Raw genomic sequence first — 50,405 nt, forward strand, 5'->3', positions numbered from 1 at the left:
AGACACGACGCGAGAAGTAAATGTTTTACTCGTTTCATAATCATTTGTTTTAAGGGTGAGACATCCGGACGACACGTATGCCGCTCCATGATTTATTATTGCGAAGCATTTGGCTGAGAGGCTCTTCGCTGACAACAACCTTGCCAAGCGTAGAAGAGGCGTGAAGCAAATGCAACTTTCCGTTTATATATTCGGCTATCCCTACATGAGCTACATCCAGTCCCGGAAGATTCGTGGTGATGGCGATGATATCACCGTCCATGATCCACGGAAGTCCTGCGTCGGGGAGTTTTCCTTTAGGTAGCCAGTGTACCTTTTTCCCGGACAATGCCTTTTCATGCTCGGCCATCCGTTTCACGTTCTCCGGCGAATCCGCCAGTTGCCTGTACTTTTGGGGATGGGTGGACATATAAGAGAGAGACAGTTTGGTGGTCTGCGTACTGTTTTGTGCAGTAACGTCTTCCAGAAATCCTTGGCGGACACCGTTCTCAATCCAGTCGGAGGTATAGTGCAACCGCGAAGTGTATCCGTCGATCACACCGTCCCGATAACGTATCTTTTGCAGATTATCGGCAAAAGAAGACCCCATCGCCTGAGCCAGCGTATATTCGACGAAAGTAAGGCAATCTACCGTTTGGGGCAGGATGACTAACTTTTCTTCCGTTCCCTGATCCAGTGTGTTGGCTACATACTTTGTTCCAAGGTACGTCTTTCCGATTCTCAACATCAATGCTGTCTCCTTCGGAAATACGACACCCTCACGCAACCACTTTTCGAGTTCCTGTGTCCATTGTTGCTTATACTTGAAGTTGTCCCGGAATCCCCAGCCATGTCCGCCGGTAGGGTAGACATGAAGCGATGCGGGAACATTGTTTTTCTGTAAAGCGAGATAATAGTTCACTCCGTTGGAAGGAGGCACGGCACCGTCATCAGAAGACAGGACGATAAAGGCTTGCGGAGTATCGGATGTCACTTGCAGTTCGTTGGAGAAGAGTACCTTTTGTTCTGCGGTCGGATTTCCGCCCAGAAGCTCTTTTCTCGAACCGCCATGAGTACTTTGCGTCATGGTGACCACCGGATAAAGCAGAATCTGAAAGTCGGGACGCGATGCTGCACTGTAATGGGTGGCAAGGGTAGAGGCGAGATGTCCTCCGGCGGATGCTCCCATGATTCCTATTTTGCGGGGATGGATATTCCATTCTCCGGCATGCTCGCGTACGATGCGAATCGCTCTTTCCGCATCCGATAAGGGGACTTCGCAATGACCGTTCGGCATCCGGTACTTTAATACAACGTAAGTGATGCCCTGTCCGCAGAACCAAGGTGCCATGTCATGCCCTTCATGATCCATGGCGAGGCGGCTGTAGCCACCTCCGGGACACATGATGACAGCCATTCCGTTCGGCTGCGGTGCACGATAAACGGTTATGGTGGGGTCGGTGACATTGCTGAGTCTATGGGGTGACACTTCCTTTTCCCCGCCGGTCAGCCCGTTGGAGTTGGGAGCACCGTCGGGCCACAAAGGTAGCTCGACGGGCTGTTGTGCAAATGTCATTGCAGTCATAAGTGATACTATAACAGATAACAGTTTCCTCATCTTATTTTACTTTCATGGAAGCCTTGATAAAGTAGAGGATCAATAAAGCGTAAGCTCCTAATGCTAACACTTCCGACCAGGTATTGTTCAGCCAGGCTTCGTTGACCAGATTGATACCGCCGAAACGCATTGCCGCGCTCACTACTCCCATCAATGCGCCTCCGGCAATGAAACCGGATGCCAGCAACGTACCTTTTTCACCTCTTTCCGTATTGAGTGCCGTATCCTTGCTGCGGCTTGTTACATACCAGTTGACGGCACCACCTACTACCAGCGGCACATTCAGCTCCAACGGAATAAACATACCCAGCGCAAAGGCCAGTGCGGGAATCTTGAAGAATGTCAGCACGATAGCAAGGATTGCACCGATGCCATACAGCAGCCAGGGGGCGCCTACGCCGCTCATCAGCGGTTCGATAACGGCAGCCATCGCATTGGCCTGTGGTGCAGCCAGTGCGCCGCTGGTGAAGCCGTATGTCTTGTTCAATATAATCATTACACCGCCTACCGTAGCAGCAGAAACGATGGTTCCCAAGAATTTCCATGTTTCCTGTTTGGCAGGCGTACTACCCAGCCAGTAACCGATCTTCAAGTCGGTGATGAAACCGCCCGCCATAGACAGTGCCGTACATACTACGCCACCCATCACAAGTGCGGCCACCATGCCCGAAGGACCTTTCAGTCCGACAGCTACCATCACTACGGAAGCCAGAATCAGTGTCATCAATGTCATTCCCGATACCGGATTGGTGCCTACAATGGCAATCGCATTGGCAGCTACCGTTGTGAACAGGAAGGAAATGCCTGCTACCAGCGCAATCGCTACCAGCGTATGGACGATATTTCCCTGCATGATATCGAAGTAGAAGAACAGCACGATCAGAATCAGCGTAAGGATAGAGCCGATAGCGATGATTTTCATCGAAAGATCACGCTGTGTACGCACGATATTCTTTTCTACATTGCCTTTACCGCCCATTTCTTTGGCAGCCAGTCCGACGGCACTCTTGATGATTCCCCACGAACGGATAATACCGATGACACCTGCCATGGCAATACCGCCGATACCGATGCTCTTGGCGTAATACTTGAAGATTTCTTCGGGGCTCATCATGCCTACCGTAGAAGTGATTTCGGGGTTCCATGCGTTCAGCACGCTGTCTCCCCAGATGGCGGACATTCCCGGAATGATGATCCACCATACTGCCAGTGATCCGGCACAGATGATGGAAGCATATTTCAGTCCGACGATATAGCCCAGACCGAGTACGGCAGCTCCCGTATTTACTTTGAATACCAGTTTCGCTTTCTCAGCCAGCATTTCTCCGGCTCCGCATACGCGGGTGGTGAAGTTCTCGTTCCACCAGCCGAAAGTGGCCACGATGAAGTCATACAATCCACCGATCATTCCCGCCATCAACAGCGGTTTGGCCTGGCTGCCGCTCTTTTCTCCGGACACCAGCACCTGTGTGGTAGCGGTTGCTTCGGGGAAAGGATATTTGCCGTGCATATCGCTGACGAAATATTTGCGGAAAGGAATCAGAAACAGGATACCCAGTACGCCACCCAGCAGCGAGCTGATAAATACCTGCATAAAGCTGACTGTCATCTCAGGATATTTGACTTGAAGGATATAAAGGGCGGGGAGGGTAAAGATGGCTCCGGCAACGATTACACCGGAACACGCTCCGATAGACTGGATAATTACATTTTCTCCTAACGCATTTTTTCTTTTGGCTGCACCGGAGACTCCTACGGCAATGATGGCTATCGGAATAGCGGCTTCGAATACTTGTCCCACTTTCAGCCCCAGATAGGCGGCGGCTGCCGAGAAAAGGATGGCCATGGCGATACCCCATGTTACTGACCAGAAGTTTACTTCCGGATAATTTTTGGAAGGACTCATCAGGGGATTGTACACTTCTCCTGCTTTTAACTCTCTGAACGCGTTCTCGGGTAGTCCGGTGAATTTGTCTTCTTCTTGTTTCATATTATATTTTTAGTAGTTTATGCTTAATGGACTTCAAAGTAAACAAAAAAAAAGGAGAATCGAAAGATTCTCCTTTACGTTATGTCTATTTTTTCTTACTTCTCGTCTTTCGGGGTCATATCGCCTTCGATATAGAGGCGTACCATTTCGGTTTTTGCGTTGGTACGCAGGGTAATCGACTTTTTGAAGTGTCCCGGATATTTACCTGTTCCGTTGTAAGTTACTTTGATTGTACCTTTCTTTCCCGGCTGGATCGGTTCTTTGGTATATTCGGGCACTGTGCATCCGCAAGACGCTACCGCCTGATGAATAACTAAAGGAGCGTCACCGATATTAGTGAAAGTGAATACGCAGCTTACTACCGGACTGTTTTCAGAGAATTTTCCAAAGTCGTGTGTTGTTTTGTCAAACTTGATATCAGCGTTAGTCTGGGCAAAAGCGAAACTTACTCCTACCACTAACAAGGTCATTAAAAAAAGTATCTTTTTCATTTTTCCTTCTTTTTATTGATTACAAACGCCAAAGGTAACGCTTTTCCCTGAAACTATCCCGTCGGCAGAGTTAATTTTATCGAAAAAGGGAATAAAATAACTTCTGTTTATCATCGTCCTTGGACTTGGCAATCCTGACCACCGAAGTGAGGAATACTGAGCGCCGAGCTGAATGAGAGTAAGCAGCGAGGCGAAAAACGCTGAGCACCGAGACGAGCAGAAGTGAGCACCGAGGTGAATACTGCCGATCTCTGTTCGCTAAATTAATTCATTTCAACACGCTAATGAATACTCATATTTTTTGTTTATCGCATAAAAAATTACTATATTTGGAACAAACCCATAAAATCCAGCTATTATGAAAACAAAACTTGATTTCTATCATATGACTCCCTTTTATGAGTTGAATTACTTTATAGCATTTATTGTTAAGTTGTACAAACGCATTCAACAACGTAAAGAACAGAAAGAACATCGAATCAAAGATGAACTGGTCTGATTCATTTCTGTTCTGAAAGTGAATCGGCAGCGGCGAAATTCTTTCTTCTCTTTCTTAGTAATTCTATTTCTTTAGAATAGAATTATATACTCTACTCTTCTCTACTGGTTAAGGTTCGGTTTCCCTTTCGGTTAGGATTCGGTTTTCGAGCCCTGCCAGAAGGCGTTTCAGAGCTTTTGGTTTTGCAAATAAAACACTATTTCTTCAACCCGAATCCCAGCATCATCCCGTCGTAGTTTTCAGCCAGTGAGCTGACAGTTTTCAGTGCTGTGCTGTTTGTCTTGCTGCCGAGGAATGTCATTAATTTAAGCAGCTTGTCGGAGTTGAACAATAAATCCATAGAGTTGGAAGTGCAGTTCACTTTCGCGTGCAGGTTCAGTAGTTTCAAGTACTTTAAGTCTACCTGCTTGGTGGAAGCATTGTACGAATAAGTGCCGTTCAGTTTCTTTTTTCCGACGGTGCTGGTGAAAGTACTGTCGGCGTTGAACGTGAAGCTCATTTGTCCTTCTTTGATGCCCACTTTACTCAATTGCTCGTTCAATTTGTTTTCTGCCATCGTGGCGGCTGCGGCTCCTCCTGCTTTCATCAGCAGATTGTCCGATTCAAATTCTACTGCCGAACCGCTGTAAGTCCATGTGCCTGTCATGTCTATCGTTTCGGGTGTCCCGGTGATGGCATTTACTACTTTGGAGATGTTGTCTTTGTTGAGCAGATCCTTTAATGATTGTGCCTGACTGTTGCTTGCAAAGAGTGAGAATAATGCAACCCATGCAATAAATAAAATGTTCTTTTTCATTTTCGTTTACTTATTTTTATAGACTTCTTTACTGATGTTTTCTATGTAGTCGAGGATTTCCGTGCGTCCTGTGCGGTTTTCCGAAGAAGATACGAAATACGGGGGAAGTTCTTCCCATTCCTTGCTCAGTTCACGCAGGTAGTTGTTGATATTCATTTTCAGACGTCCGCCTTTCAGTTTGTCTGCTTTGGTGAAGATGATGGAGAAAGGGATGCCGTTTTCGCCCAGCCATTCCATAAATTCCAAGTCTATTTTCTGCGGTTCCAGGCGACTGTCTATCAATACAAACAGGTTGGTCATCTGTTCCCGTTCGAGGATGTAGTCTTCGATGATGGTACGTATCTGGTCTTTTCCTTTTGTCCGCGTCTGGCGTAGCCGTATCCGGGAAGATCGACCAGGTACCAGCTTTGGTTGATCAGGAAGTGGTTGATAAGCATTGTCTTTCCCGGTGTGGCGGAGGTCATCGCCAGTCCTTTGCGGGCAGTCAGCATATTGATAAGGCTCGACTTTCCTACATTCGACCGCCCGATGAAGGCGTATTCGGGAAATACTCCTGTCGGACATTTCTTCACGTCCGTGTTGCTAATCACAAATTCTGCACTCGTTATTTCCATTTTATTGTCATTTATTTCTTTGTTTTTCTACTTCTAATAAACTCTCTTATCGTTTATAATAAACTATGGTCACGTTTATAATAAACTCCACTACTTTTTATTATAAACTCCGGACGCCTGTTTTCAAGGCGTTTCCACCGTTTTCTCTTTTCCGGACAGCAGCATGAGCCCCGCAAAGGTAAGGCTTCCGTTCAACATTAGCAATTCATAGCCAAATTTATATCCGGTTTCTTTGTTTATCCACCAGTCCAGAGCGTAGCAGAGCACCGGAGAGGCGATGGCGATGAGCGGGACCAGCCGGTCCTTAGTCCGGCGCCGGGTGAACAGTCCGAAGGCGAACATGCCCAGCAAAGGCCCGTATGTGTAGGAGGCGATGATGTAGATCGCGTCAATCACGCTTTTGTTGTTCAGCATCTCCACCAGGCAGATAAAGAAAGCCAGCAGGATGGAGAGGGACAGGTGTACTTTCTTTCTTTTGCGACGGGCTGTTTCTTCCGTGTCTTTGTCCGTGTTCAGCAGGTCTATACATACGCTGGTGGTCATGGCGGTCAGCGCGGAGTCTGAGTTGCTGAAAGCTGCGGCGATGATGCCGATGGTGAAAAGAACCAGTACCGACTGTCCCAGATATCCTTGTGTGGCAAACATGGGAAGGATATCGTCATTCATGGCCGGTAGTTCCAGTTGCATTTGTCCCGCTAATGCGATCAGCAGAATGCCCAGGCACAGGAACAGGAAATTCAGCGGGATGAATGAGAATCCGTAGCAGTACATATTCTTTTGGGCTTCGTGCAGATTGCGGCAGGAGAGGTTCTTCTGCATCATGTCCTGATCGAGTCCGGTCATGACGATGACGATAAAGATGCCGCTGAAGAACTGTTTGAAGAAGTTCTGACGGGACATCCAGTCGTCGAATACGAAGATGCGGCTGTGTTCGCTGTGGCGGATGGTCTGTACGATGCCGTCGAAGCCCACATCCAGCTTCTGTATGGTGAAGTAGATGATGAATAGCAGGGCTGCGATCAGACAGAATGTTTGCAGGGTGTCCGTCCATACGATTGTCTTGATGCCGCTTTTGTGGGTATATATCCACACGAGGGCCACGGAGCCGACGGCAATCACCCAGAAAGGGATGTGCATATCCTGAAATACGTGCGTATGCAGGATCAGACAGACGAGATACAGTTTGGCTGCCGTTCCCAGCATACGGGAGAGCAGGAAGAAGAAAGAGCCGGTGCGGTAGGCATTCACGCCGATGCGTGTACCGAGGTATCCGTAGATACTTGTCAGATTCAGCCTGTAGTAAAGAGGCAGCAATATGTGTGCTACGATCATATAGCCGAAGAAGAATCCGAATACGGTCTGCATATACGTCATGTCCATTCCGCGAACCATGCCCGGTACGGATACGAAAGTCACGCCGGAAATTGTAGCGCCAATCATGCCGAAGGAGACTATATACCAGGGTGATTTGTTTTCTCCTTTAAAGAACGCTGCATTTGATCCGCCTTTATGTCCGGTAATGTGGGCTATTAACAACAAGCCCGCAAAATAGCATATAATAATGACTAATATCATCATATCGGCTGCAAAGGTAATACTTTCTTTGTATTAAAAACAATAATCCGTATCTTTGCGCCCGAAACAGATAGAATTTCATTCGTAATCTATGAACCAACAATATCCTTCCGTACTGCTCGAAAAGGCAGTAGGCGAATTTTCCAAACTTCCGGGTATCGGGCGCAAGACGGCAATGCGGCTTGTATTACATCTGCTCCGGCAGGACACGGCTACTGTGGAGGCATTCGGCAACTCCATCATTACGCTGAAGCGTGAAGTAAAGTACTGTAAAGTATGTCATAATATATCTGATACCGAGACTTGTCAGATTTGTGCCAATCCGCAGCGTGACGCCTCTACTGTCTGTGTGGTAGAGAATATCCGTGACGTGATGGCGGTAGAAGCCACCCAGCAGTATCGGGGACTTTACCACGTACTGGGCGGAGTGATCTCGCCAATGGACGGGGTAGGACCGAGCGACCTGCAAATAGAAAGTCTCGTACAGCGGGTATCCGAAGGAGGAATCAAGGAAGTCATCCTCGCTTTGAGCACCACGATGGAAGGAGATACCACCAACTTCTACATCTACCGTAAACTGGAGAAGATGGGGGTCAAACTCAGCGTAATAGCACGGGGCATCTCCGTTGGTGATGAACTGGAGTATGCCGATGAGATCACTCTGGGACGCAGTATTGTCAACCGGACTCTTTTTACCGGAACCGTATAATCTAACTTTATTATTTGAACGAATATCGTAACTAACATGGAAGAACAGATAAAACGCGCAGTGAGAAATTTGAATATCAGTTATGTTTTCTTTTGGGTGCTTCCCGCCTTTTTGCTTGGGGCAGGGGAGTTCGACCTTCTTCCTGTGGGAGCTTTGGTCGATAACCCACAGGCCACCTATTATATGGAGACGGCAGGCATCTTGCTGACCGCCTTGTGTGTGCCGCTTGCTTTGAAACTGTTCAGTCTGGTACTGAAAAAGAAGATAGACCTCCTGACGATTCCTCTTGCGTTGAAGCGTTATGTGCAGTGGAGCATGGTACGCCTCGGATTGCTCGAAGTGGCTATCGTCCTCAACGTATTATGCTATTATCTGACTCTTAGCAACACCGGAAATCTCTGTATGCTGATCGGGCTGACCGCTTCCCTTTTTTGTCTGCCCAGTGAGAAAAGACTTCGTAACGAACTCCATATTAATAAAGAATAAGCCGGTATGAAACAGTCTTTTTTAAGTAATGACCGCATCTATCTTCGTGCGGTAGAGCCGGAAGATATGGATGTGATGTATGAGATGGAGAATGACCCTTCCATGTGGGATATCAGTAATTTTACCGTTCCTTATTCCCGCTACGTGCTCCGGCAATATATAGAGGGTTCCCAGTGTGATGTGTTTGCCGACAAGCAGTTGCGCCTGATGATAATGAGTAAGTCCGATCATCGGATATTGGGGACGATTGATATCACGGATTTTGTTCCTCTCCACTCTCGTGGTGAGGTCGGCATAGCCGTTCATAAAGACTATCGCCGGCAAGGTTACGCATCGGACGCTTTGCAGTTGCTGTGCGAGTATGCTTTCGATTTCTTGTCGCTGACTCAACTTTATGCCCATGTGGCTACGGACAATGAAGTCTGTATGAAACTGTTTACTTCCTGCGGTTTCGTCCAATGCGGACTGTTGAAGGATTGGTTACAGGTCGGTGGATGTTACAAAGATGCTGCTATCTTCCAGTATCTGAATCCGAAGAGACATTAATTGAAAGTCGGCACTTGCGGAAAGCGTGACCAGGTTTCATACTTGCTGCCTAGTTTCTCCAAGGCTTGTTTCCACATATCCTTGGTGTCTCCGTTCATCAGATAGGCATTCTCTTCTTTGGAGACGAGCCATGTGTTCTCTTTGAGTTCGGTGCTCAGTTGTTCGCTTTCCCAGCCGGAGTATCCCAGGAAGAAGCGGATGTAGCGGTCTACTTTGTTTCCTTGCAGTATGTATTTCTTTATCTCATCAAAGTCACCGTTCAGATACAGTCCTTTGCTGATAGGTATGGCACCCGGAATGTCTGCCAGTGTATGAAGGTAGAACAGGGTATCTGTAGCGATAGGTCCGCCTTTGTATAAAGGTATATTTTCGATATACTTGAATTCTTTGATAATGTCGTTGACAAATATCGGCAGTTGTTTGTTGATAATCAGCCCCATGCTGCCTTCTTCGGTATGGTCGATCAACAGAACTACAGATCTGCCGAATGTGGCATCACGAAGGAAAGGTTCGGAGATGAGAATCTTTCCTCGTGATGGCAATACATTATTCGATTGAATTTTAAATATGTCAGAGTCTATATTCATGCCATCAGATTGATATTCGTGCCACTAATATAAGAAAAGAAATGGAATAATAGCCATACTTTCCCATTTTTTTTGTTTTAAGAGCAGCTTTTATGAATATCCGCATCTGACATGAACATCAGTTCCGGTATAAATACGCTATTCGGCTGTCAGGCAATCGGGTGATGTTCGGCAAACAGCTTCATTCTTTCGTCGAGCTGTGCGTACTGGTGGTCTTTAATAAAAGAGGTACACGCGCGTAATCCTTCCTGGTGGCTTCCGGTGGTGACCAGTGAAATGGCGCTCACTCCATAGTACATCAGTTCTTTGGCAAGTTCGCCGCTTGTCATTCCCGGATAGCCGATGGTGAAGTAAAATCCGTCGGCAATCGGATCGCCCAAGTCATTGTCATATACCAGATAGAATCCGTGACGGAGGAAAATCTCTTTTAACTTCTGCGCTCTGTCACCATATACCTTCACTTCGCTGAGGAAGTTGTATTGACCTTCATTGGCAGCTTTCAGCATGGCAGCCATCGCATACTGTGCGGAGTGGCTTGTGCCGGAAGACAGTGCATAGAGTACGCGGTGGATGAAGACCGTGCCGAATGTTCCCCCGCCATAACGCTTCGTCAGTCCGGGATAGCTGCGGTGATACAACTTATCGGAAATGCAGCTCACGCCGATACGTTGTCCGGCATAGCTGAAGGCTTTGGAACCGGAAATCAGCAACACATAATTATCTGTGTAGTGAGCTACCGAAGGCTGGAACGGAGCTTGATAAGGAGTGCTCAGATCCTGACGGAAATCCATTGCAAAGTATGCCAGGTCTTCCAGTACGATTACGTCATATTGGGTGGCAAGTTCGCCGATGATGCGCAACTCTTCGTCTTTCAGGCAAATCCAGCTCGGGTTATTGGGGTTTGAGTAGATAATAGCCGATATATTTCCTTTTCTCAGATAGCTTTCCAGCTTTTCTTTCAGCTTGTCACCGCGGTAGTCGTAGACATCAAATGTCTCATATTTTTGTCCCATCACTACCAACTGCTGTTTCTGTACGGGAAATCCCGGATCGATAAACAGGATCGTGTCTTTCTTTTCATCGCACTGGCTGCAAGTAAGGAACGAAGCGAATGTTCCCTGCATAGAGCCGGTAACGGGTACGCATCCCTCCGGGCTTAAATCTACATTGATGAATGCTTTGATAAAGTCGGACGCTTCTTTTTTGAGTTCCGGCAATCCGTTGATATCGGGATACAGGCTGGCAATTCCGTTTTGCAGCGCTTCGATTTCCGCTTTTACTCCTACGGCAGAGGCCGGAAGTCCCGGAACACCCATTTCCATCTTGATAAATTCAACGCCTGATACTGCTTCCGCCTTTGAAGCTATCGCTTTCACTTCACGGATAGTAGCCTTCGAAAAGTCGACAATTTGAAACTCATTAATCGTTTCGTCAATCACATTTCGTTCGATTGGTGTATTTTTCATTCTATTTTCTATTTATAGTAATGCTTGCAAATGTACATGATAATTCTTAATAAACACACTTTTTCAGAAAAAAGATACTCTTGCTATTGTAGGTTTCAAAAAAATGTCTACCTTTGCATCCGCAATCGAGAGAGATGCGAATTAAAAAGGAAATTTTGGTGCGTTAGTTCAGTTGGTTAGAATACATGCCTGTCACGCATGGGGTCACGGGTTCGAGTCCCGTACGCACCGCTTCTTTTGATTTTTATAATTAGAAAAGCTCTGGTTCTTAACGGGATCGGAGCTTTTCTTATTAATCTTACTGAGTGAAAAAGCAATTGATTGGGAATATGAATATTGAGACATGCAGAATTAACTCTGCTGAAATTTAATAATTTAGCCAAAGTTTTAAAGGAGCTATTTTGTCACGGCTGACAATTATCTTATCTTTAAAAGGCGGCTTTACATGTAAGATTGCTTTTCCCAGAAAATATGACTCAACCTTTACGATGGCATTGATGCTAACTACTGTTTGCCGATTGCTTCGGAAAAAAACATCTGGATCGAGTTGTTCCATAAGCTTGTCCAAAGAAAGGTCAATGATAAATTCTCTATTTTGCTTGGTTACGGCAAAGGTTACTTTATTTTCTGAATAAAAATAAGCAATGTCTTCCACTTGTAAGGTAAAAAGTTTGTCATCGCCTGAGATTAGGAAACGGGTACGGTATTTCTTTCCCGGTTGGGTGATGTTTTGTAAAATTTCCATTAAGTCAATTGGCTTTTGCCCCTGATTCAGGTATTTGGTAGTCAGATGTTCGAACTTTACAATTGCTTCTTCCAGTCGGATGTTATCAATCGGCTTAAGTAAATAATCGATACTGTTGACTGTAAATGCCCGAATGGCATATTCATCATACGCAGTGGTGAAAATGATAGTACTTTCTGGTTGTGCCTGTTCGATGAATGTGAATGAAATGCCGTCTGTCAATTGTATGTCGAGAAAAACAAGATCCGGATGGGGATTTTCCGCAAACCATTCTACACTCTTCTTTACACTACCGGGTAATACTGTAATTTGCCATTCGGGGCGTAACTCATTTAATGTATTGTTTAACCGACGGGCGGCCGGAATTTCGTCTTCAATAATGACTGCTGTAATTTTATTCATTCAGTACTGGGATTTTAACGGTAAAATAATTCGTATTGTTTTCTATGGTAATATCCTGATTGCATATCAGGAGGTAACGGGCTGAAAGATTCTTTAATCCCATGCCGGTGCTGACCACATTGGGCTTTATCCTGATTTTGTTGGTTACCAATATTTTTCCATTCTCAGAATCATAATCGATCAAAATATTCATTGGCATATCCATATTAATTATATTATGCTTAATGACATTTTCTGCCAATAGCTGCAGGGTTAATGAGGGGAGTTTCAAATCATAATTATCAGCTTCTATTCTATTCTCTATCCGGATGCAGTCTCCTAAACGGACTTTATGAAGAAAATATAAGAGTCGATGAAAGAGAGTTCGGATTCTATAGTAACCAGACGCTGTTGCTGGCTTTGTAATATATATCGGTATACATCAGACAAACGTTGGGTAAATAGAATTGCGTTTTGGGAGCATACTCTATTTCGGATATAAGTGTATTGAGACTGTTGAAGAGAAAATGAGGATTCAGCTGATTTTGCAAAGCTGCATACTGTGCCTTAATGGAATTCTCTTCGACTTGTTCCGTTCTTTCGTGCAGAAGAACTAGCTGCCTGTAAAAATTGATAGTCAAAGTAAGGTTGGTTATTACCATTTCTACCAGCCAGACTAAGGCTATCATTCTCAGCCCGGACCCTTTCAGAGTAAATGGTGCAGGAACCTCAAATATGGCTTTGACTATTGACAAGACCAGATAATTCATTAAAAACAGAATAATTGCCGTCAGAATGCAATCGATAATCAATCGCTCTTTTCGTTTGACCAGAAACTGAAAGCTTCGCTTTTGCCAGTTGTGAATCATTAATACTCCGAAACCGACTAGATTAAAAGCGGCAAGTATCAGGATAAATGACTTGAAAGAAATCAGTACTTCCAGATGTTGCGGGGTGAAGTCGGAATAAAGCAAGAGAAACAGATATGAGAAAAATGCCAATCCTGAGAATAGCAAACCAATAAACAGATAATTGAACTTTTGCCGCATATTGAACGTAGACTTTATATATTACAAATTTAACAAAAAAACAAGAGGTCGCCAAAAGTAACTATAACATTTTGTACTTCCTCTTGTCTTTTTGAGAGAATCTAGATCATGTCAGAAACAAACACCTAAGCGGAATCCAATATTATTATTTCCATCCTGACAACCGGTCAGCAACTCGCTTTTGTTGGTGGCATAACTATAATATGCAGCCAGATGGAAACCAAATCGGCTTTGGGAAAACGGATAAATGTTCACCCCAATTTCTGGAGAGACATAGAACCCCCAGGGTTTATCTGTCAGACTTATAGTATTCAGATATGTTGTATTTTGGGCATACATGGTTCCTATTTTGGTGCCAACATAAGGTTTCAGGCATCCATTGCTGATAAATCGGTATGAAGCGGCAAGCCCGAATGGTAGCTGGAAAGCCGACTCTTGTCGGTCAGTAGTCAACGAAGCAGTACCTTCAGTTATGGTTTGACGCGGAACATATTTATGATTTGTATGGAAATCAAGGAAAGCCCCCAGGCTCCAGTGTGGAGTAAGGAAATAACCTCCTTCCAGGTTCATACCCCAACCACTGATTTTATCGGCAAAATTCGTATTGAGAGGAGCATTCATCTGCCAGTCTACATTAAAATGCAATCTATCGCTGATATCCTGTGCATAACTACTGAAATAAAACAGGCCCGATATCATGAATGCCAGAATATACTTTTTCTTCGGAATAAATTTTATTGTTTTCATAATTTTGCTTTTTAGGATTTCTTGATATAAGGAGATTGGTCAAACGCTTGATTGACCGCATCCAACGTTAGTTGCATGTTATATTTGGAATTCTCAAATAATAGTCCGGTTGCGTATGAATGCCAGATTACCGGTAACTTTACTTTCTGACTTGTATCCTCGGGATGGTCTGTCAAATTTACCATTTCCATTATCAATGTTCCTGTATTATAACTATAAGTTACAGGATACGGATAATACCAGTCGTTCCAATATGGTCCCCAATAACCGGGGCCCCACCAGCCGTTATACCATCCGCCTCCATACCATCCGCCGGTTCCTATTATTTGGGTTGTTTGGCGCGTGAAAGAGAGCTGTAACCCAATGTTAGCATTCTTAATCACTTTAACCCTTGTATAACCACGGGTATCCATCTCATCAGCAACCTGCTTAATAATTTCTTGTGCATTCTCATCCTTCCAATACTCCGCCTTCATTCCCTGTCCTATCAGTAGAATACTATCGGGCAAACAATAAGTTTTGAAATCATTGAAATTAGTTTTGCTGTCATAATTGGTGTAAACTGTGAAATTATTGTCAAGCTTACTTAAATCCGGATCTTTTTCACACGAAGTGGCAAGTACTGCCATTAATCCTATAAACAGATACTTTTTCATATTCTTTCTTTTAAGTGTTAAACCATAGTTGTTTTTAATTTAATGCCTATAGTCAGCTAAAATATTTTAACTTGTTTATTTACTAAACACACATTTTTTACCTTAGAGTGAATTGCCTTTGAATACATTGGCCTTAGCCATTGGGAGTAAACTTCCTGTTAATGAAAAGTTGTTTGAATTGAAGTTCGGACTTATGTCTACCGATGCGTTATTACTTCCTTTATTCAAGCGGATGTTCACCTGTGCTGATATTCCGACTCCCATTACGTTCATCGAAACGGATATATTACCTTTTTTGTCGGTAGTCTGCTTATATCCGGATATATTCCCGTTGACAGTAATGCCGCCTAGACCGTTGGGACCGCTGATCGGAATATTGAAGGCTACCTGAACCACAGCTTTATTACCTTTTACCGCTACAAAATTTGTGTTGGGAGAAACGAAAGCTGTGGTACCATATTTAAACATAACATGATCTGCTTCCAAAATGAAGTTTTTCATTTCTATAGCTTGTTTAGCTTCATCGAAAAACATTTGGTCGAGTAATTCTTGTTCAGCTTTTTTTTGTTTGCGGGATTCTTCTTTGACAGTTTGTGCCTGAATGTTTCCCATGCTAATGAATAATAGCAACATTGATAAGATTGATAACTTTTTCATAATTGTACTTTTTGAGTTATACTTTTTCTTTTCTTTGGTTCAAAGATAGTGCGCCGATTTTATTTTCTTCCGGTTTTTTTTACTGAATCGTAAACGGCAATTTCCCAACTGTAGATATGGTGTGCTGAGTCGTGAAAAGTCTGTTTCTGGATACCATTCAGCAGATAATTGATGCTATTCAGGTTTGCCGTTTCGTTAGTTGGATACATACGTACTGCTATATCGTTGAGATCTGTATTGAGGTCGGTACAAGTGATGTAACGAAATTTTCTTGATAGAATCGTGAAGAGAATTACCGATCTGTTACGGCTATACCCAATTGAAAAAAAATAGTCTTTGTTTCCGTTTCCGGAAGCAAAAAGGGATTGTTTTTTATAAGTATAATGGAAATAGGTATAATAAAAAGTTTCATGTGGAAAATAATGAAGAGACTTTACTGGAAAGGGAAAGAAGGATTGAGAAAATATTGCAGGGACAAGGAAGAAACCATATTGCTTTGTATAAAGTAATCGGCTGTCGGAGCATAAAAATACGATTGGATTAATGCACTCATCAGATGGTGGGAGAATTGGAAATAATTATGAAACAAGAGGGGGAATTGCTAAAAAATAAATTTTTTACGCATGCTTTGTGCTGAAACGAGGAAATTTTACCTATTTTTGTCTGTCTATTTTTGAATGCTATGATACAGGTAATACAATTAAAAGGAAAAGACAAACATTTATATCAGCTTTTGGCGCCTCTAGTAATGGATCCGGATGTAATACGTGCAAATAATAACTATCCGTTCAAGACAAGCGAAGATTTTGTTTGGTACATTGCGATTGATAACAGAGATGTGATAGGCTTTATTCCGGTTGAACAGAAAAGCGGGAAAAAGGCTGTCATTAATAATTATTATGTAGCTGCGGTGGACGAGAAACGAAAAGAGATCTTGTCGCTTCTGCTATCTTCTGTAGTCACGGCATTTATACCTGCGGGTTGGACGCTTAACTCTGTCACGCTGATACAAGATCAGGAAACTTTTGAGAAATTCGAGTTTGCATCTATGGACAAGAAGTGGACACGCTATGTAAAAATGAACAGATGAATTATGGGAAAAAAAACAATCACAGGAACAAAAAATGTATATGAATTAGCACAAGAGCGACTGAAAGTAATATTTAACGAGTTTGATAATATTTATGTATCTTTCTCGGGAGGAAAGGATAGTGGGGTTCTGCTGAATATGTGTATCGACTACATCAGGCGGAATAATCTGAAAATACGTTTGGGAGTGTTTCACATGGACTATGAGATTCAATACAAGATGACTATCGACTATGTGGACAGGATACTGGAGGCGAACAAGGACATCCTGGATGTATACCGTGTGTGCGTGCCTTTCCGGGTATCTACGTGTACATCTATGTATCAGTCCTTCTGGCGGCCCTGGGAGGATAACAAGAAAGATATCTGGGTACGCTCCATGCCTAAGAAGGCCATGAAGAAGGAGGATTTTCCTTTTTACAATACGACCATGTGGGATTATGAATTCCAGATGCGTTTTGCGCAGTGGCTCCATCAGAAAAAGGATGCGGTACGCACCTGCTGTCTGATCGGTATCCGTACGCAGGAAAGTTTTAACCGCTGGCGATGTATCTATATGAGCCGCAAATTCCAGATGTATCATAAGTATAGATGGACTTCAAAGGTCGGAAATGACATCTATAATGCCTATCCCATCTTCGACTGGAAGACGACGGATGTGTGGACGGCAAACGGAAAATTCCAGTGGGACTATAATGTACTGTATGACCTGTATTATCGTGCCGGAGTCAATCTGGAACGTCAACGGGTAGCAAGCCCGTTCATCAATGAAGCGCAGGAGAGTCTGGCGCTCTACCGGGTGCTTGACCCTAACACCTGGGGGAAGATGATAGGACGGGTGAATGGCGTGAACTTCACCGGTATGTATGGAGGCACGCACGCTATGGGATGGCAGATGGTGAAACTTCCGGAAGGGTACACCTGGAGGGAGTTTATGTACTTCCTGCTCTCTACCTTGCCGGAACGGGCCCGAAAGGGGTATCTGCGTAAACTGTCTGTCAGTGTACATTTTTGGCGAACCAAAGGAGGCTGTCTGAGTGATTCCACCATTCAGAAACTGATTGATGCCAAAGTGCCGATTATCGTGATGGACAACAGCAACTATAAGACATACAAGAAGCCGGTGCGCATGGAATATCAGGATGATATCGATATTCCGGAATTTAGGGAAATACCGACTTACAAGCGTATGTGTATCTGTATCCTCAAGAATGACCATGCCTGCAAATACATGGGATTCTCGCCGACCAAAGAGGAGATGAGTAAGAGAAGTCAAGTTATGGAACAATATAGAATCATAGTATCATGAGTGTAGATAAAAGTCCGGTCTACGAGGTGAAAGCAGTGCCCGTAGAAAAAGTATTAGCGAACGATTATAACCCGAATGTCGTAGCTCCTCCCGAAATGAAGTTACTGGAGCTTTCGATCTGGGAAGACGGTTTTACAATGCCTTGTGTATGTTATTACAATAAAGAGGAAGATAATTATATCCTCGTAGATGGTTATCACCGATATACGGTATTGAAGACATCGAAACGGATTTATAAGCGTGAGAACGGATTGCTTCCGATTGTGGTGATCGATAAGGATTTGTCCAATCGTATGAGCTCTACCATCCGGCACAACCGTGCCCGTGGGATGCATAATATTGAGCTGATGTGTAACATTGTAGCAGAATTGGACAGAGCCGGCATGTCCGACCAGTGGATTATGAAAAATATCGGAATGGATCGGGATGAACTGCTGCGTTTGAAGCAGATTTCGGGACTGGCGGATTTGTTTGCCAACCGGGAGTTCAGTATCCCGGATGAGGTGGCACCTACGGAGACAGAACGTAAAACACTCTGATTTTTCACCTATATCATAGTATATAACATAGCCCTCGGATGAGATTATCCGGGGGCTTGTTTTATTATGGAATTTATTTATATTAATTCACACTAAAAGTTTCGAATGCTGAAACTTTTGTCTTTTTTTTATTCTAATAGTGCAAAATGCCTGTTTTACTACTCCTTATTTTTAGATTTCGCAATATTCCATTCGGACGACCTCTTTATTAGCCATATAAGATAACTTTCATTGTCTGTATGAGAAATGAATGAAATTCGCAGAGTCATGCAATATCCCGACATTTGCATTATGAGATTTTGACTGATTACAGATTAAGGCTTGACTGAGTACCAATGTCAGGTAAATACGAATGTTTAATGAGATTAGAGGGATTTAAAGTGAATATTGGGTTGTTCAACCTTTTATTATTAGTAGCTATATTATCTTGTATGGATGATACTTTCACTAATAATACTACTGCCAAAGGGACATTTATTTCGATCAGAGGAATAGGTGTTCAGAGCAGTACACATCTAGTCAATCCGGAAACGTATGATTTTGTATTTTTTGCCAATGAACCGTATTATATTCCCGTAATAAACCAATTGAATTATATTACTGCTTATGATAATCTGAATGATATTGTGTATTCAGAACGCTATTCCTTGTCCGAACAATTAATTCCGATGATACAGGAGGTTAATTATCAATACGTTGCGTGAAAAGATGAAGAAAATGATGAAATATATAATGAAGATATTTGGTCTGGTGATCATCTTACTGATATCCGCCTGTGAGCATGAAACATTGTTGACGGGAGAGCCGGATGATCCGGGAGATATTTCGGAAGACAAGGTACGGCTTGAGATTTTTGCACGGGCGAATTCATACCGCCTGCCTTCGACCAGGGCACTAGGGGATGAAAATACGGTCGAAATGACTCCCTGGGTACTCGTGTTCAGAGGGAGTGGCACAGGGGCTATTTTTGTAGAAGCTGTGCAGGCCTTCGAGTTTGCAGGAAAGCGATATGTCCTTTTAACTAAGCGGACTGATGGAAGTAAGTACCAGTTGCTGATATTAGCTAATCCGATGGCTCAGTTTTATTACGGAAATGCTTCTACGGGATATGTTTTCAATGAGTCACAACTTACTGAGAAGTTGATTGAGGGAACAACTACCCTGGCTACTGCATGTACGAACTTGCTGACGGAGCCGGCAAGTACTTCTCCTGCCCGCATCCCGTTCAGCGGTGTGGGTGAGACGATACCGATGAGTTATTTGCTGGAAGTAGATAAGGTGGATAATACAACGAAGATAGAAAAGAGTGACGGGAGTTCGTTGATGCTTCTTCGGGCGGTTGCCAAAATCGTGGTTGTTAATGAAGCATCGAACTTTGAACTGGAAGGAGTATCTGCTGTGGCAAACGTTCCGCGACAGGGGCAGTTGCATAACCTTATCCCTGCTTCTATTATGGGCAATGCTGGTAATTTGACGAATTATCAATACGATGCTTCATGCTCGTTGCCTTTGGTGTCAGCAGAAACGATAACCAATAAACAAAGTACCGAAAACAGTCCTATTTATATCTATGAAACCAATACCCAGACTTATAGTACATATCTGATCATTCAGGGAATTTATGAAACTAAAAGCTATTATTACAAAATGGCGATAGTAGATAAGGATCTGAACTATATGAATATATATCGGAATCATGCGTATACTTTTACAATAAAGAAAGTGCATGGACGGGGGTATGATACCGTAGCGGATGCAAAGCTTTCTAAACCGTCGAATACGGATCTGGATTTTGAAATTACAGTGGACGACAGTAATTCTTATGAGATTATAGCTAACAATGATTATTATCTGGGTGTGAGTAATTCTGTCTTTATAGCTTATTCTCCGGATGATGCGAGTACTTATGAGGCTTTTAAAGTGATAACGGATTGTGAAAAAGCTTTTCCGGATGCGCGTACAATAACCGACAATATGGCCGAAGCTGATAATTCGTTTGCGCTAAGCAGTCCCGCTGACGGAAAATTGCCTATAGTAGCAAGCACTTCTCCACGTGTCACTCCGGTCAGTGTATTGATACAAAGCTGGCTGATGTATAGTGAAGTGGGGCAGAGTTTTGAGGGAAGAGATAAAGTGAATGCATATATAACATTAAAACTTGGAAATTTGGAAAAACAGGTTCATATCAGACGAAGAGCGGCTATTGATGCCGGCGGTACCATACTTAAATACATGCCTGCCAATAGTTATCCGTTTCCGACGACTGGTGAGGTGGATTATCATTGCCTTACCGGGGAGGTGGAAGATGGTACTGACAATCCTAAGGAATGGATAAAATTACTGCCATCTTCGATGGTGGACAGAAATGATACGGATAAAATCATAGTGGAAGACGGGCATATCTATATTAAAATAATGCCTAATACGGCTTCAACAACGAGAAACGGTATCGTGTATCTGACAACAATTATGCCCGGTAGTTTATATACAGGTGAAAGTACGGTGAAGCGTATCAAAATTGATATCACTCAAAAGGGTAATTAATAAACGTAAGATAAATGAAGAAAGTTAGTATACTCATAGTATTGGTGCTCGGATGTTTTATCGAGAGTAAAGCTCAGAAAGTTGCGCTTAAAAGCAACCTTCTATATGACGCTACGACTACCATGAATCTCGGGCTGGAATTCGGACTGGCACGTAAGTGGACGCTGGACGTTCCGGTGAACTATAATCCCTGGAAGCCGGACAACGGAAGACGTCTGCGCCATTGGGGAATACAGCCGGAAGTCCGCTACTGGTTTTGTGAGAGGTTCAGACGTACGTTCATCGGAGTGCATGGACATTATGCAGACTTCAATGTCGGTGGGTTCCCGGACTGGTCGTTTATTAGTGAGAATATGCAGAATAGCCGCTATCAGGGATATCTGTATGGCGGGGGTGTTTCCGTCGGTCATTCATGGATTCTGAAGAAACGCTGGAGCATCGAAGCATCGGTAGGAGTGGGGTATGCACATATTGTATATGACAAATATCCGTGCAGGGCGTGTGGTACCAAACTGAAAGACAGCAGTAAAAACTATTTCGGTCCCACCAAAGCGAGTGTGTCACTTATTTACGTAATTAAATAAAGTAGAATAGAATGATGAACAGAAGTATACAATTCATCGTGTGTGTATTGGCTATCTTATGTCAGAATATAAATCCGGCAGTTGCCCAGACACGCTCTTATGACGGGGTTATCTCTGTAGTACCGGTACAGTTGGAACAGCGCGGTAAATCGGTTTATATAAATATTGACTTCGTTCTGGAGGATGTAAAGGTCAAATCGGCACACGGAGTGGATTTTATTCCGCAACTGGTTGCTCCTGCACATACTTACAATCTTCCGAAAGTATCCATCAAGGGACATAATGAATACCTGGCGTATGAACGCTGGCTTTCATTGATGAGTGCGAAGGAGAAGGATAGCTACGAAAAACCTTATGTGGTGGAAAAGGGTAGCAAGAAAAGAAATGATACGATTCGATACAGATATATATTGCCTTACGAATCGTGGATGGACGATGCCCGGGTGGACGTACAGCGCGACGAATGCGGCTGCGGCGAAATTCAGCTGATGGATGTGGAACCACTTGGGGATATTGAACTGGAACGTATATTAGTACCTTACGTGGTAACACCTTTCTTTGCCTATTTGCAGCCTAAAGCGGAAGAAGTGAAGAGCCGTGATATACAGGCGGAATGTTTCCTCGACTTCGAGGTGAACAAGATTAATATTCGTCCGGAATATATGAATAACCCGAAGGAGCTGGCTAAGATCCGTGCGATGATTGATGAATTGAAGTCTGATCCTAGTATCAAGGTAAACAAATTGGATATTGTAGGCTATGCTTCACCTGAAGGATCATTGGCAAATAACAAACGTCTGTCCGAAGGACGTGCGATGGCGCTACGTGATTATCTGGCATCCAGATACGATTTCTCGAGAAATCAGTATTATATCATCTTTGGTGGTGAAAACTGGGATGGACTGGTGAAGGCGCTGGATACGATTGATTTTGAATATAAAGATGAAGCGCTGAATATTATCAATGATATCCCTGTTGAAAAAGGTAGGGAAGCTAAGTTGATGCAGCTTCGTGGCGGAGTACCTTATCGATATATGTTGAAATATATATTCCCAAGTCTTCGTGTGGCTATTTGTAAGGTGAATTATGAGATTAAGAACTTTAATCTGGACGAAGCGAAAGAGATCATAAAGACACGTCCTCAGAATCTGAGCCTGAATGAAATGTTTATGGTTGCCAACAGCTATCCGAAGGGTTCTCAGGAATTCATCGATGTGTTCGAGACTGCGGTCCGGATGTATCCGAAGGATGAGATCGCCAGTATTAATGCTGCCGCTGCTGCTCTTTCGCGTAATGACTTGGTATCTGCGGAACGCTATCTGAATATGGTAAATGTCAATAAGCAGCTGCCTGAGTATAGCAATGCTATGGGTGTATTAATGTTATTAAAAGGAGAGTATGAACATGCGGAAGAATATTTGAAAGCCGCAGCCAAATCGGGTCTGCAAGCTGCCGGACAGAATTTGGAGGAACTGGCTAAGAAAAAAACGAATGCAGCTGAAATAGAAAAAATAGAAAATAGGGATAAATAAACTAGTTACAAACGCTTTTATTAATTTGTAAAAACAATGAAGAAAAAGAATTTTTTTATGTTAGCGCTTGCTGCTGTGGCTTTTGCTGCTTGTAGTAACGAAGATTTAGTGCCGACTGGGAATCCAGGTGATGATAATCAATTGGTGACAGACCCGACAGGAGACGCATGGGTGGCATTAGCTGTAAAGACTCCGGTACAAACTCGTGGATTGCATAACCCGAATCAGGAAGCTGCAACAGAGGACGAATCAAAAATCACTACAGTGCGTGCCATATTCTTTACGGCAAATGCGAATGAGGATGCTGCAACTGTAACTGCTGACTTGACATTGGATAATGACGAAGCTGGTCTTGATGCCAATGGTATTCCTAGTGGGGCTGCAGGTAAGGCTTTTAAAGTCCCTGCAACTTCTAAACGAATATTGATTATTGCGAATCCATCTCCTAAATTTGAAGCAAAGACTGCTAGTGAGACAGATCAAAAATGGCCTGTTGGAACGACTTATGCAACAGTAAATGCAGCTCTTGACGATACTTCGGCTTCTATGACAACTGCTGGTAAATTTATGATGTCTAACGCCAAAGGTTCGTTAGAACCTTCAGATGAAGATGAAGCTTCAGGAACATTTGGTGAACCTGTCGATTTATCTCTTTATGCAACTGAGACAGCAGCTACTAATAATCCAATATCTATCAGAATTGACCGTGTTGTATCAAAAGTTCGTGTATATGTTACTGCTGATTCTGATGCTAAGGCAACTATTTCGGGTGCGGGATGGGTGTTGAATGCTACTAACAAGACATTCTTCCCTGTATCTAAGAGAACGTTGACTTGGAATGAGACTCCTGCTAAAAAACCTTTAGGTGCTCGTGGTACATGTATTACTCCGTTTGACCAGTATAAGATCGGTTCATACAGAGTTGACCCTAACTATAGTACTCAAGCTTTGGCTGACTATAATGCTTATACCAGTACTTCAGCTCCTTCAACTTGGAATGATCCTACAACTACGGTGAATAAAGTTGCTGAATATTGTCTTGAAAATACGCAGACTGCAACTCATAATGTACATGCTTATACTACACATGTACTATTGAAGGCTAAATTCATTCCGTCTGAATATGGCAGACCTGCGCCAAATAATAATAATCCATCTACAGCTCAGGAAGCAGATCCAAAGCTTGTCGGTGACTGGATGTTAATCAATGGTGGTTTCTATACTTTTGCTACATTAATGGAGTGGATTGAGGCAGAATTGAAAGCTAAATATGCTGATAAAGAGCCTACTACCTTCCCGACTGCTCGTACTACTGCGTATAATAGATATTTAGCTGCTGTTGGTGTAGGTGAAATTAGCCTTCCTGCTACAGCTGATGCTGCAGCTATTACCAGTCTTGTTGACGATTTTAAAGCAACAAAAGCTAATGTAGGAAATGTTGCAGCTAAAGACAGAGCTATAACTGTAACAGGTCTTACTTATTATGTAGGTGCTGTAAGTTACTACAAAATTATGATCAAACATGATGATACCAGTGCTGTAACAAATGAATTAGGTGAATTTGGAGTTGTTCGTAACTCTGTTTACGATATCAATGTTAAGAAGTTTAACAATCCAGGATATCCGGCTATTCCGGATCCGGACGAAGGAACGCCGGATGAGAGTGACGAAGGCTGGTTGTCTATTGAAATTATACCTAATCCTTGGACTTGGTATACTCAAGAGGAAATTATGTAATTCGGAATTAGTAATAGAAATAGATTTTTCAAATAAAAGTTGTGGGAGAAACTCTCCCACAACTTTACTCCCAATATTTTCAAAGTTGCCGAAAACTTTTTAAAATTTCGGGATATTACTTTCGATGGAATCAATAAAGTATTCTATCCTCTGAATTAGGAAATAACGAGAAAAGAGATTATTTCTTTTCCTCTATATATAATTGAAAAAAAGGAAAATATGAATCTAAAAAGCCTTATATGTTACGTTGCCTTAGGTATTCTGTTGATGAGTTCCGGGATAGTAGCTTCATGCGACAGCTTTAATGAAGACCTGCCGGAATGCCGCTTGTCAGTGAAGTTCAAGTATGACTATAACATGGAGTTTGCGGATGCGTTTCATGCTCAGGTAGATAAAGTAGAACTTTATGTATTTGATAAGAATGGGAAATATCTGTTTAAACAAGCTGAAGAGGGAAGTGCATTGTCTACCGGCAATTATCTGATGGAAGTTGAACTTCCTGTCGGACAATATCAGTTTATGGCATGGGCCGGTGCACGTGATTCATATGATATCACTTCATTGACACCTGGTGTCTCTACTCTTACGGATTTAAAATTGAAACTAAAACGTGAAGCCTCTCTCATCATCAATAAAAGGATGGAAACGCTCTGGTATGGTGAAGTCATCAATGTCAACTTCGATGGGACCGTCCACCAGACTGAGACGATAAATCTGATCAGAGATACAAAAATCGTACGATTTGGCTTCCAGTCTTATACAGGCAGCTGGACACTGGATATGAATGACTATGACTATGAGATTATAGAATCTAATGGACATCTGGGACATGATAATTCATTACTGGATGATGATGTGTTGAGTTTCCGACCTTACTATATGGAACAGAAGGATCCTGCGACTGCCTATGTAGACATGAATACAATGAGACTGATGGAAGACCGGAAAACTCGTTTGGTGCTTACTGAAAAAGCATCCGGAAAGAGAGTGTTCGATATAAATCTGATTGATTATCTTGCTATGACCAATGCGGAGGGTAAAAATCTGAGCACACAAGAATATCTGGATCGACAGAGCAACTATCATATAATCTTTTTCTTGTCTGAATCATGGCTTGCTGTACAGATTGTTGTCAATGGATGGGTGCATCGCATTCAGGAAGAGAATCAATAGAATGATCTAAGAATAGTGGGGAACTATTATTAGTGGGACAGGATAAATAGTAATATCCTGAAGGGAGAATAGCCCGGGTCGATAATGATCCGGGCTGTTTGTACTTTAGAGAGTATCGATCACTGTACGTTGCTTTTGCAGGAACTCGATACGCTGGGCTTCTCCACTTTCTGAAATTAGTGTGGAATGTCGTTTCAATGATTGAATCCAGTTCCGCTGTATCTGACAGATTTGCGGACTTTGCGAATCCATCGAATTGATGGAATACACCCGGAGCAAACTGACTTGGTAGTCTTGTTTCTCTATGTAGGTGTAAGTCGCTTCGAAATCAATGTTTGAGAGATAGAAAGAGACTTTTCGCCCCTCACTGAATTCTCCCTTAACAGATAGTGTCTCCATGACTGAAAGCAATTGGTAGAGTTCATCTTTCAGGTGTGCCACGTCGTCTTCCGTAATCAGATTCAGACTTGCGAAATACTTGATCTCTTTGACAAAGGAAAGAAAGATGTTGCTATCCCAGATAAAATAGGTCTTCCGACATTGCTTTACACTTTCACTCAGCTTATTATGTGCTTTCACGATTCTGTCTTCTACCTGCATCTCTGCCAGTGAGTTCGGTGTTTTCATTTGCCCGTTCTGATAAATCCATCGGCAAAGGCGGAACTTAGACATGTATTCGTAAGATGAATAAAGTGTGAAGGGAAGAAGATTGGAAGCTGTATATACTTCCGTCGTATCGTCTCCTTTCACATAATCGAATATCTGCTGATAACGGCTGATAATCTCATAATAACTTTCTAAAGTGTTGGGCGAATGCAGCAGGTTCATATCAAAAGTAACTCTATTGGAAAGGTGGTTACCTATAATCTGATCAATAGAAATCCCCAGTTTTTTAGACAGAAGGGCTACTTCGTCGATAGTAAAAGCTACTTCACCCCGTAGTCTGCGATAGACGGCTTCTTTACCCATATACAAAATGTCTGCCAGAGAATTGGCAAGATTTTGTCCTTTGGGGATCCGTTCTTTCATTGCAGTAATCAACTCGTTTACAATACCATTTTTCATTGTTTGTTCTCTTTTATATACGTTAATACTTTATGTGATACATTCTATGCAAAATTACGGCATGTAAACGAGAGTTTTGTGTGGGAAAACAGTTCTGAAGAGTAAGAGCTTTTTCTCATTTGATAGAATAGAGATAGAAAAAGAACGTATAATGGAAAAAAGTAGGCAATAAGCTTGTCTACTTTCATGATTTGGAATTATAAAATTCAGTTAGTTTCGATTATCGAAATTAGGAAGAACTCTATAGAGCATCAATGATTTCGCGCTGTTGATTAAAGAATTGGATGCGTTGCATCTCACCACTTTCTGAGATGAGTGTAGAGAATTTCTTTAATGACTGAATCCATTCTTTCAGACTTTGAAACATCTGAACGTCCTGTGTAGTGAGTGAATTAATGGAATAAACACGTATCAGACTAAGTTGTAGTGTACTTGTCTCGAGATAACTGTAAGTCGCCTCGAAGTTGATTTGTGACACATAAATATGCACATCATTACCAAAGTCTGTCTTTCCTTTTATAGCAAGCCTTTCCAACTCATCTGTAAGTATCAGCAATTCTTCTTTCAGATTTTGCTTCATTTCGTCTGAAATGAGATGTATGTCGGAAAAATACTGTATATCATTGATAAGATGAAGAAAAACCATGCTGTCCCAAATGTAATCGGTAGAATGAATATGATGCGAAAGTTTCGCAAAATCTTGCTGGACATTGATTATCTTTTGAGGAATCTCCAGTTCTTCGAAATGTTTGCACTTAATATGTTCATTCTGATACATCCACTTGAAGAAACGGAACTTGGCCAGAAGTTCGTGCTTCAGATATAGTGTCTGCGGAATTACATTGGAGGCTGTACCTAATGAGGCATTCGGATCTTCCCGCAGCGTATGGAATAACTTGACGTGCTTGTTGAGGAAATCATAGTAAGTTTCGAAGGGGTTGCCATGATCTACTACATTGATATCGAACATTGCATTGTTGCTGAAGCTAACTCCGGCAATTCTGTCCAGGGATATCCCCAGTTCTTTTGAAATAATGGCTGCTTCCTGAAATGTAAAGGGGACTTCGCCACGCAGCCTCCGGTAGATAGCTTCCTTACCCATATAAAGGGTATCCATTAATATATTTGCCAATTGTCCTTTTGCAGGGAACTTTTCTTTGGCCGCTTCTATCAGGTTTGTATTAAGTTCATTCATTATCATAATCCTATTGAATTAGTGGTTTGTTTCTATTAATAACACTTGACACAGGAAAGTTGTTTCGGAAACTGAAACTATTTTATTTTTGCTTTTCTTAAAAAATATCCACCTTTAAAATTGTATATTATGAGCAAATCGTTTACATTTGCCTCTATAAACAAGACGGGGAAGTTCTCTTCTCTGAAAAACAATAGTTAAAATTAGAAGATGAAAAGAATATTGGTAAGTGGCGGGGCTGGATTTATAGGCTCGCATCTTTGTACTCGACTTGTAAATGAGGGACACGACGTTATATGTTTGGATAACTTCTTTACAGGTTCTAAGGACAATATAAAGCATTTGATGGGAAATCATCATTTTGAAGTTGTAAGACACGACGTTACTTATCCTTATTCTGCCGAAGTGGATGAAATTTACAATCTGGCTTGTCCGGCGTCACCCATTCATTACCAACATGATCCGATTCAAACTGCCAAAACATCTGTGATGGGGGCTATCAATATGCTCGGACTGGCGATGAGACTGGATGCCAAAATACTGCAAGCCTCCACTAGCGAAGTGTATGGTGATCCAATTATTCATCCTCAGCCGGAAAGCTATTGGGGAAATGTGAATCCGGTAGGTTATCGCTCATGTTATGATGAAGGAAAGAGATGTGCTGAAACCTTGTTTATGGATTACTACCGCCAGAATCAGACTCGCATCAAGATCATTCGTATCTTTAATACTTATGGTCCGAGAATGCTTCCTAATGATGGTCGTGTGGTCTCAAACTTTATCATACAGGCGCTGAATAATGAAGATATCACGATATATGGTGATGGGAAACAGACACGCAGTTTTCAGTATATCGATGACCTGATAGAAGGAATGGTGCGGATGATGGATACGGAAGATGACTTTACGGGTCCGATAAATATTGGAAATCCGAATGAGTTTCCGGTTCTTGAATTGGCGGAAAGAGTGATCCGGATGACTGGCTCTACTTCGAAGATAGTTTTTAAACCTCTGCCGACCGATGATCCGAAACAGCGTCAGCCAGATATAAAACTGGCAAAAGAGAAACTAGGATGGCAGCCTACCGTCGAGCTGGAAGATGGGCTGAAGCGTATGATTGAGTATTTTAAAAATGTCTGATGTAACATAAAAAATAGAATGATATGAATGTGGAAATTAATCCTTCCGAATATAAGGTCCTTATTGTGGACGACGTAATTTCAAATGTCCTTCTGCTGAAGGTGCTTCTGACCAATGAGAAGTTCAATATTGTAACAGCAGGCAATGGAACTCAGGCTTTGGAGCAGGTGAAGAAAGAAAAACCTGATCTTGTGTTGCTGGATGTGATGATGCCGGATATCAGCGGTTTCGAAGTAGCCCAGCAAATGAAGGCCGATGAAGAAATGAGCGAAATTCCAGTGATCTTTCTTACTGCTTTGAATAGTACGGCGGATATCGTGAAAGGATTTCAGGTGGGCGGTAACGATTTTATTTCCAAACCGTTTAATAAAGAGGAACTGATTATTCGTGTAACGCATCAGATCTCGTTGGTGGCAGCCAAACGAATTATCATAGCACAAACAGAAGAGTTGCGCAAGACTATCATAGGACGTGATAAACTCTACTCTGTGATTGCACACGACCTGCGTTCGCCTATGGGCTCTATTAAGATGGTGCTCAATATGCTGATTCTGAACTTACCGAGTGAAACTATCGGCTCTGAAATGTATGAACTGCTGACAATGGCCAATCAGACAACAGAGGATGTATTTTCCTTACTCGACAACTTATTGAAGTGGACGAAGAGTCAGATTGGTAAGCTGAAAGTTGTTTACCAGAATATCGATATGGTAGAAGTAGTGGAAGGAGTGAGCGAGATCTTTACAATGGTAGCCGGGCTGAAGAATATCCACATTGCTGTGGAAATACCTGAAGATCGTATGGAAGTACGTGCGGATATTGATATGATTAAGACGGTTATCCGTAACTTGATAAGTAATGCAATCAAGTTCAGTAACGAGGGATCGGAAGTCTTGGTATCACTGAGAGAAGAAGATAGCATGGCGATAGTTAGCGTGAAGGATAGCGGGTGTGGTATTGATGAAGAAAATCAGAAGAAATTGTTGCATACCGATACGCATTTCAGTACTTTCGGTACAAATAATGAAGAAGGTTCGGGACTCGGACTGCTGCTCTGTAAGGACTTTGTTACTAAGAACGGAGGTGAGCTCTGGTTCACTTCGAAGAAAGGAGAAGGTTCTACGTTCAGTTTCTCGATTCCGTTGTTGGAAAGCTAATATAAGTTCGATATAAGATAAAAACCTGTCCTGTTTTCTAAGCACATTACTTTAGAGAAGTAGTGACAGCTCAGAATAACAGGACAGGTTTTGTTTGATAGTTATAAATTATTCTTTCAGCATTTTATCGTTTACAAATGGCTTTAAAATCACAATAAGCACATTTCTTTGTATCTTCTGTCTGTGTGAAAGGCTCATTCTCATCGAATATTTCTTTTAATAGTCTTTGCAGACGTTCTCGGAATTCATCTTCAAAAAAGGCAAAGTTGTTGACCGGAATCTTCGGTTGGCGTGGCTCTCCCATTTCAATGACGGGCGAATAGCTTTCAGAGGCTGCCCGATGGATGTAGAGAAGGGAAGGAGCTACTTTCAGAGACTGCTGCCGGCTCATAATGGCAGCATACAGGAAAGTCTGGAAGATATAGTTGGGACGCGTTTCCGACGGAGTAAACAGTTGCTCGATGTTGGCAGGCGTCTTGGGGCTTCCTCCGGTTTTATAGTCTACAATACGCAGGGTGGTGTCTTTGGCATCCATACGATCGATGGTTCCTCCCAATCGGAGGGTGATCGGACCTTGACCGGTCTGAATCGTTATCTTTTCGGCAACAGGTTTTTCCATGGCGACCATTTCGAAGGGGGCGTATTGCAGGTCATTCCTCAGCAGTTGTTTCAGATAGGAGACGATTACTTTGGAGTTGATGAGTTGTACGCCATTATATTCGGGCTTTTCGTCTGCCGGAACCTTGAAAAGCTCTTGCTTGAAAGCGAGGTCAACATAGTTTTGTAGTTTGACTTCGTTGCGCAGCAAGCGTTCCAAATCTTCTTTTTGTATTATTTTCCTGTTAGCGGTCAGGTCTGTATAAGCTAATTGGGCGGAGAGGTGGAAGATGGTTCCGAACAATGCGGAGTCGATTTCCGCACTGACTTCGTCCGGTGCTTTTAGTCTGGCTACATAACGGTAATAGAATTTCAGCCGGCAATCGAGATAGGCGTTGAGGGCTGAAGGAGAAAGTATATACGATTGGGGATTCGAACAATCATAAGAGCAGCGAAGTCGTTCGAATACTTCCGGAGTTTTCTCTATGCTGATATCTGTTGTACCTTGAGGAGATTGTCCGGCTTCAAGATATTCGCGGGTAATCTTGTGAGGCCCTTCTACAAGCAATTGTAACATGAAACGGGATTCTTCTCCACGGTTCAGCCCATTGGAAGAAGTGTTGTAAAGCAAGGTGATGTTTTCCGCCCGTTGTATCAGTCGGTAGAAATAATAGGCATAGACCGCATTTTTGTGTTCGATGGTGGTCATACCGAAAGCTTTCCGGAGGTTATAGGGAATAAAGGAAGAATCACCTCCTGATTTAGGCAATTGTCCTTCGTTGAGAGAGAGAAGGATGATATTGCGAAAGTCAAGGTTACGGGTTTCCAGTACTCCCATGACTTGCATACCAATGGCAGGTTCACCATGGAAAGGAATGTTGGAGGCGGTCAGCACTTTGCTGACCAGGCGTCTTAGTGTGTCGGTGCGTACATTCAGCTCTCCGGTTTCTATCAGGCTATAGAGACGGTTGATGGTGGTATAGCTCTTGAAGAGGGATTCCCGGTAAAGTTGGTTGAAGATATCGTTGTACTCGCTTTCTTCCCGATAGAGAAGGGAGATGTCTTTGATTAATTCGGTCAGGTAGTCGCATAACTCCTTGATGCCGCTTCGGGGAGTGAAAAGTTTGATCAGGAAATCATCCATTTTCAGTTCCGAAGGGAGCGGGTAGAAGCGGTTAGTCTTGGTCAGTTCCCGTTCCAGAGGTTCAGCGTTGATGGATAGCTGACGGGTATATGGGTGCTTCAGTATAGCGGATACGGTTTCGTAGGTGAAACGTCCGGTAGCGGTACGGTAGCCGTTCGTTTGTAATTCCATAGCGGCATTAATAAAGCTGTATACCGGAGTTTGTGCAAGCGGGAAACCCATCGTGATGTTGACGTTCTTCACTTCTTGCGGGATGGAGTGGAGTACGGGAAGCAGCAGGGCTTCGTTGCAGAGGACTACGGCGTTCTCTTTTTCTTCGTTGGCAGTGGAAAGAGTACTTTGTACCCATTCCGGAAGAAAGCGGGCTTGCGCGTTCTCGGTAGAAGCGGAGATATAGCGTATGTTCTTCGGCTTCCGCAGAGTGTCGAAACAACTTTCGGGCAATTCATTCGGGAATAGTTTTAGATTACGGTTGATGAATTCTCCGGCTTCGTGTTTGACTATTTGCTTGGTATAAAAGAGATCGTAATCCCAGTAGAACATGGCTTTATCCGCATCTTGTAATAGCTGAAAGAACTTGGTCTCTACTTTGTTGAGCACGTTGAAGCCGACAAAGATATATTTGTCGTATTTCAATCGGGTGGTATCGAGTTGCTCGATTACATTGCGATATAACATTCCTTCATAGGCTATTCCGAGTTCCGCTAAGTTCTCACGGTAGCGGTGGTAGATAGTACCCAGTTTGTCCCAAAGGGAGATAAACTTCTCTTTGAGTACGGTACGACGCTCGATAGAGAAGTTTTGGAAGAACTGTTGAATCGCTTCTTCCTGCTCTTTATCAAGGAATTCATAATCGTCCATCAGATTCTTCAGGTCCTGCAAGTTACTGAAGAGCTTATCCGCATCTACCAGGTTTTTATCTACATCGTCGAAATCGCTGATCAGCAGCTCGCCCCAAAAATAGAAGTCGTCCAGTGTTTCCTGGCTTTCTGTTTCTTCACGGAATACTTTATATAGTTCGCAGACCAACCGGATAGGGTCACCCGCTTTCTGTACAGATAACTTCCTGAACAGGTCGCTGATACTCATTGCGGCAGGAGACCAGATCGGTTGGTCGGATTCTCCTGCCAGATGTTCGTTGAAGAATAAGTTGGCACGCTTGTTAGGGAAGACGAGTACTGTACGAGACAGATCGTTTCCTATCTTGGCATATAAATCGTGAGCGACTAGTTGGAGAAATGATTGCATATCAATTATAAGTTTTTTCTATCTTAGATATTTGTTTATTGCAGCCTGAACATTACAGGAATCGTAAAGCGGACGGCTACTTTCGTTCCGTCATCCAGTTCTCCCGGTTTCCATTTAGGCATAAGACCGACGACACGTAATGCTTCTTTATCCAGATAAGGATCTACACCACGTACAACTTTGGGTTGAACTATATTTCCTTCTTTATCTACGATAAATTGTACAATGGCGCGGCCTTGACATACACCTCCCTGGGACATTGAGGGGTATCTTATGTTTGCACTAATGAATTTCATTAGTTCTCGTGCTCCTCCCGGAAATTCAGGCATGACAGCAGCCACTTCTAATACATCGGTAAGCGAATCTTTTTCAGAAAGCGAGTCTTTTACCGTTATTATATCGCCTGATATAGGAGTAATCTCAATTAATCCCATCTCTTGGGGTAGTTCAGGTAATTCTTGTTTGTTTACTGTATCTTTCTCTACCATAGGTATAGTATCTTCTACAGGAGTCGGGCATATTTCTCCAAACATTACACTAGCATTGGTAGAGTCACTGATAGTTTCCTGGTTAGTTCCTTTATTAGGAGAACTACTACATGAAGTCATCGGTGCCATTGCTACCAGTCCGGCAGATATCCCCAATATAGTTATGGCTTTTCCAGCCATCCGTTTACGTTCCAACTGTTGTTCCAGATAACGTACTTCGGCTTCGCATTTGGGACAAGTGCCCAGACAATCACCCTGATATTGACACTCGGAAGTAATGAACTCAATATCATTAGCTTCTGCTATTTGTCTGCGGATATCCTTTAATATCTTGCAGGTTTGTTTTCCTCGTTTCATGGCTGACAATTGTTAGGTGTTTTATAAGTAAACCGATCGAATTGGATGATTCCCATTTCTTTCAGTAAACGGATGCTATTATCGACGTCGTTCTCTGTATTGTATGCGGGAATGACGGGGGTACGGACAATGATTTGTTCGTTTTTTCCGTGCTCAATCAAATATTGAAGATTATGCAGGACTTTTTCATTATTTTTTCCGGTGTACTTCTGGTATATGGTATTATTAATGTCTTTGATATCGATGATATAAGAATCGACAACAGGTACTAGTTTCTCTATATTCTCTTGCGTTACATTGAGTGACGTTTCTACGGAAAGCTGCCATTCCTGTCCACAGAGTTGACGGAATTCATAAATGAAATCGCTCTGTAAACAAGGTTCTCCGCCTCCGAATGTAATGCCTCCGTTAGTGGCTAGAAAGTATAATTCATCCTGTCGGACTTCCTCATAAAGCTGCTCGCAGTCATAGTTCTTCCATATACCTTCTGAGTGCAGAGATTGCGGATTGAGGCAATATTTGCAGCGCAGCGGGCAGCCATGGAAAGCCACCAGAGTAGTGACTCCCTCTCCATCAGTACTGAGCCGATGGCGGCTAATTCCTATGAGCGGTGCGGCTTTCATTATTTCACTTTTACAATTAGCTCTTCATCTACGTACCACAGGTAGCCGGTGATATTTTTATATCCCATCTTAGTAAGCAGTTGCATATATCCTTTTACTTGTTTGTTATATTGGAGGTTCTCTTTACCGAATTTGAAGTCAACTACAACTACTTGACCGTCTTTCATCATTACACGGTCGGGACGTCGGGTTTGCAACACCCCTTTTTCTTTGTAAATGATGGCACATTCGTTAAACAGAGTCCATTCACCCGAATACCAGTTCTGAATCTCCGGGGAGGAGAATGCTTTTCGGGCTACTTCCCGTATTTCTTCGGCCTTTTCGCTGCTGGCGATGACCCCTTCGAAAATGAGGCGCTCAATAGCCGGATCAATATCTTCTGCTGTTTCTATGGCAGAAAATAGCGTGTGCAACATACGTCCGCGATGAATGAAACGGTCATCCGATTCTTCTTCCTCGATCCCCTGAATGAAATCGGCGGAGCGGTTGGATTGACGGAATTCAATCTCATGACGCATGGACTCCATGTGGACAGGCAACTTATCTGGCTTCTGAGTCAGTTTATTAGTCGAAGTTTTTGCTTTTTCTTCTTCCGAAGGACAGAGTTCTCCTTGCTCATAGCAGTCCTCCTCCCAGTCGAGGCCTTCTTTGAGGGCAACTACAGGCAGTGTATTGGCCAACAGTTCGGACATGGTTCCTTTTTGTCCTTTCTTGCTCCAGATGATCAGATTCTTTCCGGCACGGGTGAAGGCTACATAAAGCAGGTTGAGATTGTCTACCCACAGTTGAAGACGTTCCAGCAGATAATCGTTCCCATAGATAGATTCGGCCATTTGTGTCGAGTAATTGATGGGAAGGATATCCATGGCATTGAACGGAGCTTCCTGAGGGGCACACCATACCAGTTGGTTATTCGTTTCATTCTCCAGTTTCCAGTCGCAGAAGGGAAGGAGTACTGTATGAAATTCCAATCCTTTGGATTTGTGGATGGAGAAGATTCGGATACCTTCCACTTCACCGCTGGGAATGGTTTTGCTGCACAGCGTCTCATCCCAGTAGCGGATAAAACCGTCGAGCTCCGAGGAGTTACTTTGCAAATAATCCGTTACGGCATCGAAGAAGGCAAACAGATAGGCATCCTGTTCTTCAATGTGACTCATTTCGAAGATGCTGAATAGTTCTTCCAGCAATTCGTAGAGAGGCATGAGACGGAGTTCTTTCTGCTTTTCAAGAAATGCGGGCGGCAGATAGTTTTCTATCGGAAGGAGCAGAAGGGTGTTCCAGTCCAGATTCTTTTGCAGAACTTCGTTCTGATAGGCTATTGCCAGTTGGGCCCGTGCAATTTTATTGCTCTCGTCGGATAGAAATCGCAGTGCGTCTATCATCATGCAGATGGCAAGAGAGGCATCGAGGCGGAAGGCTTCGTCTGATACAATTTTATAATGTAACTCTTTGTCGAAGTAGTCCGCGATGCGGGGAATACTTTTGTTCTTGCGTACAAGGATAGCTATGTCATTCAGCCGTACACCGGAAGAAAGCAGATGCTCTACTTCTTCACCGAGACTTATCAGCGTCTGGTCTGTATAGTCATGCGCTTCGTCCGGTTCCAGAAAAGTGGCTTTGACATATCCTTTCTGTACACTTCGCGGAGATTCCTGTACCACATCGGCATAGGCTTTCTGAAGATCATCGCAATCTTTGCCCAACTGTTTTTTGTATACTTCGTTCAGGTAATTTACAGCAGCAGTGAATATTTGGTTGTTGAACCGGATGACATTGGTCTCACTTCTCCGGTTGGTGGCTAAGGTCTTTACCTTGATGGGGAAATGCTCGATGCGGTCGTTCAGACCGTTAAGGATTCCCCAGTCACCGTTTCGCCAGCGGTAGATGGACTGTTTGACGTCTCCTACTATCAGGCTGTCTGCTCCTTGTGAAAGCCCTTCGAGCAGGAGCAGTTTGAAATTTCCCCATTGCATCCGGCTGGTGTCTTGAAACTCGTCGATCATGACATTGCGGATGTTGGTTCCTATCTTTTCGAACACGAAAGAGGAATCTCCGTCCTTAACCAGTTGATGGAGCAGGGCATTGGTATCTGATAAAAGGAACCGGTTGTTGTCATGGTTCAGCTGTCGCACTTCTTCGTCGATATTGGCGAGAAGCTGTACCTTGTTGAGATGCTGCAGGGAAAGCCGGCAACTATTTAGCAGGAGATTGTTTTTAGAACGCAGCTTCTCCGCATCCTCCAGCATCTGCATCAGGCTGGATTTCGCAAGATCAATAATATCGGCAAACCGTGGAGATGTTTTAGTAGCCCAGTGTTTGGCATCTTCCAGGCATTTCTCTACAGTGGCATTGCGGATGTCATTACTTAGAATGCCATTGTTCAGCTTACGGAAATAGCTGCCGATTCCCCGTGAACCGTTTTTTAGTTCATCTGCGGTAAGGGCGTGTCCTTCCAGTTCTCCTTCAAACTGGTCATAGAATCCTTTCATTTGCTCCAGGATTTCTGTTTCCAAAGCTTTCAGCTGCTTGCGGTATTCTTTGATGGTATCCGGATTGCGGAGGCGCTGGCGGAGACCTTCACCTTTTTCTATATATCCTTCGTCGAAGATGTTGCGCCCGAAATTTTTGACTTCATCCGATACATTCCAGCGTTTGTCATCAGCTATTCGTTCGTTGATGTAGTCTAACAGCCATGCGAGGACAGGAGAGGTGGGACCCAGTTTCTCAATCATGCTGTCCACCGCATCACTGAGTACTTCCGCATTGTTCAGTTCGATATTCAGATTCGGACTGAGTTCTAGCTCACGAGCCAGATTGCGCATGACGGACTGGAAAAAAGAATCGATGGTTTCTACACGGAAACGACTGTAGTCGTGCAGCATATATCCGAGGGCGATTCCTGCGGCTTCCCGTATTTCCTGTTCTGTCCTCTTTGTTTCTTCTTTGATGCGGTTCAGGTAGGCCTCGGAATCTTTGTCACCGATCTGAATGCCGTATAGCTGACTGAGAATACGTTCTTTCATTTCTGCTGTTGCCTTATTGGTAAAGGTAACAGCGAGAATCTGCCGGTAGGCACGTGGATTCAGTATCAGCAACTTTATGTATTCCACTGCAAGGGTAAAGGTTTTGCCTGAACCTGCCGAGGCTTTATAGACTAGGAGTTCACTCATGCTTTTGATATGAATTGTTTCATGATTGTTTGAATATGTCAAGCCCGAAATAAAGAATAAATAAAGGCAAATAGTCTTTTAGGGCAATGCGTAATAGCTTTAAAGCCTGTCCGATACGATAGTTAACGGTTTGGGGAGAGACGTTCAGCTTTTCTGCAATTTCTTTATGGGTCATCCGGTGATTACGATTCATTTCGTATGCTTCCCGATAATCTTTGGGAAGCTGTTTCAGAGCATTCTCATAAAGGCGGAACAACTCATTTTCCAGATAAAAGTCAGGATTGTCGAATTCTTTCTCGAATTTTTCTGTAATCTCCTGATGTACTTTTCGTCTGATCTCGAAATGGGAAATACGGTTCAGAGCTTTGTTTTTGACAATAGTAAAGAGAAGCGTTTTCAATGTAAGCTCTTCCATAAGACTACAGCGGTTTTCCCATAACCACATCATCGTGTCCTGTACAATCTCCTCAATCTCCTCCTGCTCGCTGACATATTGCGAACAAAAGGCGCACAATCTACGGAAATAATACCTGTAGACAGCGTCGAATACATATTCTTCGCCTGCTTTCAAGGCATTGATGATAGATTTATTATTGTTAATATCTAGGTATATAGGAGGTTGTTGCATTCTTCATTATTTTTTATGCAGAGCAAAAATAATGAAAGCAATGAAAGAAACGAAATAAAACGGGAGAAAATATTTTTTTCTTTTTTAGTTTAGTATATTTGCGCTGCCAACTGTATTAATAACAGAGGTATTATATTTTTTTATAGTAAAAGGATGATTGAACATGGATGAATCTATCTTGATGAACTACCTGAGGGGAGGATGCAATGACGAAGAATGTCAGCAGGTAGAACTATGGTGTGAAGAAGCACCGGAAAACCGACAAATACTAGAGCAGCTATATTATACCCTTTTTGTAGGCGACCGTATGGCAGTGATGGATGCTGTAGACACAGAAGCGTCACTGACGAAGTTTAAGTCGCTCGTACGTGAAAAGGAGAAAAAAGCCAAGCGAAGAAGTATATCGGTTCGATGGGGACGTTATGCGTCCGCGACAGCCGCTTTTCTGGCAGGTCTTGTTTTCGCAGGCGGAATTGCGTGGGGATTGCTTTCCAATAAACTTTCTGATTATACAGTGATGACTACCGGTGGACAGAGAGCGCAAACAGTGCTTCCGGACGGTAGTAAGGTTTGGCTGAATGCATCTACGAAGCTTATTTACCGTAACTCTTTCTGGAGTACGGATCGTCAGATTGATTTGTCGGGCGAGGCTTACTTTGAAGTGGCTCGTGACAAGCATGCTCCATTCATTGTAAATACGAAGCATATTAAGACTTGTGTATTGGGTACAAAGTTTAATGTACGGGCACGTGAAGAAGAGGACAGGGTAGTGACCACTCTTTTACAAGGTTCTGTACGAATGGAATCTCCACGAACCGTCAATAATGGCTATCTGCTGAAACCGGGACAAACGTTGAACATTAATACAACGACCTATCAGGCTGAATTAATAGAATATGCCGAGCCGACCGAAGTTCTTCTGTGGATTAACGGAAAACTGAAATTCAAGCAACATTCATTGCTGGAGATTACAAATATTATGGAGAAACTATATGACTTGAAGTTTGTGTATGATGACGAAAGTCTGAAGACCGAACGGTTTACCGGTGAATTCTCTACTGATAATCTTCCGGACGAAATATTGAATGTATTGATGCATACAAATCACTTCAGCTATAAGAAGGAAGGACGGATTATTCGATTGTCTAAAAAATAAAGAGGATAAAGAGAATGTTAAAAAAAGGTATGTCGCCCAGCGACATACCTTTTTAAGTTTTATTCCAGCCCTATTTCATCTACGAATATAAATGCCGGTCTTCCTTTACCCCAATGCCATACCGGTAGGTTATATTCCGGACGGGCTGTTATTTTCACATAACGTGCCTGCACTGTATCGAAAGAAAGTTCATGGGTATAGATGCCATTCTTATCTTCCTTACTGACGGCGGGGTAAACTTCGGATTTTACTTCTTTGTACTCTTTTCCATCGTTTGATACGGCTACGGAAAGTTCGCGTAAATCAAGAATTTCTTCTCCTATTTCTACGTAGGTGCGTACCCATGCTTTGCTTATCGGAGTCTCATGTTGCAGGTCAATCACTGCTTCAAGATCGTTCTGATAGAAGGCAATCCATCGTCCGGTACGGTAATTTCTGCTTCCTGCCAGTCCGTCAATGAGTGTATTCTTTCCTTCGAATTTATACTTTTCATTAATGGGCTGCTGCATGGTGATCGGCTTCATGGTGGCTTTGTTGAATTTGATATCCTCTTTCAACACTGCACTACTGCCGTTGGGACGGATAGTGATTGCTTTCAGTGTGCAGCTTTGGCCGATTTTCAGTGTGTCCGTGTATATATTGGAACTGGCTGTGGGGTCACTGCCATCGAGTGTATAGTAGACCGGAGCATTATCAATAGTGGATAAGGCAACATTCAATACGTTGGCTTCGGTATCAGGGATATATTGGGAATTTACCTGGAAGATATGTTTGGCATAGTTATATTGATTGATGTCATAGACAGCGATCAGTCCGGGTAATCGTTTCAGGAAATCCGCATATTCCTTTTTCTCCGGCATAGTCCACTGTACTTCTGATAATGCGGCCATACGGGGTAGTTCCATATATTCTACCTGACTATAAGTAGGGATATATTCCGTCCATAAGTTGGCTTGTATGCCTACGATATGCTTAGCTTCTTCGGGAGTGAGTATCTGAGGAACCGGTTCGTAGCTATATACCTTTTCTAAAGGTACATACCCTCCGATAGCAGGCGGTTCATTGTCTGTATCCATGGTCTGATAGTAATCGAAGTACAGGAATGAACTGGGTGTCATGATTGCGTCATGTTTATGCTTCACTGCTTCAATTCCTCCTTCTATACCTCTCCATGACATCACAGTGGCATTGGGTGCCAGTCCTCCTTCCAGTATTTCTTCCCAACCAATGATCTGACGTCCCTTGCCGTTAAGAAACTGTTCAGCATAATTAATGATATAACTCTGAAGCCTTTGTTCGGCTGTGTGATCTTTATCGGCTTTTAGTCCCAGTTCCTTGATACGTGCCTGACATTTCGGGCATTTCTCCCAACGTACCTTCGGGCATTCATCACCGCCGACATGAATATATTCGGATGGGAAAATATCTATAATTTCATTCAGGACATCTTCTATAAATGTCAGTGTCTTGTCATTTCCGGCACAGAGCACATCTTCTGATACTCCCCACATTTTCCATACTTCATAGGGGCCGCCCGTGCAACCCAATTCGGGGTAAGCAGCAAGCGCAGCCTGCATATGTCCCGGAAGGTCAATTTCCGGTATTACTGTGATATGGCGTTCCTGTGCATATTTTACAATCTCCCTAGCTTCATCCTGTGTGTAAAAACCGCTATAGGGAATGCCGTCATATTCTCCAGAATTATGTCCGATGACTGTCTCCGAGCGTTTGGAACCGATAGTGGTCAACTCCGGACGTTTTTTGATTTCAATTCTCCATCCCTGATCATCGGTCAGATGCCAGTGAAGACGGTTGATATTGTGTAAAGCCATCATATCAATAAAGCGTTTGACAGAGTCGGCCGGGAAGAAATGGCGTGAAACATCTAAATGTACTCCGCGATAGGAGAAACGTGGATAGTCGTTAATTTCGGCAGCAGGAAGGCTTATGTCTCCTTTGTTTGTAATTGGGAGTGACTTCCGTAAAGTCTGTATGCCATAAAAAGTTCCTGCTTCTGAAGTACCTGTGATGGTTACGTTGTCTTGGGTTACTTTTAGTTGATATGCTTCGGCATTGTCTGCATTCAGACCTGTTGCTAAGATTATTGCGTTTGAAGTGACTAGCTCGTCAGTGACTTTCAGCTTTTTGCCGGACATCTGATGAATGTATTCCGCCAACAGATTTGCATTTTGCTGCATTTCCTTGTTATCTTTCGGATAGACGATGGAAGTACGGTCATTTAGTACAAAGTTTCCGGTCGTAATTTTGATTTCCTGAGGCAGAGGAATAACTTCGTAGTTTGCCTGCTGAATAACTCCTGAAGAACAGGAAAATAGTCCACTGCATAAAAGAATGACTCCTAATAGATGATGTTTTTTCATTTTATCTAATTTATGTTTGCTAAAGGTGGATTGTAGCTCTATATAAAAACAAGAGCAAACTTATACATTTTTCTTGTAAGTCTGCTCTTGTCCGGTATTTTATTGATGGAAAACTTATTCCATACACTTATTCCCAAGAATATATATAGAATCTTGTAATATCTACACGACCGGGAACAGTGATCATCTGATACTTCAGATAGCGTGTTTTGACACTTTCTTCAAATGTGATAGTCTGAGTTCCTCCCTTTGTAGTCCATTGACCGATGGATACCCATTTTTCGCCATCTTCAGATGTGAATATCTCGACTTTCGTAGGAGCATATCCAGCTCCCCAATGTCTGGTTTGAATGCCTGTCAGAGTTTTCACTGTTTTTAGGTCAACAGTCAACCAGAAAGGTATTCCGTTGGTCGCAACATCACTGCTTCCTGTTCCTGCGACCGAGTTTGATTCAGGATTTTCTACTCCTTCCATAAAGGTGAAGATCCAGTCTTTAGCATTGGTGAGCAGTACATTCTCCTTTTTCCTTTCAGCGCTTTTAGAGATTTTCAGCACTATCTCCTGATAGTATGCTGCATTGGCAACATCTGTTGCTGTTGATTCTATACCTGTTATTTTTATTCTCAGAGTATAGTTTGCCTCTCCTTTGATACTTTCCAACTCATCCCAGTCCGTAATACTTAAGGTAATAGGTTCTGAAGCTGTAGCATTTGCCTTTATTACGGCTGTTTTGGAAGTTAAGTTGATCTTATCTGCTGAGATTCCATCACAGGTAGCGTCAATATTTACATTTATATCCTGAGCAACAGCTTTTTGTGTTGTAGCCATAAACTGAAACTCAACACTGCCTTCAATACCTTCTTCTTCCACATGCTTTAGTGTAAACGAAGGAGTCGGTCTCAAATAATCTGCCGGCAATAAAGAAACATAGCTCATATCCCATTCGTTGACCGAATCATCATCGCTGCAAGATGAGAAGAAAGGGATCATTGCACTCATGAGTGTAATGATTATTGATTGAAATACTTTATTCATAGTAACTATATTAAAATTGTACCATCATTTTATTTCCATGGAGTAGCTTCATCTGTAGACAGAATCTTATCTATCCACACAGGAGTGACTGTTGTGGTAATAGTATGCCCTTTACCGGTAGCATCTTCAAATACATTACCTTTACCTTCATTGAATCTCCAATAAGCTTCTAATCCCGGAGATTTTGGACTTGTGATAGTCATGTTGTTCTGAATCTGAATTTCCGACCGGCATACAGACCAGATACGGGCTTCACTTACCAAGATTTTACATCCGCTCCACCAGCTACCGCCACTGAACCAACTCATATTACCAAATATACAAGGTCCGCCGGCAACGTCTTTTGAACCTCCGTCTTTACCGTTAATATAGATACGATATTTAGAACCATTGTATGTCACAGCAAGATGTTGCCACTTATTAGGTTCGAAAGAGTAGGTCGGATTCAGATAGGTTTCATGAGTCTGAATCTGAACTAATGAGTGAGCTTTGTGGTCACTATTGTCGCTTTGCGGATCTTCGAAACGCAATAACAAGCTCTTGCCGTCGCTGCCGGATGTGCTGAATACTGCACGGTTACGATTGGCAGTATTGCTTACCTGGAAACGAACTTCGACAGTAAACTCGTTGTAGGTTTCAGGAGCTTCAGAGAATTTCTTGGCTACGAGTTCTGTACTTCCGACAAATTGCGGGGCGGAAAATTCCATGATACTATTGGCAAGAATCACCAAGCTGCCGGTAACAGGCATTACATCAATACTACCTTGTTTGGCTACCAGGCGTACGGGTAAAGCATATGATTCACCGGATGCATTCATTTCCTCGGAGAATGCTTTGATATGTATGGAAATAGGATCTGCATTATAAGCACCTGCCTTAATCGTAATATTGTCCGGAAGGGTGTAATGGGTTTCCGGCAATGCGATGTAGTTTGTACCATTAGCCTTGTTGTATGCGTCAAGAGCAGCCTGATCTATTGCCAGACTATAGCTGTTGTCTTTCTGTTGTGTATTGCTGATATGCGCGTTCAGTGTGACATTGGTTTCACCGCTGCCCATAACAGTCACTTTGGTGCTTGTTGCAGTTAAAGCTTCTTCGAAGAAGACGTGCGTGTCCAATGTACTATAATTCGCATCGTCACAGCCGATCCATGTACCGCCTGCGATAAGCGATATCAACAAGAAGTTTCTTATGTTTTTAATCTGTTTCATAGTGAATTAATATTTAATTAACGGTTTGGTAGAAGGATTCATAATCTGGATAGCTTTGCGTAGATTCTTGTATTCCGGATTTGTCGGATACTCTGCTTCCATATGATAGCTTCCTACTCCGCCTTTACGGAAACCATTTTTCGGTTGCCAGCGTGCCATTCCTTCCAAAGATTTCATGCTGTTGCCATAACGGTCGGTATAAGGATATCCGCCATCCATAGCAGCATCTACAGCCTCAAAGTTTTCGGTCATGATGGTCATCTTTGTGATTTGCTCTTCGGACATTACGCTACCGTAAGTCTGAACGAGTCCCGGACCTGCTACACCACCGTCTATCAGACGTTTGTCCAGATTGTTGTCATTACCGGGTTTATAGGCCTGAATGATAAAGTAATCAAAGTAAGGGCCTACATCGGGTCTGTTCTTTATACTTTGCGGTTCGCCGTCAATGATCAATAACTTGCCGGTTCCCGATTTAGGACCGAAGTGTTTGCCAAGTTCGTCTACGAATATGAACATTCTGTCATCGTCGTCCACAATGTTACCTTTATTACCATAGTTTGGTTCGTAGTCGATATCGAATCCGTCATAGCCGTATTTGTTGATCGTATCAGCGATAGCATTTGCATATTTGCGGATAGATGCTTCGACGGCTTCTTTATCAGACTCGTCCGAAGGCCAGCCCCAGAAATCATTAACAGCTTCCTGTTGGCTTGCGAATCCCATTGACTCCCAATTGTCATATATATGTTGTGGAGTGATCTGTGTACCTACCGAAGTGATGATAAAGCACATGGTGAAGCGAGTTCCTTTTACTTCTTGACAGAACTTGAGATCCTTCTTTTGCGCTTCTGTAATATTCGACCAATTCCCCCAGATGGAAACGACATCCACGCTATCCGGGATTCCTGCCATGCTGTTTACTAATGAAGCGCCTTCGCCTGTCCAGTTGCCGAACCATCCGAAAGCTTTGGGATGATCAGACTTTTTATATGCGCGCAGGGCTGCATAGTATTCTTCTGAAGGACCTTCGAAGTAATCTTTTGCTTCTGATTCTGTCCAGTCATTACAGCTCACCCATATTGGGGTGCTCAACGCTAACAATAAAAAATATAGTAAATAATTCTTTTTCATATTAATTCTAGTTAGGAGGTTATATTAATTAGTTTTTCCCCACGACAAATCTGTGGCTTCATTATCCGGACCACCATTTTTCAGATACGAAACACCTTGCTGATAATTGGAATGGTTGTTCTGTACTTCCGTGTAAGGGAATCTCAGACGACGCATACCACGCTTGCTGTCTACTCCTGATGGAGACAGATTGTCGATGCAAGGATAGAGTTCCGGATAACCGGTACGGCGATATTCAGCCCATGCTTCCAGTCCCAACGGATAGTTGGCTATCCATTTCTGAGTAATGATACGCTGAAGATTTTCTTCTTCATTGTTGTCATTCCATGCAACGGCAACGGTGTTGGAGATGGTATATGCATGGCCTCTGGGATCATTATTATGTGATACTGTCGGTTTTTCGGTATTTGTCAGATAATTGTCAGGCATTGTTGTGCCGTACTGTTCCATGGAGAGTTTGATTCCTTCTTCATAGTACTCTTTAGCCGATTTATTGCCGACAGACCAGTTCTTCAGTTTGCCTTCCGCACGGAGGAATGCTGTTTCAGCAGCGCAGAATACCAATAGCTTTGAAGTTCCTGTGATGGCCGGTATGGAATAACCTGCAACGTCACTTTTGGCAAAACCATCTTCTCCGGAGCGCATGCCCACATATTCCTGAGTGTGACCAGTGAATGTTGAATGGTTGAAGTATTTAGACATACGCGGATCACCGTATCCGTTCATATAATCAACGATATTGGCATTGACACGCAAATCACCCCAGCTTACAGCTGCCAATTGGTAAGGGTTTGTCTGCGAGCCGCAATCCATCATGGCATTGTCATTATTTGCTTCGATCAGTCCGGCTTCATGAAATGCGGCAGCTTCCGCATTTTCTTTTGCCATCTCCGGATATGCTGTACTGATGCGGATAGCCACCCTCAGTCGCATGGAATTTGCGAGTCTTGCCCAGTTGGCATAATTGCCGCTGAATATAGGGTCGTTGCTGGCGAGCGGTGCGTTACCATTGGTATCTTTGTAATAGTTATAGAGTACGTTGGCAGCGCTTGCAAAATCTTCCATTATATTCTTATAGACTTGTTCTTCTGTGTCATAAGCTACATAGAAGTTACCTTTTTTCACTTGACTGTAGGGCATCGGACCGTAACAATCGGCAACACGCAGCATGGTTATGGCCCGTATCATACGTGCAAAAGCATAATAGTGCCCGCTTTCATTAGTTGCTTCCTGTATCTGGAAGAAATTACCGTATATTTTCTCGAAATTAGTATTCCAGGGACCTGCATTCCAGGCATCACTTTGATTGAATGTGCCGAAGTTAGTGCCGCTCCATACATTCGCACATGTCAGATAGCCTCCTAACTGACCGACCATCTGATCCATCATCTGCGAGTCATTCTGTTGAATGTTTACGATCGTCTCAATCATTGACTTCATCAAAGTAGAAGGGTCAGCTTCATGAATCTGGAATTGATTGGTGTTGTATTCTTCAAAATTACCGGTACAACTCCCGGCAACTAATACCAAAGCAGTACCGACTGTTATATTTCTTAGATATTTCTTCATAATAATTTTCTCATTAATTTAGAATTGTACTTTTACATTAAATCCTATATTGCGCATGCTTGGTTGCATGAAGTAGTCCACATTCATATAGTAGTTACTGGATGTAGAAGCAGACAATTCAGGGTCAAACGGTGCTTTGCAATAGATCATCCACAGGTTGCGTCCTACAAGCCCGAAGGTTACATTGGCTACATTGTTCAGCCATTTCTTGGGAAGTGTATAGCTAAGACTGAGTTCCTGAAGACGGACATTGGTGGCACTGTATAAATAGTATCTTCCGTAACCGCCTTCACCGGTACCGATGGTCTGATAGTATTTCTGTGTATCTACTTTTCCGTTATTCATTGGTACACCTTTATTGTCACGTGCATTTGCCGTGATACTTGATACGCCATAGTAGTCCAGAACACCTTGCGTGGCTGAGTATGCCAGACCACCTACACGTGCGGAAAGTACGACTCCCATATTGATTCCTTTGTAAGTGAAATTGTTGGTCCAGCCTAAATTATAGTTGGCGTTCAAATTTCCGACTTTGGTAGGAGTCTCTGCCGTATGCATACTAAGTCCTCCGGTCTGAGCATCCACTTTTATATTTCCGTTATTATCTTTGGTTAATTCATTGTACACGTATATGTCGGTCATTGTACCTCCTTCTGTCAAGATTACTCGGGGAGCTACATTCTCTTTACCAAGCCATCCTACAGGCATGTTTGGCATATCGATCAGTTCGCCCGTTACAGGGTTGGTGCTACCGCCTGCCAGACGTTTTACCTTGTTGCGGTTCAGAGTGAAAGTAGCATTTGATGCCCATCTGAATCCTGCCCATTCGTCGGTGAAGCCGAGCGCCAGTTCGATTCCTTGGTTTTGTACATTACCAGTCTGAACGATTGCCTTATTATATCCGGAGGAAGAGGGAATATCTACTTTAAATGTCTGGTTTAAAGTATTGGAACGATAATAGGTTGCGTCCAGATTGAAGCGGTTTTCCCAGAACTTCAAGTTCAGACCGATTTCCCATGATTTGGTTTTCTCCGGTTTCAGATTATCCATCGGGTAAACTGTCGGGTTTGCCCAGTTGTGAGTCTGGCTGTTATATTCATATCCCGGGTTAGTCAGGTAACGGTCGAAAGAAGAGGCTACAACTGTGTAAGAACCACGTACTTTTGCATAAGATATGATTTTAGGCAGAGTGAACATTTCCGTCAGTACAGCCGATAAGCCGACAGAAGGGTAGAAATATGAAGACTGATTGGAGAAAGCCAGTTTGGAATCCCAGTCATTACGTCCGGTCAACGTGAGGTAAAGTTGACTTCTCCATCCTAATTCGACATTAGCGAATATACTTTGTACTTCGTCATCGTATCCGTCCGGTAGTGGTTTATAGTTTGCAGCGTAATTAATATTATTCAGTGCAAAGAAGTTAGGTATAATCAGGTCACCAGCAAAGCCGATTGTCTGCATGGAAGTGTGATAAAGTGACATACCTATATTGGTATTCAGACGGAAATCTCCGAATGTTTTATCAACAGTAGCCATTAAATCGGTATATAAAGAACGTTCCTGACGCATAGCATCTTCAAAACCACCATTGACAGAGCAGAAAGTGGCAAGTGTTGAAGCGTATTTTTCTGTTTTGTTACGATAATCCGAGTTGTCCAAATTGACACGTCCGGTGATATTTAACCAGTCTGTAACTTTCCATTTCAGAGAGGCATTCAGCATATAGCGTTTTTTGTCAGAGGTACGTCTGATGCGGTTTTGAGTCCAGTAAGGATTCTGCAAAGACAGTCCGCCGTCGCCATAAGGCCAGTATTGTTTCATAAATCCGTAATTTGTATCGTAACGTTCGTACAGGCGGATTTCATCAAAATTATCTCCGCGTGGAAACAGATACAAAGCGGGTAGGGGATTGTAATATTGTCCCTGAGATACCATATTGGTATTATTCTGTATGATATATTGCGCACCGATATCCAGTGTCAGCTTATCATTCAGGAAGTTAGTTGTATTGCGTGCGGTAAAGTTATAGCGGTTGTAGCTGTTATTTGGTAAAATACCATCTGAATTTGTCGTGGAAGCTGAGAAGTAAGTCTGATTTTTATCGCTTCCTGTCGATAATGTAATGGAGTTTATAATATTACTACCGGTATTGAAGAAGTCTTTCGGATCATATCTTTTATCTGTCAGATCTCCCCAGCTGAACAAGCCTGAACTTGTTCCGTATCTGTTCTGCATCTCAGGCATAATATATGCCTTGGAGAAGGTCGTACTATTGGAAACAGTAAGTGATATCTTTTCTTTTTTCCCTTTCTTTGTGTTAACCAGGACTACTCCATTGGCTGCGGCAGAGCCATAAAGGGCAGCAGCTGACGGTCCGGTCATCATACTTATACTTTCTATATCGTCCGGGTTTAAGTCTGCTACTGCATCAGAACCACCCATTGATCCGTACTGACCGTCACCACCACTTGAACCTGTGTTAAACATAGGTACACCGTCAATCACATATAAAGCATTGTTATTCTTGGTCAATGACTTCATACCACGCATTACAACACGTGTAGCACCACCGGCACCTGTAGCACCGCTGCTTATCTGCACACCGGCTACTTTACCTGCAAGCGAATTGATAAAGTTGGCATCTTTCACCGCTGTTAAAGCTTCTCCCTTTACTTGCTGTACATTATAACTCAACGCTTTTTGTTCACGTTTGATACCCAACGCAGTAACTACTACTTCGTCCAAGGTTTGCGTGTCTTCACCCATTGTGACTTTTAGGGGTTGGGCGTTGGCAAGCGTGATTGATTGGGAGGCATAACCGATATAGGAGATTTCTAACACATCACCTTTGGCAGCTTGTATTTTGAATTTCCATCCATATCAGTAATCGCACCAGTAGCTGTTCCTTTCACCAGAATGCTAACTCCAATTAAGGTTCACCTTGTGCATCTGTTACTGTTCCCGTTGCAACGATTGGTGTTTTTTTCTGTTGTTCTACTTCTTTC

General features: G+C 43.0%; 42 protein-coding genes, 1 tRNA gene and 2 pseudogenes. 17 read left to right on the forward strand and 28 right to left on the reverse strand.

Annotated elements, in window-relative coordinates; all coding sequences use genetic code 11:
* Positions 1 to 49: 49 nt before the first annotated feature.
* From HMPREF9007_RS02540 to HMPREF9007_RS02530, 3 genes are all read right to left on the reverse strand, one after another.
* Entirely contained in the window at positions 50 to 1,597 is a 1,548-nt protein-coding gene (locus HMPREF9007_RS02540) for an N-acetylmuramoyl-L-alanine amidase-like domain-containing protein (protein WP_032850743.1), read from the reverse strand.
* A gap of 1 nt (position 1,598) precedes the next feature.
* A complete protein-coding gene (locus HMPREF9007_RS02535; RefSeq protein ID WP_008763503.1) occupies positions 1,599 to 3,587 on the reverse strand; it encodes an oligopeptide transporter, OPT family in 1,989 nt (662 codons plus the stop codon).
* Positions 3,588 to 3,682: 95 nt separating this feature from the next.
* Positions 3,683 to 4,078: a DUF1573 domain-containing protein gene (locus HMPREF9007_RS02530; protein WP_008763504.1), complete on the reverse strand. Its 396-nt coding sequence runs from the start codon at positions 4,076 to 4,078 to the stop codon at positions 3,683 to 3,685.
* A 358-nt stretch (positions 4,079 to 4,436) separates the two neighbouring features.
* Here HMPREF9007_RS02530 and HMPREF9007_RS27320 point away from each other — a divergent pair, with 358 nt between their 5' ends.
* Positions 4,437 to 4,577, forward strand: a complete 141-nt coding sequence (locus tag HMPREF9007_RS27320) for a hypothetical protein (protein WP_016267712.1) — start codon at positions 4,437 to 4,439, stop codon at positions 4,575 to 4,577.
* A 196-nt stretch (positions 4,578 to 4,773) separates the two neighbouring features.
* Here the strand turns inward: HMPREF9007_RS27320 and HMPREF9007_RS02525 are convergent, their stop codons facing one another.
* The 3 genes and pseudogenes from HMPREF9007_RS02525 to HMPREF9007_RS02515 all read right to left on the reverse strand — a co-directional run bounded on the left by HMPREF9007_RS02525 (position 4,774) and on the right by HMPREF9007_RS02515 (position 7,565).
* The gene (locus HMPREF9007_RS02525; protein ID WP_008763505.1) at positions 4,774 to 5,373 is read right to left on the reverse strand and encodes a DUF4923 family protein; all 600 of its coding nucleotides are present in this window, start codon (positions 5,371 to 5,373) and stop codon (positions 4,774 to 4,776) included.
* Between the two features lie 6 nt (positions 5,374 to 5,379).
* Positions 5,380 to 5,987, reverse strand: a pseudogene (yihA, locus tag HMPREF9007_RS02520) (ribosome biogenesis GTP-binding protein YihA/YsxC).
* A gap of 123 nt (positions 5,988 to 6,110) precedes the next feature.
* On the reverse strand, positions 6,111 to 7,565 hold the full coding sequence (locus tag HMPREF9007_RS02515) for a sodium:solute symporter (protein ID WP_008763507.1): 1,455 nt from the start codon (positions 7,563 to 7,565) through the stop codon (positions 6,111 to 6,113).
* A gap of 88 nt (positions 7,566 to 7,653) precedes the next feature.
* On the opposite strand from HMPREF9007_RS02515, the gene recR reads away from it, so the two are divergent.
* From recR to HMPREF9007_RS02500, 3 genes are read left to right on the forward strand one after another with little or no spacing between them, the layout of a single operon-like run.
* The gene (recR, locus tag HMPREF9007_RS02510) at positions 7,654 to 8,271 is read left to right on the forward strand and encodes a recombination mediator RecR (protein ID WP_008763508.1); all 618 of its coding nucleotides are present in this window, start codon (positions 7,654 to 7,656) and stop codon (positions 8,269 to 8,271) included.
* Between the two features lie 36 nt (positions 8,272 to 8,307).
* Positions 8,308 to 8,757, forward strand: a complete 450-nt coding sequence (locus HMPREF9007_RS02505) for a hypothetical protein (protein WP_008763509.1) — start codon at positions 8,308 to 8,310, stop codon at positions 8,755 to 8,757.
* A gap of 6 nt (positions 8,758 to 8,763) precedes the next feature.
* Positions 8,764 to 9,303: a GNAT family N-acetyltransferase gene (locus tag HMPREF9007_RS02500; protein ID WP_008763510.1), complete on the forward strand. Its 540-nt coding sequence runs from the start codon at positions 8,764 to 8,766 to the stop codon at positions 9,301 to 9,303.
* Here HMPREF9007_RS02500 and HMPREF9007_RS02495 read toward each other — a convergent pair.
* A complete protein-coding gene (locus HMPREF9007_RS02495) occupies positions 9,300 to 9,890 on the reverse strand; it encodes a YqgE/AlgH family protein (RefSeq protein ID WP_008763511.1) in 591 nt (196 codons plus the stop codon). The genes HMPREF9007_RS02500 and HMPREF9007_RS02495 overlap by 4 nt on opposite strands.
* Before the next feature lie 149 nt (positions 9,891 to 10,039).
* Entirely contained in the window at positions 10,040 to 11,356 is a 1,317-nt protein-coding gene (locus HMPREF9007_RS02490; protein WP_008763512.1) for a pyridoxal phosphate-dependent aminotransferase, read from the reverse strand.
* Positions 11,357 to 11,513: 157 nt separating this feature from the next.
* Here HMPREF9007_RS02490 and HMPREF9007_RS02485 point away from each other — a divergent pair.
* A tRNA-Asp gene (locus tag HMPREF9007_RS02485) sits at positions 11,514 to 11,587 on the forward strand.
* A gap of 136 nt (positions 11,588 to 11,723) precedes the next feature.
* On the opposite strand, the gene HMPREF9007_RS02480 is transcribed toward HMPREF9007_RS02485, so the two are convergent.
* The 7 genes from HMPREF9007_RS02480 to HMPREF9007_RS02460 form a co-directional block, all read right to left on the reverse strand.
* Complete coding sequence (locus tag HMPREF9007_RS02480) at positions 11,724 to 12,503, reverse strand: LytTR family DNA-binding domain-containing protein (RefSeq protein ID WP_008763513.1); 780 nt, start codon at positions 12,501 to 12,503, stop codon at positions 11,724 to 11,726.
* Entirely contained in the window at positions 12,496 to 12,696 is a 201-nt protein-coding gene (locus tag HMPREF9007_RS27885; protein WP_277754714.1) for a hypothetical protein, read from the reverse strand. The genes HMPREF9007_RS02480 and HMPREF9007_RS27885 overlap by 8 nt, the downstream gene beginning before the upstream one ends.
* Before the next feature lie 125 nt (positions 12,697 to 12,821).
* Positions 12,822 to 12,911 carry a hypothetical protein gene (locus HMPREF9007_RS27890; protein WP_277754715.1) on the reverse strand — a complete coding sequence of 30 codons (90 nt, stop codon included), beginning with the start codon at positions 12,909 to 12,911 and terminating at the stop codon, positions 12,822 to 12,824.
* Complete coding sequence (locus HMPREF9007_RS27895) at positions 12,875 to 13,531, reverse strand: sensor histidine kinase (protein ID WP_277754717.1); 657 nt, start codon at positions 13,529 to 13,531, stop codon at positions 12,875 to 12,877. The genes HMPREF9007_RS27890 and HMPREF9007_RS27895 overlap by 37 nt, the downstream gene beginning before the upstream one ends.
* Positions 13,532 to 13,642: 111 nt before the next feature.
* The gene (locus tag HMPREF9007_RS02470) at positions 13,643 to 14,278 is read right to left on the reverse strand and encodes an outer membrane beta-barrel protein (RefSeq protein WP_008763514.1); all 636 of its coding nucleotides are present in this window, start codon (positions 14,276 to 14,278) and stop codon (positions 13,643 to 13,645) included.
* Positions 14,279 to 14,289: 11 nt separating this feature from the next.
* Positions 14,290 to 14,934 carry a DUF4136 domain-containing protein gene (locus HMPREF9007_RS02465; protein ID WP_008763515.1) on the reverse strand — a complete coding sequence of 215 codons (645 nt, stop codon included), beginning with the start codon at positions 14,932 to 14,934 and terminating at the stop codon, positions 14,290 to 14,292.
* Positions 14,935 to 15,036: 102 nt separating this feature from the next.
* Positions 15,037 to 15,591: a DUF4251 domain-containing protein gene (locus HMPREF9007_RS02460; protein WP_008763516.1), complete on the reverse strand. Its 555-nt coding sequence runs from the start codon at positions 15,589 to 15,591 to the stop codon at positions 15,037 to 15,039.
* A 682-nt stretch (positions 15,592 to 16,273) separates the two neighbouring features.
* Here HMPREF9007_RS02460 and HMPREF9007_RS02455 point away from each other — a divergent pair.
* The 9 genes from HMPREF9007_RS02455 to HMPREF9007_RS02415 all read left to right on the forward strand — a co-directional run bounded on the left by HMPREF9007_RS02455 (position 16,274) and on the right by HMPREF9007_RS02415 (position 26,098).
* Positions 16,274 to 16,681, forward strand: coding sequence for a hypothetical protein (locus tag HMPREF9007_RS02455; protein ID WP_008763518.1), 408 nt, complete (start codon positions 16,274 to 16,276; stop codon positions 16,679 to 16,681).
* A 3-nt stretch (positions 16,682 to 16,684) separates the two neighbouring features.
* Entirely contained in the window at positions 16,685 to 17,989 is a 1,305-nt protein-coding gene (locus tag HMPREF9007_RS02450) for a DUF3440 domain-containing protein (RefSeq protein ID WP_008763519.1), read from the forward strand.
* Entirely contained in the window at positions 17,986 to 18,528 is a 543-nt protein-coding gene (locus HMPREF9007_RS02445; protein ID WP_008763520.1) for a ParB/RepB/Spo0J family partition protein, read from the forward strand. Before HMPREF9007_RS02450 ends, HMPREF9007_RS02445 begins: the two co-directional genes overlap by 4 nt.
* 359 nt (positions 18,529 to 18,887) lie before the next feature.
* Positions 18,888 to 19,232, forward strand: a complete 345-nt coding sequence (locus tag HMPREF9007_RS02440; RefSeq protein ID WP_008763521.1) for a hypothetical protein — start codon at positions 18,888 to 18,890, stop codon at positions 19,230 to 19,232.
* A 13-nt stretch (positions 19,233 to 19,245) separates the two neighbouring features.
* Complete coding sequence (locus HMPREF9007_RS02435; RefSeq protein ID WP_011107606.1) at positions 19,246 to 21,072, forward strand: hypothetical protein; 1,827 nt, start codon at positions 19,246 to 19,248, stop codon at positions 21,070 to 21,072.
* Between the two features lie 14 nt (positions 21,073 to 21,086).
* On the forward strand, positions 21,087 to 21,656 hold the full coding sequence (locus HMPREF9007_RS02430) for a DUF3575 domain-containing protein (protein ID WP_008763523.1): 570 nt from the start codon (positions 21,087 to 21,089) through the stop codon (positions 21,654 to 21,656).
* Positions 21,657 to 21,667: 11 nt separating this feature from the next.
* Positions 21,668 to 23,188 (forward strand): DUF3868 domain-containing protein, encoded by a 1,521-nt coding sequence (locus tag HMPREF9007_RS02425; protein ID WP_187325303.1) that lies wholly within the window; start codon positions 21,668 to 21,670, stop codon positions 23,186 to 23,188.
* A gap of 36 nt (positions 23,189 to 23,224) precedes the next feature.
* Positions 23,225 to 24,925 carry an Mfa1 family fimbria major subunit gene (locus tag HMPREF9007_RS02420; RefSeq protein ID WP_032850745.1) on the forward strand — a complete coding sequence of 567 codons (1,701 nt, stop codon included), beginning with the start codon at positions 23,225 to 23,227 and terminating at the stop codon, positions 24,923 to 24,925.
* A gap of 219 nt (positions 24,926 to 25,144) precedes the next feature.
* Positions 25,145 to 26,098, forward strand: a complete 954-nt coding sequence (locus tag HMPREF9007_RS02415) for a FimB/Mfa2 family fimbrial subunit (RefSeq protein ID WP_008763526.1) — start codon at positions 25,145 to 25,147, stop codon at positions 26,096 to 26,098.
* A 105-nt stretch (positions 26,099 to 26,203) separates the two neighbouring features.
* Here HMPREF9007_RS02415 and HMPREF9007_RS02410 read toward each other — a convergent pair whose 3' ends face one another.
* The gene (locus HMPREF9007_RS02410; RefSeq protein WP_008763527.1) at positions 26,204 to 27,163 is read right to left on the reverse strand and encodes a helix-turn-helix domain-containing protein; all 960 of its coding nucleotides are present in this window, start codon (positions 27,161 to 27,163) and stop codon (positions 26,204 to 26,206) included.
* Positions 27,164 to 27,404: 241 nt separating this feature from the next.
* Positions 27,405 to 28,364 (reverse strand): hypothetical protein, encoded by a 960-nt coding sequence (locus tag HMPREF9007_RS02405; protein ID WP_008763528.1) that lies wholly within the window; start codon positions 28,362 to 28,364, stop codon positions 27,405 to 27,407.
* A 204-nt stretch (positions 28,365 to 28,568) separates the two neighbouring features.
* On the opposite strand from HMPREF9007_RS02405, the gene HMPREF9007_RS02400 reads away from it, so the two are divergent.
* Complete coding sequence (locus tag HMPREF9007_RS02400; RefSeq protein ID WP_008763529.1) at positions 28,569 to 29,498, forward strand: UDP-glucuronic acid decarboxylase family protein; 930 nt, start codon at positions 28,569 to 28,571, stop codon at positions 29,496 to 29,498.
* 23 nt (positions 29,499 to 29,521) lie between these two features.
* Positions 29,522 to 30,655 (forward strand): hybrid sensor histidine kinase/response regulator, encoded by a 1,134-nt coding sequence (locus HMPREF9007_RS02395; protein ID WP_008763530.1) that lies wholly within the window; start codon positions 29,522 to 29,524, stop codon positions 30,653 to 30,655.
* Positions 30,656 to 30,779: 124 nt separating this feature from the next.
* On the opposite strand, the gene HMPREF9007_RS02390 is transcribed toward HMPREF9007_RS02395, so the two are convergent.
* The 5 genes from HMPREF9007_RS02390 to HMPREF9007_RS02370 are packed head-to-tail and all read right to left on the reverse strand — an operon-like array spanning position 30,780 to position 38,913.
* Entirely contained in the window at positions 30,780 to 33,644 is a 2,865-nt protein-coding gene (locus HMPREF9007_RS02390) for a PD-(D/E)XK nuclease family protein (RefSeq protein ID WP_008763531.1), read from the reverse strand.
* A 35-nt stretch (positions 33,645 to 33,679) separates the two neighbouring features.
* Positions 33,680 to 34,489 carry an energy transducer TonB gene (locus HMPREF9007_RS02385; protein ID WP_008763532.1) on the reverse strand — a complete coding sequence of 270 codons (810 nt, stop codon included), beginning with the start codon at positions 34,487 to 34,489 and terminating at the stop codon, positions 33,680 to 33,682.
* Positions 34,486 to 35,112, reverse strand: coding sequence for a radical SAM protein (locus tag HMPREF9007_RS02380; RefSeq protein ID WP_008763533.1), 627 nt, complete (start codon positions 35,110 to 35,112; stop codon positions 34,486 to 34,488). The genes HMPREF9007_RS02385 and HMPREF9007_RS02380 overlap by 4 nt, the downstream gene beginning before the upstream one ends.
* The gene (locus HMPREF9007_RS02375) at positions 35,112 to 38,294 is read right to left on the reverse strand and encodes a UvrD-helicase domain-containing protein (protein ID WP_277754716.1); all 3,183 of its coding nucleotides are present in this window, start codon (positions 38,292 to 38,294) and stop codon (positions 35,112 to 35,114) included. Before HMPREF9007_RS02375 ends, HMPREF9007_RS02380 begins: the two co-directional genes overlap by 1 nt.
* Positions 38,295 to 38,304: 10 nt before the next feature.
* Positions 38,305 to 38,913: an RNA polymerase sigma-70 factor gene (locus HMPREF9007_RS02370; RefSeq protein ID WP_008763535.1), complete on the reverse strand. Its 609-nt coding sequence runs from the start codon at positions 38,911 to 38,913 to the stop codon at positions 38,305 to 38,307.
* 163 nt (positions 38,914 to 39,076) lie between these two features.
* Between HMPREF9007_RS02370 and HMPREF9007_RS02365 the strand changes: the two genes are divergently transcribed.
* Positions 39,077 to 40,069: a FecR domain-containing protein gene (locus HMPREF9007_RS02365; protein ID WP_008763536.1), complete on the forward strand. Its 993-nt coding sequence runs from the start codon at positions 39,077 to 39,079 to the stop codon at positions 40,067 to 40,069.
* Positions 40,070 to 40,128: 59 nt separating this feature from the next.
* On the opposite strand, the gene HMPREF9007_RS02360 is transcribed toward HMPREF9007_RS02365, so the two are convergent.
* The 6 genes and pseudogenes from HMPREF9007_RS02360 to HMPREF9007_RS02335 form a co-directional block, all read right to left on the reverse strand.
* Entirely contained in the window at positions 40,129 to 42,450 is a 2,322-nt protein-coding gene (locus HMPREF9007_RS02360; protein WP_008763537.1) for a family 20 glycosylhydrolase, read from the reverse strand.
* A gap of 127 nt (positions 42,451 to 42,577) precedes the next feature.
* The gene (locus HMPREF9007_RS02355; protein WP_032850749.1) at positions 42,578 to 43,486 is read right to left on the reverse strand and encodes a DUF4999 domain-containing protein; all 909 of its coding nucleotides are present in this window, start codon (positions 43,484 to 43,486) and stop codon (positions 42,578 to 42,580) included.
* 29 nt (positions 43,487 to 43,515) lie between these two features.
* On the reverse strand, positions 43,516 to 44,697 hold the full coding sequence (locus tag HMPREF9007_RS02350) for a DUF1735 and LamG domain-containing protein (protein ID WP_008763539.1): 1,182 nt from the start codon (positions 44,695 to 44,697) through the stop codon (positions 43,516 to 43,518).
* A gap of 6 nt (positions 44,698 to 44,703) precedes the next feature.
* On the reverse strand, positions 44,704 to 45,831 hold the full coding sequence (locus tag HMPREF9007_RS02345; protein WP_008763540.1) for a glycoside hydrolase family 18: 1,128 nt from the start codon (positions 45,829 to 45,831) through the stop codon (positions 44,704 to 44,706).
* A 24-nt stretch (positions 45,832 to 45,855) separates the two neighbouring features.
* The gene (locus HMPREF9007_RS02340) at positions 45,856 to 47,400 is read right to left on the reverse strand and encodes a SusD/RagB family nutrient-binding outer membrane lipoprotein (protein WP_008763541.1); all 1,545 of its coding nucleotides are present in this window, start codon (positions 47,398 to 47,400) and stop codon (positions 45,856 to 45,858) included.
* Positions 47,401 to 47,418: 18 nt separating this feature from the next.
* Positions 47,419 to 50,374: pseudogene (locus HMPREF9007_RS02335) on the reverse strand (SusC/RagA family TonB-linked outer membrane protein).
* Between the last annotated feature and the right edge of the window lie 31 nt (positions 50,375 to 50,405).

This window comes from Bacteroides sp. 1_1_14, assembly GCF_000162515.1.
GTDB classification, from domain to species: domain Bacteria; phylum Bacteroidota; class Bacteroidia; order Bacteroidales; family Bacteroidaceae; genus Bacteroides; species Bacteroides thetaiotaomicron.

Bases quoted from the DNA above. Each gene is read 5' to 3' on its own strand.
- HMPREF9007_RS02540 (WP_032850743.1), bottom strand. From the start codon at position 1,597: ATGAGGAAACTGTTATCTGTTATAGTATCACTTATGACTGCAATGACA.
- HMPREF9007_RS02535 (WP_008763503.1), bottom strand. From the start codon at position 3,587: ATGAAACAAGAAGAAGACAAATTCACCGGACTACCCGAGAACGCGTTC.
- HMPREF9007_RS02530 (WP_008763504.1), bottom strand. From the start codon at position 4,078: ATGAAAAAGATACTTTTTTTAATGACCTTGTTAGTGGTAGGAGTAAGT.
- HMPREF9007_RS27320 (WP_016267712.1), top strand. From the start codon at position 4,437: ATGAAAACAAAACTTGATTTCTATCATATGACTCCCTTTTATGAGTTG.
- HMPREF9007_RS02525 (WP_008763505.1), bottom strand. From the start codon at position 5,373: ATGAAAAAGAACATTTTATTTATTGCATGGGTTGCATTATTCTCACTC.
- HMPREF9007_RS02515 (WP_008763507.1), bottom strand. From the start codon at position 7,565: ATGATGATATTAGTCATTATTATATGCTATTTTGCGGGCTTGTTGTTA.
- recR (WP_008763508.1), top strand. From the start codon at position 7,654: ATGAACCAACAATATCCTTCCGTACTGCTCGAAAAGGCAGTAGGCGAA.
- HMPREF9007_RS02505 (WP_008763509.1), top strand. From the start codon at position 8,308: ATGGAAGAACAGATAAAACGCGCAGTGAGAAATTTGAATATCAGTTAT.
- HMPREF9007_RS02500 (WP_008763510.1), top strand. From the start codon at position 8,764: ATGAAACAGTCTTTTTTAAGTAATGACCGCATCTATCTTCGTGCGGTA.
- HMPREF9007_RS02495 (WP_008763511.1), bottom strand. From the start codon at position 9,890: ATGAATATAGACTCTGACATATTTAAAATTCAATCGAATAATGTATTG.
- HMPREF9007_RS02490 (WP_008763512.1), bottom strand. From the start codon at position 11,356: ATGAAAAATACACCAATCGAACGAAATGTGATTGACGAAACGATTAAT.
- HMPREF9007_RS02480 (WP_008763513.1), bottom strand. From the start codon at position 12,503: ATGAATAAAATTACAGCAGTCATTATTGAAGACGAAATTCCGGCCGCC.
- HMPREF9007_RS27885 (WP_277754714.1), bottom strand. From the start codon at position 12,696: ATGAATATTTTGATCGATTATGATTCTGAGAATGGAAAAATATTGGTA.
- HMPREF9007_RS27895 (WP_277754717.1), bottom strand. From the start codon at position 13,531: ATGCGGCAAAAGTTCAATTATCTGTTTATTGGTTTGCTATTCTCAGGA.
- HMPREF9007_RS02470 (WP_008763514.1), bottom strand. From the start codon at position 14,278: ATGAAAACAATAAAATTTATTCCGAAGAAAAAGTATATTCTGGCATTC.
- HMPREF9007_RS02465 (WP_008763515.1), bottom strand. From the start codon at position 14,934: ATGAAAAAGTATCTGTTTATAGGATTAATGGCAGTACTTGCCACTTCG.
- HMPREF9007_RS02460 (WP_008763516.1), bottom strand. From the start codon at position 15,591: ATGAAAAAGTTATCAATCTTATCAATGTTGCTATTATTCATTAGCATG.
- HMPREF9007_RS02455 (WP_008763518.1), top strand. From the start codon at position 16,274: ATGATACAGGTAATACAATTAAAAGGAAAAGACAAACATTTATATCAG.
- HMPREF9007_RS02450 (WP_008763519.1), top strand. From the start codon at position 16,685: ATGGGAAAAAAAACAATCACAGGAACAAAAAATGTATATGAATTAGCA.
- HMPREF9007_RS02445 (WP_008763520.1), top strand. From the start codon at position 17,986: ATGAGTGTAGATAAAAGTCCGGTCTACGAGGTGAAAGCAGTGCCCGTA.
- HMPREF9007_RS02440 (WP_008763521.1), top strand. From the start codon at position 18,888: ATGAGATTAGAGGGATTTAAAGTGAATATTGGGTTGTTCAACCTTTTA.
- HMPREF9007_RS02435 (WP_011107606.1), top strand. From the start codon at position 19,246: ATGATGAAATATATAATGAAGATATTTGGTCTGGTGATCATCTTACTG.
- HMPREF9007_RS02430 (WP_008763523.1), top strand. From the start codon at position 21,087: ATGAAGAAAGTTAGTATACTCATAGTATTGGTGCTCGGATGTTTTATC.
- HMPREF9007_RS02425 (WP_187325303.1), top strand. From the start codon at position 21,668: ATGATGAACAGAAGTATACAATTCATCGTGTGTGTATTGGCTATCTTA.
- HMPREF9007_RS02420 (WP_032850745.1), top strand. From the start codon at position 23,225: ATGAAGAAAAAGAATTTTTTTATGTTAGCGCTTGCTGCTGTGGCTTTT.
- HMPREF9007_RS02415 (WP_008763526.1), top strand. From the start codon at position 25,145: ATGAATCTAAAAAGCCTTATATGTTACGTTGCCTTAGGTATTCTGTTG.
- HMPREF9007_RS02410 (WP_008763527.1), bottom strand. From the start codon at position 27,163: ATGAAAAATGGTATTGTAAACGAGTTGATTACTGCAATGAAAGAACGG.
- HMPREF9007_RS02405 (WP_008763528.1), bottom strand. From the start codon at position 28,364: ATGATAATGAATGAACTTAATACAAACCTGATAGAAGCGGCCAAAGAA.
- HMPREF9007_RS02400 (WP_008763529.1), top strand. From the start codon at position 28,569: ATGAAAAGAATATTGGTAAGTGGCGGGGCTGGATTTATAGGCTCGCAT.
- HMPREF9007_RS02395 (WP_008763530.1), top strand. From the start codon at position 29,522: ATGAATGTGGAAATTAATCCTTCCGAATATAAGGTCCTTATTGTGGAC.
- HMPREF9007_RS02390 (WP_008763531.1), bottom strand. From the start codon at position 33,644: ATGCAATCATTTCTCCAACTAGTCGCTCACGATTTATATGCCAAGATA.
- HMPREF9007_RS02385 (WP_008763532.1), bottom strand. From the start codon at position 34,489: ATGAAACGAGGAAAACAAACCTGCAAGATATTAAAGGATATCCGCAGA.
- HMPREF9007_RS02380 (WP_008763533.1), bottom strand. From the start codon at position 35,112: ATGAAAGCCGCACCGCTCATAGGAATTAGCCGCCATCGGCTCAGTACT.
- HMPREF9007_RS02370 (WP_008763535.1), bottom strand. From the start codon at position 38,913: ATGCAACAACCTCCTATATACCTAGATATTAACAATAATAAATCTATC.
- HMPREF9007_RS02365 (WP_008763536.1), top strand. From the start codon at position 39,077: ATGGATGAATCTATCTTGATGAACTACCTGAGGGGAGGATGCAATGAC.
- HMPREF9007_RS02360 (WP_008763537.1), bottom strand. From the start codon at position 42,450: ATGAAAAAACATCATCTATTAGGAGTCATTCTTTTATGCAGTGGACTA.
- HMPREF9007_RS02355 (WP_032850749.1), bottom strand. From the start codon at position 43,486: ATGAATAAAGTATTTCAATCAATAATCATTACACTCATGAGTGCAATG.
- HMPREF9007_RS02350 (WP_008763539.1), bottom strand. From the start codon at position 44,697: ATGAAACAGATTAAAAACATAAGAAACTTCTTGTTGATATCGCTTATC.
- HMPREF9007_RS02345 (WP_008763540.1), bottom strand. From the start codon at position 45,831: ATGAAAAAGAATTATTTACTATATTTTTTATTGTTAGCGTTGAGCACC.
- HMPREF9007_RS02340 (WP_008763541.1), bottom strand. From the start codon at position 47,400: ATGAAGAAATATCTAAGAAATATAACAGTCGGTACTGCTTTGGTATTA.